This window comes from Amycolatopsis sp. NBC_01286, from assembly GCF_035982555.1.
Lineage (GTDB): Bacteria > Actinomycetota > Actinomycetes > Mycobacteriales > Pseudonocardiaceae > Amycolatopsis.
On the sequence record NZ_CP108428.1, the window covers coordinates 9,085,209 to 9,140,340 of the forward strand.

59 protein-coding genes and 1 pseudogene (2 of these 60 only partly in view) are annotated in these 55,132 nt (G+C 73.6%); 29 read left to right on the forward strand and 31 right to left on the reverse strand.

Annotation, left to right across the window (positions count from 1 at the left end):
• Together crcB and OG570_RS41570 are read left to right on the forward strand one after the other, a co-directional pair.
• Positions 1-93, forward strand: the 3' portion of a protein-coding gene (crcB, locus tag OG570_RS41565; RefSeq protein ID WP_326954246.1) for a fluoride efflux transporter CrcB. The gene continues 342 nt to the left of window position 1, outside the view; 93 of the gene's 435 nt are visible here — the last part of the coding sequence; its start codon lies off the left edge, out of view; its stop codon occupies positions 91-93.
• Positions 90-464: a fluoride efflux transporter FluC gene (locus tag OG570_RS41570; protein ID WP_326954247.1), complete on the forward strand. Its 375-nt coding sequence runs from the start codon at positions 90-92 to the stop codon at positions 462-464. The genes crcB and OG570_RS41570 overlap by 4 nt, the downstream gene beginning before the upstream one ends.
• A gap of 1 nt (position 465) precedes the next feature.
• Here OG570_RS41570 and OG570_RS41575 read toward each other — a convergent pair whose 3' ends face one another.
• The 9 genes from OG570_RS41575 to OG570_RS41615 all read right to left on the reverse strand — a co-directional run bounded on the left by OG570_RS41575 (position 466) and on the right by OG570_RS41615 (position 11,801).
• Positions 466-2,028, reverse strand: coding sequence for a DNA polymerase Y family protein (locus tag OG570_RS41575; RefSeq protein WP_326954248.1), 1,563 nt, complete (start codon positions 2,026-2,028; stop codon positions 466-468).
• A gap of 292 nt (positions 2,029-2,320) precedes the next feature.
• Positions 2,321-3,019, reverse strand: coding sequence for a hypothetical protein (locus tag OG570_RS41580; protein ID WP_326954249.1), 699 nt, complete (start codon positions 3,017-3,019; stop codon positions 2,321-2,323).
• Between the two features lie 132 nt (positions 3,020-3,151).
• Complete coding sequence (locus tag OG570_RS41585; protein WP_326954250.1) at positions 3,152-3,700, reverse strand: cysteine hydrolase; 549 nt, start codon at positions 3,698-3,700, stop codon at positions 3,152-3,154.
• Positions 3,701-3,730: 30 nt separating this feature from the next.
• Entirely contained in the window at positions 3,731-5,131 is a 1,401-nt protein-coding gene (locus tag OG570_RS41590) for an MFS transporter (protein ID WP_326954251.1), read from the reverse strand.
• Positions 5,124-5,564 carry a MarR family winged helix-turn-helix transcriptional regulator gene (locus OG570_RS41595; RefSeq protein ID WP_326954252.1) on the reverse strand — a complete coding sequence of 147 codons (441 nt, stop codon included), beginning with the start codon at positions 5,562-5,564 and terminating at the stop codon, positions 5,124-5,126. Before OG570_RS41595 ends, OG570_RS41590 begins: the two co-directional genes overlap by 8 nt.
• Before the next feature lie 215 nt (positions 5,565-5,779).
• Positions 5,780-8,008 (reverse strand): glycoside hydrolase family 3 N-terminal domain-containing protein, encoded by a 2,229-nt coding sequence (locus tag OG570_RS41600; RefSeq protein ID WP_326954253.1) that lies wholly within the window; start codon positions 8,006-8,008, stop codon positions 5,780-5,782.
• 132 nt (positions 8,009-8,140) lie between these two features.
• The gene (locus OG570_RS41605; RefSeq protein ID WP_326954254.1) at positions 8,141-9,505 is read right to left on the reverse strand and encodes an NAD-dependent succinate-semialdehyde dehydrogenase; all 1,365 of its coding nucleotides are present in this window, start codon (positions 9,503-9,505) and stop codon (positions 8,141-8,143) included.
• Between the two features lie 151 nt (positions 9,506-9,656).
• Positions 9,657-10,055: an STAS domain-containing protein gene (locus tag OG570_RS41610; RefSeq protein ID WP_326954255.1), complete on the reverse strand. Its 399-nt coding sequence runs from the start codon at positions 10,053-10,055 to the stop codon at positions 9,657-9,659.
• 141 nt (positions 10,056-10,196) lie between these two features.
• A complete protein-coding gene (locus OG570_RS41615) occupies positions 10,197-11,801 on the reverse strand; it encodes a GAF domain-containing sensor histidine kinase (protein WP_326954256.1) in 1,605 nt (534 codons plus the stop codon).
• 166 nt (positions 11,802-11,967) lie between these two features.
• Between OG570_RS41615 and OG570_RS41620 the strand changes: the two genes are divergently transcribed.
• A complete protein-coding gene (locus tag OG570_RS41620) occupies positions 11,968-12,867 on the forward strand; it encodes a hypothetical protein (RefSeq protein WP_326948437.1) in 900 nt (299 codons plus the stop codon).
• On the opposite strand, the gene OG570_RS41625 is transcribed toward OG570_RS41620, so the two are convergent.
• Entirely contained in the window at positions 12,827-13,507 is a 681-nt protein-coding gene (locus OG570_RS41625) for a response regulator transcription factor (protein ID WP_326948436.1), read from the reverse strand. The genes OG570_RS41620 and OG570_RS41625 overlap by 41 nt on opposite strands.
• A gap of 91 nt (positions 13,508-13,598) precedes the next feature.
• Here OG570_RS41625 and OG570_RS41630 point away from each other — a divergent pair, with 91 nt between their 5' ends.
• The 4 genes from OG570_RS41630 (at position 13,599) to OG570_RS41645 (ending at position 15,933) form a co-directional block, all read left to right on the forward strand.
• Positions 13,599-14,273 (forward strand): BON domain-containing protein, encoded by a 675-nt coding sequence (locus tag OG570_RS41630; RefSeq protein ID WP_326954257.1) that lies wholly within the window; start codon positions 13,599-13,601, stop codon positions 14,271-14,273.
• 35 nt (positions 14,274-14,308) lie between these two features.
• Positions 14,309-15,160, forward strand: coding sequence for a slipin family protein (locus tag OG570_RS41635; protein ID WP_326954258.1), 852 nt, complete (start codon positions 14,309-14,311; stop codon positions 15,158-15,160).
• 135 nt (positions 15,161-15,295) lie between these two features.
• Positions 15,296-15,796, forward strand: coding sequence for a GNAT family N-acetyltransferase (locus OG570_RS41640; protein WP_326954259.1), 501 nt, complete (start codon positions 15,296-15,298; stop codon positions 15,794-15,796).
• Positions 15,793-15,933: a hypothetical protein gene (locus OG570_RS41645; RefSeq protein ID WP_326948432.1), complete on the forward strand. Its 141-nt coding sequence runs from the start codon at positions 15,793-15,795 to the stop codon at positions 15,931-15,933. Before OG570_RS41640 ends, OG570_RS41645 begins: the two co-directional genes overlap by 4 nt.
• 4 nt (positions 15,934-15,937) lie before the next feature.
• On the opposite strand, the gene OG570_RS41650 is transcribed toward OG570_RS41645, so the two are convergent.
• A complete protein-coding gene (locus tag OG570_RS41650; protein WP_326948431.1) occupies positions 15,938-16,114 on the reverse strand; it encodes a hypothetical protein in 177 nt (58 codons plus the stop codon).
• An 18-nt stretch (positions 16,115-16,132) separates the two neighbouring features.
• Here OG570_RS41650 and OG570_RS41655 point away from each other — a divergent pair, with 18 nt between their 5' ends.
• Positions 16,133-16,777 (forward strand): hypothetical protein, encoded by a 645-nt coding sequence (locus OG570_RS41655; protein ID WP_326948430.1) that lies wholly within the window; start codon positions 16,133-16,135, stop codon positions 16,775-16,777.
• A gap of 78 nt (positions 16,778-16,855) precedes the next feature.
• On the opposite strand, the gene OG570_RS41660 is transcribed toward OG570_RS41655, so the two are convergent.
• The 4 genes from OG570_RS41660 to OG570_RS41675 form a co-directional block, all read right to left on the reverse strand.
• The gene (locus tag OG570_RS41660; protein ID WP_326948429.1) at positions 16,856-17,512 is read right to left on the reverse strand and encodes a phosphoribosyltransferase; all 657 of its coding nucleotides are present in this window, start codon (positions 17,510-17,512) and stop codon (positions 16,856-16,858) included.
• 355 nt (positions 17,513-17,867) lie between these two features.
• Positions 17,868-18,614, reverse strand: a complete 747-nt coding sequence (locus OG570_RS41665; RefSeq protein WP_326948428.1) for a GAF and ANTAR domain-containing protein — start codon at positions 18,612-18,614, stop codon at positions 17,868-17,870.
• 42 nt (positions 18,615-18,656) lie between these two features.
• Entirely contained in the window at positions 18,657-19,382 is a 726-nt protein-coding gene (locus OG570_RS41670; protein ID WP_326954260.1) for a GAF and ANTAR domain-containing protein, read from the reverse strand.
• Between the two features lie 72 nt (positions 19,383-19,454).
• Complete coding sequence (locus tag OG570_RS41675) at positions 19,455-20,078, reverse strand: hypothetical protein (protein ID WP_326948426.1); 624 nt, start codon at positions 20,076-20,078, stop codon at positions 19,455-19,457.
• Between the two features lie 398 nt (positions 20,079-20,476).
• Here OG570_RS41675 and OG570_RS41680 point away from each other — a divergent pair, with 398 nt between their 5' ends.
• Complete coding sequence (locus tag OG570_RS41680; RefSeq protein WP_326954261.1) at positions 20,477-20,809, forward strand: hypothetical protein; 333 nt, start codon at positions 20,477-20,479, stop codon at positions 20,807-20,809.
• 140 nt (positions 20,810-20,949) lie between these two features.
• Positions 20,950-21,192, forward strand: coding sequence for a hypothetical protein (locus tag OG570_RS41685; protein ID WP_442788226.1), 243 nt, complete (start codon positions 20,950-20,952; stop codon positions 21,190-21,192).
• Between the two features lie 17 nt (positions 21,193-21,209).
• Here OG570_RS41685 and OG570_RS41690 read toward each other — a convergent pair whose 3' ends face one another.
• Entirely contained in the window at positions 21,210-21,713 is a 504-nt protein-coding gene (locus tag OG570_RS41690) for an STAS domain-containing protein (RefSeq protein ID WP_326954262.1), read from the reverse strand.
• A gap of 439 nt (positions 21,714-22,152) precedes the next feature.
• Here OG570_RS41690 and OG570_RS41695 point away from each other — a divergent pair, with 439 nt between their 5' ends.
• Positions 22,153-22,419, forward strand: a complete 267-nt coding sequence (locus tag OG570_RS41695) for a hypothetical protein (protein ID WP_326954263.1) — start codon at positions 22,153-22,155, stop codon at positions 22,417-22,419.
• 34 nt (positions 22,420-22,453) lie between these two features.
• Here the strand turns inward: OG570_RS41695 and OG570_RS41700 are convergent, their stop codons facing one another.
• Complete coding sequence (locus OG570_RS41700; protein ID WP_326954264.1) at positions 22,454-23,608, reverse strand: carboxylate-amine ligase; 1,155 nt, start codon at positions 23,606-23,608, stop codon at positions 22,454-22,456.
• Between the two features lie 47 nt (positions 23,609-23,655).
• Between OG570_RS41700 and OG570_RS41705 the strand changes: the two genes are divergently transcribed.
• Positions 23,656-23,856, forward strand: coding sequence for a CDGSH iron-sulfur domain-containing protein (locus tag OG570_RS41705; RefSeq protein ID WP_326954265.1), 201 nt, complete (start codon positions 23,656-23,658; stop codon positions 23,854-23,856).
• A 5-nt stretch (positions 23,857-23,861) separates the two neighbouring features.
• On the opposite strand, the gene OG570_RS41710 is transcribed toward OG570_RS41705, so the two are convergent.
• The 6 genes from OG570_RS41710 to OG570_RS41735 form a co-directional block, all read right to left on the reverse strand.
• A complete protein-coding gene (locus OG570_RS41710; RefSeq protein ID WP_326954266.1) occupies positions 23,862-24,857 on the reverse strand; it encodes an iron-containing redox enzyme family protein in 996 nt (331 codons plus the stop codon).
• A 341-nt stretch (positions 24,858-25,198) separates the two neighbouring features.
• Positions 25,199-26,941 carry an ABC transporter ATP-binding protein gene (locus OG570_RS41715; protein ID WP_326954267.1) on the reverse strand — a complete coding sequence of 581 codons (1,743 nt, stop codon included), beginning with the start codon at positions 26,939-26,941 and terminating at the stop codon, positions 25,199-25,201.
• Entirely contained in the window at positions 26,938-28,620 is a 1,683-nt protein-coding gene (locus OG570_RS41720; RefSeq protein ID WP_326954268.1) for an ABC transporter substrate-binding protein, read from the reverse strand. Before OG570_RS41720 ends, OG570_RS41715 begins: the two co-directional genes overlap by 4 nt.
• Before the next feature lie 18 nt (positions 28,621-28,638).
• Positions 28,639-29,634, reverse strand: a complete 996-nt coding sequence (locus OG570_RS41725; protein ID WP_326948411.1) for an ABC transporter permease — start codon at positions 29,632-29,634, stop codon at positions 28,639-28,641.
• Positions 29,634-30,575: an ABC transporter permease gene (locus OG570_RS41730; protein WP_442788227.1), complete on the reverse strand. Its 942-nt coding sequence runs from the start codon at positions 30,573-30,575 to the stop codon at positions 29,634-29,636. Before OG570_RS41730 ends, OG570_RS41725 begins: the two co-directional genes overlap by 1 nt.
• A 285-nt stretch (positions 30,576-30,860) precedes the next feature.
• Complete coding sequence (locus tag OG570_RS41735) at positions 30,861-33,521, reverse strand: LuxR C-terminal-related transcriptional regulator (RefSeq protein WP_326954269.1); 2,661 nt, start codon at positions 33,519-33,521, stop codon at positions 30,861-30,863.
• Positions 33,522-33,811: 290 nt separating this feature from the next.
• On the opposite strand from OG570_RS41735, the gene OG570_RS41740 reads away from it, so the two are divergent.
• Together OG570_RS41740 and OG570_RS41745 are read left to right on the forward strand one after the other, a co-directional pair.
• Positions 33,812-34,759, forward strand: a complete 948-nt coding sequence (locus tag OG570_RS41740; RefSeq protein WP_326954270.1) for a collagenase — start codon at positions 33,812-33,814, stop codon at positions 34,757-34,759.
• A gap of 94 nt (positions 34,760-34,853) precedes the next feature.
• The gene (locus OG570_RS41745) at positions 34,854-35,255 is read left to right on the forward strand and encodes an ATP-binding protein (RefSeq protein ID WP_326948408.1); all 402 of its coding nucleotides are present in this window, start codon (positions 34,854-34,856) and stop codon (positions 35,253-35,255) included.
• A gap of 39 nt (positions 35,256-35,294) precedes the next feature.
• Here the strand turns inward: OG570_RS41745 and OG570_RS41750 are convergent, their stop codons facing one another.
• Positions 35,295-36,437 carry an acyl-CoA dehydrogenase family protein gene (locus OG570_RS41750; protein ID WP_326948407.1) on the reverse strand — a complete coding sequence of 381 codons (1,143 nt, stop codon included), beginning with the start codon at positions 36,435-36,437 and terminating at the stop codon, positions 35,295-35,297.
• 163 nt (positions 36,438-36,600) lie between these two features.
• Between OG570_RS41750 and OG570_RS41755 the strand changes: the two genes are divergently transcribed.
• The 13 genes and pseudogenes from OG570_RS41755 to OG570_RS41815 all read left to right on the forward strand — a co-directional run bounded on the left by OG570_RS41755 (position 36,601) and on the right by OG570_RS41815 (position 48,686).
• On the forward strand, positions 36,601-37,710 hold the full coding sequence (locus OG570_RS41755; protein WP_326954271.1) for an LLM class flavin-dependent oxidoreductase: 1,110 nt from the start codon (positions 36,601-36,603) through the stop codon (positions 37,708-37,710).
• Entirely contained in the window at positions 37,707-38,357 is a 651-nt protein-coding gene (locus OG570_RS41760; protein ID WP_326954272.1) for an alpha/beta hydrolase, read from the forward strand. The genes OG570_RS41755 and OG570_RS41760 overlap by 4 nt, the downstream gene beginning before the upstream one ends.
• 8 nt (positions 38,358-38,365) lie before the next feature.
• Entirely contained in the window at positions 38,366-38,785 is a 420-nt protein-coding gene (locus OG570_RS41765) for an RrF2 family transcriptional regulator (RefSeq protein WP_326954273.1), read from the forward strand.
• Between the two features lie 10 nt (positions 38,786-38,795).
• Entirely contained in the window at positions 38,796-39,224 is a 429-nt protein-coding gene (locus tag OG570_RS41770) for a cupin domain-containing protein (RefSeq protein ID WP_326954274.1), read from the forward strand.
• Positions 39,225-39,227: 3 nt separating this feature from the next.
• On the forward strand, positions 39,228-39,929 hold the full coding sequence (locus tag OG570_RS41775) for a DsbA family protein (RefSeq protein WP_326954275.1): 702 nt from the start codon (positions 39,228-39,230) through the stop codon (positions 39,927-39,929).
• Between the two features lie 137 nt (positions 39,930-40,066).
• Positions 40,067-41,038 (forward strand): ABC transporter substrate-binding protein, encoded by a 972-nt coding sequence (locus tag OG570_RS41780; RefSeq protein ID WP_326954276.1) that lies wholly within the window; start codon positions 40,067-40,069, stop codon positions 41,036-41,038.
• Positions 41,035-41,865: an ABC transporter permease subunit gene (locus OG570_RS41785; protein WP_326954277.1), complete on the forward strand. Its 831-nt coding sequence runs from the start codon at positions 41,035-41,037 to the stop codon at positions 41,863-41,865. The genes OG570_RS41780 and OG570_RS41785 overlap by 4 nt, the downstream gene beginning before the upstream one ends.
• Before the next feature lie 10 nt (positions 41,866-41,875).
• Complete coding sequence (locus tag OG570_RS41790) at positions 41,876-42,844, forward strand: NrtA/SsuA/CpmA family ABC transporter substrate-binding protein (RefSeq protein ID WP_326954278.1); 969 nt, start codon at positions 41,876-41,878, stop codon at positions 42,842-42,844.
• Positions 42,841-43,560 (forward strand): ABC transporter ATP-binding protein, encoded by a 720-nt coding sequence (locus OG570_RS41795; RefSeq protein WP_326954279.1) that lies wholly within the window; start codon positions 42,841-42,843, stop codon positions 43,558-43,560. Before OG570_RS41790 ends, OG570_RS41795 begins: the two co-directional genes overlap by 4 nt.
• The gene (locus tag OG570_RS41800; RefSeq protein ID WP_326954280.1) at positions 43,557-45,047 is read left to right on the forward strand and encodes an FAD-binding protein; all 1,491 of its coding nucleotides are present in this window, start codon (positions 43,557-43,559) and stop codon (positions 45,045-45,047) included. The genes OG570_RS41795 and OG570_RS41800 overlap by 4 nt, the downstream gene beginning before the upstream one ends.
• Positions 45,044-45,397: a ferredoxin family protein gene (locus OG570_RS41805; RefSeq protein WP_326948396.1), complete on the forward strand. Its 354-nt coding sequence runs from the start codon at positions 45,044-45,046 to the stop codon at positions 45,395-45,397. The genes OG570_RS41800 and OG570_RS41805 overlap by 4 nt, the downstream gene beginning before the upstream one ends.
• Positions 45,394-46,338 (forward strand): annotated as a pseudogene (locus OG570_RS41810) (LLM class flavin-dependent oxidoreductase); the annotation flags it as partial. The gene OG570_RS41805 and the pseudogene OG570_RS41810, both read left to right, overlap by 4 nt.
• A 173-nt stretch (positions 46,339-46,511) precedes the next feature.
• A complete protein-coding gene (locus tag OG570_RS41815; protein WP_326960303.1) occupies positions 46,512-48,686 on the forward strand; it encodes a molybdopterin-dependent oxidoreductase in 2,175 nt (724 codons plus the stop codon).
• Here OG570_RS41815 and OG570_RS41820 read toward each other — a convergent pair.
• On the reverse strand, positions 48,673-49,167 hold the full coding sequence (locus OG570_RS41820; protein WP_326954281.1) for a winged helix-turn-helix domain-containing protein: 495 nt from the start codon (positions 49,165-49,167) through the stop codon (positions 48,673-48,675). The genes OG570_RS41815 and OG570_RS41820 overlap by 14 nt on opposite strands.
• Before the next feature lie 65 nt (positions 49,168-49,232).
• Positions 49,233-50,060 carry a TIGR03620 family F420-dependent LLM class oxidoreductase gene (locus tag OG570_RS41825; RefSeq protein WP_326954282.1) on the reverse strand — a complete coding sequence of 276 codons (828 nt, stop codon included), beginning with the start codon at positions 50,058-50,060 and terminating at the stop codon, positions 49,233-49,235.
• Between the two features lie 92 nt (positions 50,061-50,152).
• Between OG570_RS41825 and OG570_RS41830 the strand changes: the two genes are divergently transcribed.
• Positions 50,153-51,025, forward strand: coding sequence for a LysR family transcriptional regulator (locus tag OG570_RS41830; RefSeq protein WP_326954283.1), 873 nt, complete (start codon positions 50,153-50,155; stop codon positions 51,023-51,025).
• An 80-nt stretch (positions 51,026-51,105) separates the two neighbouring features.
• Here the strand turns inward: OG570_RS41830 and OG570_RS41835 are convergent, their stop codons facing one another.
• The 5 genes from OG570_RS41835 to OG570_RS41855 all read right to left on the reverse strand — a co-directional run bounded on the left by OG570_RS41835 (position 51,106) and on the right by OG570_RS41855 (position 54,249).
• Positions 51,106-52,305 carry an RNA polymerase sigma factor gene (locus tag OG570_RS41835; protein ID WP_326954284.1) on the reverse strand — a complete coding sequence of 400 codons (1,200 nt, stop codon included), beginning with the start codon at positions 52,303-52,305 and terminating at the stop codon, positions 51,106-51,108.
• Between the two features lie 6 nt (positions 52,306-52,311).
• A complete protein-coding gene (locus OG570_RS41840) occupies positions 52,312-52,665 on the reverse strand; it encodes a YciI family protein (protein ID WP_326954285.1) in 354 nt (117 codons plus the stop codon).
• Positions 52,666-52,675: 10 nt separating this feature from the next.
• Positions 52,676-53,146, reverse strand: a complete 471-nt coding sequence (locus tag OG570_RS41845) for a polyketide cyclase (RefSeq protein WP_326948388.1) — start codon at positions 53,144-53,146, stop codon at positions 52,676-52,678.
• Positions 53,147-53,166: 20 nt separating this feature from the next.
• Positions 53,167-53,571 carry a DUF6069 family protein gene (locus tag OG570_RS41850; protein WP_326948387.1) on the reverse strand — a complete coding sequence of 135 codons (405 nt, stop codon included), beginning with the start codon at positions 53,569-53,571 and terminating at the stop codon, positions 53,167-53,169.
• A 96-nt stretch (positions 53,572-53,667) separates the two neighbouring features.
• A complete protein-coding gene (locus OG570_RS41855; protein WP_326948386.1) occupies positions 53,668-54,249 on the reverse strand; it encodes a TetR/AcrR family transcriptional regulator in 582 nt (193 codons plus the stop codon).
• 78 nt (positions 54,250-54,327) lie between these two features.
• On the opposite strand from OG570_RS41855, the gene OG570_RS41860 reads away from it, so the two are divergent.
• On the forward strand, positions 54,328-55,132 hold the 5' portion of the coding sequence (locus OG570_RS41860; RefSeq protein WP_326954286.1) for an aldo/keto reductase. 101 nt of this gene lie beyond the right edge of the window; the window shows 805 of its 906 coding nt (coding positions 1-805); its start codon is at positions 54,328-54,330; its stop codon lies beyond the right edge, outside the window.

Below are 55,132 nucleotides of genomic sequence, written 5' to 3' on the forward strand. Positions count from 1 at the left end.
TACCTCGTGGCCACGGTCGTCGCGGCCGTCGCCGCGGTGTGGGCGACGGGCGCGCTCACCCGCCGCGCCCTGAGTCTCGGGAGCCGCTCGTGAACTGGCTCATGGTCATCGCCGGCGCCCTGGTCGGCGCCCCGCTGCGCTACCTGACCGACCGCGCCGTCCAGGCCCGCCACGACACCGGCTTCCCGTGGGGCACTTTCACGGTGAACCTCATCGCCTGCACGGTGCTCGGCTTCCTGACCGGCGCCGCCACCGCGACGACCGTGCCCCAGCCGCTGCAGCACCTGATCGGCCCGGGGTTGTGCGCCACGCTCAGCACGTATTCGACGTTCTCCTACGAAACGCTCCGGCTGGCCGAAACCGGGGCGAAGTTCTCCGCCGCCGCGAACGCCATCGCGAGCGTGCTCGCCGGACTGGGCGCGGCTTACCTCGGCACGGCGGTGGCCCAGGCGGTGTTCGGGTGAGTCAGTCGTAGCTGCCCTCGACCGTCCACTGTGGAGTGCTGCCGACGGTGACGGTCAGCAGCAGGGCGACCTCGTCGGTCTCGTCCTCGACCACCACCTGCAGCCGTGCCAGGCGGCGGCCTCGGGTCGTCAGCGCCGGGTGGTGCAGCCATGGGCCGGCCCAGGCAAGTACCGGCCGCGATGATCGGCCCTCGATGGCGACGGTCGCCGGCAGGGCGGTCAGCTCGCCGCGATCGGTGCAGACGACGACGGCACCTCGGTCGTCCAGCACCCGGGCCGGGTGGGCGGCGAGGACGGCCGGAGACGGTGCGGGCAGCCGTCCCGGCCAGGGCGCGTCCGGCGAAACCGGCGTCCGCGGGTCGCCCCACGGGATGAGCCGCACGCGCTCGGCGGGGCCGCGGCCACCGTCCAGCAGCGGGGTGACGACGGCGTCCGGGCCGAGCAGGCCCTGGATCCGGACCAGCGCGCGGGCCGCGCGTTCGGCGGCGTCGGCGTCCCGGCCCATCGACCCGAGCTGCAGCTGCAACGCCTGCCCGCCGACGACCTCCTCCGGGTCGAGGCGCAGCCGGACGATCCCGGCGGTGGGCCGGCCGTCGCGGGCGGTGAGCCAGCCTTCGCACTGCCACCGCACGCGGTCCGCCGTCGCCCGCGCGGTCAGCGGCTCGGCGCAGCGCCAGACGCGGACCCGTTCCTCGCCCGCCTCCGTCACCGCCACGATCGCCAGCCGCGTACACGCCATCCCGTGCCGCGCCAGCCCGGCGAAGAACCGCTCCCCCAGCGTCTTCGCGACGAACGCGGCCTCGTCGACGCGTTCCAGCGGGTGCTCGAACTCCTCCGTGATCGACAGCTCCGGCGGCAGGGCCCGCCGCAGCGGCGGCCGCTCCGACAGCCCGCGCGCCAGCCGGTGCGCGGTGATCGCGTCGCGCGGGAAGCGGCCCGCGACGTCCCGTTCGGTCAGCGCGGCGAACGCGCCGAGCGTCCGCAGCCCGAGCCGTTTGAGCAGGCCGACCAGCTCGCCGCGGTCGTCGCCGGGCTGGTTCAGCTCGGCGATCGACAGCGGCGCCAGGAACCCGGCCGCCCCGCCGGCCGGCACGAGCGCGGACCGGCGGGCGGCCAGCGTCGCGGCGAAGAGGCCGTCGGCGATCCCGACCTGGCACTCCACGCCGGCGTTCGCCGACACCTCGTCGAGCAGCAGCTCGGCCAGGGCTTCCTCGCCACCGAAGTACCCGGCCGCACCGGTGACGGGCACCGCGACGATCCCCGGCCGCACGACCTCCACACCCACGGCCTGCCCCTCGACGGCGGCGGCGACCGGCTCGAACAGCCGCGCGTCCCGTTCCGGATCGTGCTGGTGCACCGCGAGATCCGGGCAGCGTGACTGCGCGTCACGGCGCCGCATCCCCCGCACGACGCCGTGCTGCCGCGCGACCGCGGAACAGGCGACGACCCGGTTGGCGGAGAACACCGCGGCCGGCGCGAGGGGCGGCGTCCCCACGACGGCCCCGGCGGCGACAACCGGCCAGTCCGGGCACCACAGCACCAGCAACCGCGGCGCATCACTCACCCGGCGGCCACCGGAACGCCGCGAACCGACCCCGAGCGGCGCCCGCGACCGTCGAACCGCCGCGCACCAGCCCGGTCGGGACGCCATCCGGCCGAGTGGCCTGGCCGCGCGGTCGGTGCCTGAGCCTCGCCACCCCACTCGCCGAGCGGCCTCGGTGCGCGCGATCGCTTGGCCACCAACGAAACCCCGCAAACGGCCCGGCCACCACCTGGCCGCGGCCGCGCACCACTCACCGCGCACTCGCTAGGCCACCAACGAAACACCACACCGGGCGCGCGGCAGGTCACCCCGCTCACCCGGCCACCTCGACCAGCCGCCGCCCCGCCGGAGGCTCGCCCGGCGCGATCGCGCCGCCGGGGCCTGGCAGCTGCAGCGCCACCGTCTGCGGGCGGGCCGCCGCGCCGCGGCCTTGGCTGGTCGCCGTGATGTCGCGTGCCCGTAGGTGGCCGTGGCCGTCCGTGGTGGCTCCTCGCCAGCGGCGCCGGGAGACGCGCAGTTCGAGGTCCACCCCTGGCCAGGGGCCGGCCGCCAGCAGGACCGCGCCTCGGTTGCGGACCCGGCCCGCCAGGCGGCGGGCCACCTGGGGTTGGACGCCGCGGGCGACCGCTGGGCCGACCACGACCAGGTCGAACCCGTCCACCAGCGCCGACAGGACCGCGACCACCTCGGCGCCGGGCCGGGGCACCAGGGCGATCCGGTCGAGGTCGACGCCGAGTTCCGCGGCCGCCGCCAGGCCCAGGTCCGGCAGCCCGGCCACCGCCGCCCACGAGCCGGCCCGCGTCGCCTCGGCCAGCAGCGCCAGGACCAGTGACGTCGACCCCGCGACCGACACCGTGCTGCCGCGCCGCAAGCCGCCCGCCGGGAACAGGCCGGCGAGCGCCGGGGTCAGCGGCAGAGATTCACCCGGCTGGGTGACGTCCGGATGCGGCTCGCGCAGCTGCGAAGCCACCCGGACGCCGGGGATGGACGTGAGCGCTTCCGGTACCGCCACCGCCGCTCACCTCCAGCACCACGAACCCGTACCGGAGACACCCGCAAGGGACCCGCGGGCGAACCCAGGACTACTATCGAACACCTGTTCGCATCCTGCGAGACGGCAGCGGCCACTGTCAAGTCGAACGCGTCAGGAGAGACTTTCGGCCCACTCCCCGACCGTCGCGACGCCGCCGCGGCGGGCGAAGAGCTGCGTGACGAGGACGTCGTGCAGCTCGGGGCTGGGGTCGACGCACGCGTCGGACAGCACCGTGACGCCGTAGTCGAGGTCGGCGGCCTGCAGGGCGGTGGACAGGACGATGCCGCTGGTGGCGATCCCGGCCAGGACGAGGTGGCCGATGTCCTGGGCGCCGAGGATCTGGTGCAGGTTGTTGCCGGCGAACGCGCTGACGCGGTTCTTGTACACGACGATCTCGCCGTCGAGGGGCGCGACGCCGGGGTGGATGGCCGCGTCCTCGTCGGCCGCGGTGTACTTGCCGGCGGGCACGGCTCCGAACATCCGGTTGCGCGGGTGGACATCGGCGTGGTCCGGCCGCAGCCGGAGCGCGACGTGGATCACCGGGACGTCGTGATCGCGCGCCGTCTCCAGCGCCCGCGCGGCGCGCGGCAGGTAGCCGTCCGGGACGCGCGCGAGGTGGGTGTTCTGGAGGTCCATGGCGAGCAGGGCCGTGCGGGACAAAGTCGTGCCTTTCTTGCCGTACAAAGGGAATCAGACGTGGCGCAGGCTGCGGTCGGCGACCGTGAGCAGCAGGAACAGGACGCCGGCGGCGAGCATCACCCAGGCCAGGGTGTGCATGCCCGCGGTACTCGCGTGCGGGCCGAAGGCCACCGCCGTCGTGGCGGAGGCGACCATCGAACCGACGTAGGCGAAGGTGCGCAGCAGCCCGGCCGACGAGCCGGTGCGCTCGGGATCGGCCTGGTGGTACACGGAGTTCTGCAGCGCCAGGCTGACCGCGCCCTGCGGGACGCCGAAGACCACGGCGATCAGCAGCAGCATCCACAGTGGACTGTCGCCGGTGAGCACCAGCATCAGCACACAGGCCGCGATCTGCGCCAGCGCGCCGACCAGGAGCTTGCCCCGCACGCCCCGGCGCCGGCCGGTGGTGATCGAAATGACGATCGCCACCAGGAACATCGGGATCTGCACCAGCCCGGCGTAGAACGGCGAGAGCCCGAAGCCCTCCTCCGTCCACTGCGTGAAGCCGTAGAGGAAGGCGTAGGAGACGATGTAGGCGACCAGCGCGCGCCCGTAGGTCGCCAGCAGCGGCGCGTTGCCGCCCAGCACCCGCAGGTCGATGAACGGGATCGCGGCCCGCAGCTCCCGCACGGCGAAGGCGGCACCGGCCGCGACGGCGAGCGCCAGCAGGTACCAGCTGCTCGGCCGCAGGTTCATCAGGAACAACAGCAGCGCCACCAGCATCACGGCGAACAGGCCCATGCCCGGCAGGTCGAGCCGGGCGGTCCAGCGTTCCCGGGTGGACGTCTCCCGCGCGCGGGGCAGCCGCAGCAGGCCCAGCACGACCGCCGCCGCGGCCAGTGGCACGTTGAGCGCGAAGGTGGCGCGCCAGCCGCCGAGGCCGATCAGCAGGCCGCCCAGCAGCGGGCCGATGACGGCGATGGTCTGGTTGGCCACGGCCAGCGCCGTCAGCACGCCGGCCGGGTTGTCCTCCCCGGTGCGCTCGGCTTCGCTGCGCAGCAACGCCATCGCGGCCGGGTAGCCGGCGCACGTGCCGAAGCCGAGCAGCACCCGCGCCGCGATCAGCACGCCGAGGCCCGGGGCCACGGTCCCGACGACGCCCGCGACGCCGACCAGGCTCGTGCTGATCAGGAAGAGCTTGCGCGGGCCGAAGATGTCGATCAGCCGGCCCACGATCGGCTGGCCGAGCGCCGTGGCCAGGTACAGGGCCGAGACGAGCCACGCGGTCTGCGAGGGCGGGGCGCCGAGCGCCGCGCCGATCGGGACGAGCGCGACGGCCATGATCGTGGAGTTGACGGGGTTCAGGATCGACCCCAGCAGCATCGGCGGGATCAGCCCGCGGTCGAAGCCGGTCTTCGCGGCTTCCGTGGTCCGGTCGTCTGTGGTCCGGTCGTCCACGGTCCGGTCACTCATGGACGAGCCGATCCAGCACGGCCATCGCGGCCAGGACGGTCTGCCGTTCCCCCTCCGTGCACTCCTCCTGCAGCCGCGCGGCGAGCCACTCGCCACGAGCCTGCCGGCCCGCCTCGACGTGCCGGCGCCCCTTGGCCGTGACGGTGACCAGCAGGCGGCGGCCGTCCCGGGGATCCGGCCGCCGCTTGACGAGGCCGAGGTCGAGCAGCGCGGCGACCGTCGAGGTCATCGACTGGTGCCGCACCCCGTCCGCCGCGGCGAGGTCGCTGGTGGTGCGGCCGTCGCTGTCGGCCAGCCTGGTCAGCACCGTGGCCTGCGACAGCGTGACATCACCGGGATCCGAGGCGCCGGCGATGCCCCGCCGCAGCCGCCGGATGACGGCGCGGATCCGCTGTGACGCCTCGACGGCCGACGGAGACAGTTGATCACCCATGCCCGTCACCGTAACCGCGACGGCGGGAAATGTACAGTCAGGCTGTACAGTTACCTGTATGTCTTGTCGGTCACACCGGCGGACCGAACCCGTCCCTCACGTGATCGGAGACGTGATTCGCGTGATCGGAGACGGAACTCGCGTGATCAGGACCGGATCCGACGTGATGGGGGCCGGAACTCGTGAGTTCCGGCCCCCATCACGCGAGTTACGGGTCACACCACCGTGAAGCTCGACGTCAGGGTGGCGGCCGAGCTGGTGCCTACGTAGACCTCGATCTTGCCCGGCTCCACCCGGAACTTCGCCGCGTTGTCGTAGAAGCCGACGTCTTCGGGGGTGAGGGTGAACGAGACCGTCGTCGACGCGCCCGCGGCCAGGGTCACCCGCTGGAAGCCGCGCAGCCGGCGGACCGGCTGGACGATCGAGGCGACCGGGTCGCGCACGTACAGCTGGACGACCTCGTCGCCCGCGCGGCCGCCCGTGTTGGTCACCTTGGCGCTCACCTGGATCCGGCCGCCGCGGGCCGGCAGCCAGGTGTCCGACAGGCGCAGGCCATCGACGCGGAACGTCGTGTACGACAGGCCGAAACCGAACTCGTAGAGCGGGCCGGACTCCAGGTCGAGGTACTTGGACGTGTACTTGTTCGCCGGGTCCGCCGGGCGGCCGGTGTTCTCGTGGTTGTAGTAGATCGGGATCTGCCCGACCGCGCGCGGGAAGCTCACCGGCAGCTTGCCGCCCGGGTTCACGGTGCCGAACAGGACGTCCGCGACCGCGTTGCCGCCCTGCACGCCCGGCGCCCACGCCTCGAGGATGGCGGGCGCGTTGTCGTGCAGGTACGGGATCGTCAGCGGCCGGCCGTTGACCAGCACCACCACGAACGGCTTCCCGGTGTCCTTGATCGCGGCCACCAGCTGCTGCTGGACGCCCGGCAGGTCGATGTTGCTGCGCGCGGCCGCTTCACCGCTCATCGCGGCCGTCTCGCCGACGACCACGACGGTGACGTCGGCCGCGCGGGCCGCCTGCTGCGCGGCGGCGAACCCGCTGGTGTCGGTCCCTTCGACGGCGCAGCCGGCGGTGAACGTCACCGCCGCCCCGGGTGCCGCGGCCTTGATGCCGTCGACCACGGTCACCGGCGGTGTCGTGGCCGCGCCGGTGCCGAGGCCCGACCAGGTCCCGTTGAGGTCGTAGGTCGCATTGCCCAGCGGGCCGACGACGGCGACCGAGCCGACCGACTTCGCCAGCGGCAGCACCGGGCCGTCGTTCTTGAGCAGCACCATGCACCGCCCGGCCGCCTGCCGTGACGCCGCGAGCGCGGCCGGCGACGGCGCCTTGACCTCGACGGCCTCGTCGGCGTACGGCCGTTCGAACAGCCCCAGCTTGACCTTGACCAGCAGGATCCGGCGGACGGCGTCGTCGATCTGGTCGCGCGTGATCCGCCGCTGCGCCAGCAATTGCTGGCCGTACTGCACGTAGTTCGTGCTGACCATCTCCATGTCGACACCGGCCGGCAGCGCGGCCGCCGCGGCGTCGGCGCCGTCCCCGGCGAGCCCGTGCAGGATCAGCTCCTGGACGCCGGTGTAGTCGCTGACGACGAACCCGCGGAAGCCGTAGGCGCTCTTGAGGACGTCGTGCAGGACGTAACCGTTGCCGTGCGCGGGGACGCCGCTGATGGTGTTGAAGCTGGCCATCACCGTCGCCACGCCGGCTTCGACGGACGCCTTGAACGGCGGGAGGTAGAAGTTGTGCAGCCGCTGCAGCGAGACGTCGACGGTGTTGTAGTCGCGCCCGCCTTCCGCCCCGCCGTAGGCGACGAAGTGCTTGGCGCAGGCGGCGAGGCGGTCCGGCGACGAGTAGTCGTCACCCTGGTAGCCGCGGACCTTCGAGACGGCGAGTTTCGTGGCCAGGTAAGGGTCTTCGCCGTACCCCTCGGCGATGCGGCCCCAGCGCGGCTCGTGCGTGACGTCCATCATCGGCGCGTACGTCCAGTGGATGCCGCTGCGCCGGGCCTCCTTCGCCGACACCGACGCGTCGGCGCCCGCCACGGCGGGGTCGAAGCTCGAACCCTGGGCCAGCGGGATCGGGAAGTTCGTGGTGTACCCGTGGATGACGTCCAGGCCGAAGATCAGCGGGATGCGCAGCCGCGTCTGCTCGACGGCGATGTGCTGCAGCGCGTTGAGCTTCGCCGCGCCGACCACCGAGAAGACCCCGCCGAGCTGCCCGGTCGCCAGCGCCGTGCGCGCGTCGGTCTCGTTGCCGAGCAGCTGCAGCTGGCCGAGCTTCTCGGCGAGGGTCATCTTCTTGAGCAGGCCCTCGACCCGGTCGTTGCGTTCCGGCCTGGCGGCCACGGGATCGGCGGCGGCGGGTGGCGCGAGCAGGCTGCTCGACGCGACACCACTGGCGGCGAGGAGGCCGCCGACCCCGGCGAGCAGGCTGCGCCGGTTCACTCCGTCTGTCGTGGTCGGACGATCGGTCTGTTCCATGGCGGGGACCCTTTCGCGAGCGAAACCGGCCAATCAGGATAGACACGTTCCCGCCCGCCGGGGCCCGTCAATTCGGCCGGTCACCGCGACCGCGGGTCAGGCGATCCAGACCGTCTTGGCGTTGACGAACGTCCGCGGCCCGAACGACGCGAGCTCCCGGCCGTACCCGGAGTTCTTGGCGCCGCCGAACGGGACTTCCGGCGTGGACTGGGTGAACTCGTTGAGGTACATCATCCCGGTCTCGACCTCGGTCACGAACCGCTCCTGCTCCCCCGGGTCCGCCGTCCACGCGCTGCCGCCGAGGCCGAACGGCGAGTCGTTGGCGACGCGGATGGCGTCGTCGACGTCGCGGACCCGCCAGATCAGCGCCACCGGGCCGAAGAACTCCTCGTGGTGGCCCGGCGAGCCGTCCGGGATGTCGGCCAGCACGGTCGGCGGGTAGTAGTGGCCCGGGCCGTCCAGGGGTTTCCCGCCGGTGAGCAGCCGGGCGCCGGCCTGGACGGTGTCGCTCACCTGCCGGTGGATCGTTTCGACGGCGTCGGCCGAGGACAGCGGGCCGAGGTCGGTGTCGTCCTTCATCGGGTCGCCGACCGTCAGCGCCGCCATCTTCTCGGTGAACTTCCGGGTGAACTCCTCGGCGACGTCCTCGTGGACGATGAACCGCTTGGCGTTGACGCAGGACTGGCCGTTGTTCAGCGTCCGCGAGCCGACGCCGGCTTCGACGGCTTTGTCCAGGTCCGCCGAGGGCATCACGATGAAGGCGTCGGCACCGCCCAGTTCGAGCACGCTCGCCTTGACGTTGCGGCCCGCGGCGGCCCCGACCTCACGGCCCGCCGGCTCGCTGCCGGTCAGCGTCACCGCGCGGACGCGCTCGTCGCCGATCACGGCCTCGATCGCCGAGGACGGCACGAGCAGCGTCTGGAACACGCCCTCGGGGAAACCGGCGCGGCGCAGGACGTCTTCGATCGCCAACGCGCACTGCGGGACGTTCGACGCGTGCTTGAGCAGGCCCACGTTGCCCGCCATCAGCGCCGGCGCGGCGAACCGGAAGACTTGCCAGTACGGGAAGTTCCACGGCATCACGGCGAGCACCGGCCCGAGCGGCTCGTACCGGGTGAAGACCTTCGCGCCCTCGACCGGCCAGGCTTCGTCGGCGAGCATCTCCGCGCCGTGGTCGGCGTACCAGCGACAGCCCTTCGCCGACTTCTGCACCTCGGCGACGGCGGCGGCGTGGGTCTTCCCCATCTCGAGCGTCGCGAGGCGGCCCAGCTCGTCCGCCTCGGCCTCGAGGATGTCCGCGGCCCGGCGCAGCAGCGCGGCGCGATCGCCGAACGACGTCTTCCGGTAGGCGCGGAAGGCCTCCGCGGCGAGTGCCAGCTTGCCGTCCAGCTGCTCCTCGGTGAGCGCGTCGAACTCCCGGACCCGCTCGCCCGTCGCCGGGTTGACCGTCGCGATGGCCACAGTGCACTCCTCGCTCGTCGAAATCGTTCTACGGAAGATCGTCGAGCTTCGCGTACCCGCGCGAGGAGCACGGGAAACGCCGGTCATCCGGCGTGGCATCCACCTCGCGCACCTGCTCCGCGAACGGCAGTACCCGGCGGCCTGACCGGCGCTACCCGGTGACGCCGGCGGTGCCCAGCACCGCCAGCCACTCCCGGGCGGCGGCGAGGCTGTGCTGCACCTGCAGGAGGTGGTCCAGCCCGAGCACGGCGATCGGGCGCAGGACCGCGCGCTGGTCGCTGACGAGCACGCACGGGATGCCCGCCGCGTGCGCGTCGGCCGAGGTCGTGAGCAGCACGCGCAGGACGCGGGCCGAGCAGAAGGCGACCCGGCTCAGGTCGATGACCAGCGCCTGCGGCCGCAGGGCGACCTCGTCGGCGAGGCGGCCGAGCAGGTGCTCGGCGACGCCGCCGTCGAGATCACCGGTCGCGGCCACGACCGTCGAGTCGTGGGTGGTGGTCACGGTGAGCGTCGAAGTGCTGCGGTGGAAGCGGTCCAGGGGATCGCGCATGATGGCTGTCACCTCCGTGGCGGACGGCGACTCCGCGGACCGAGCCGTCGCCGCGAGGCCGGTGCGGGGGCACCGGCGAATGGGACAACGGCTACTCGGCTGAACCGTGGACACTCGGGATGTACCCGGATCGGGTGAACTTCAAGCATCACGAACGCCGGGCAGCGGCACCGCCCACACGACCCGGGTGCCGCCCTCGGCCGGGCGTTCCACCCGGAAGGACCCGCCCGCTTCCGCCGCGCGCTGCCCGAGGTTGCGCAACCCGCTGCGCGCCACGGCTTCCGGCATCCCGATCCCGGTGTCCGAGACCTCGACGACCAGGTCGCCGTCCAGGGACACGGTGATCGTCAGCTCGGCGGCGCGCGCGTGCCGCAGGACGTTGCTGACGGCTTCGCGGACGACGGCTTCCGCGTGCTCGGCCAAGGCCGCGGGCACCCGGTCGAACGCGCCCGACAACCGCACGGTGGTGCGGATCGCGGAGTCGGCCGTCGTGTCGGTGATGGCGTCCTGCAGCCGCGCCCGCAGGCCGCGCACGGCGCCCGGTTCGGCGTGCAGGTCGAAGATCGCGCCGCGGATCTCCTCGATGACGTCCTGGAGCTGGTCGATGTGCTGGGTGAGCCGGACGACGACCGCGGGCGAGTCCGTGCGGCGGCGGGTGCCCTCGATGCCGAGGCCGACCGCGAACAGCCGCTGGATGACCTGGTCGTGCAGGTCGCGGGCGATCCGGTCGCGGTCGACGACGACGTCGAGCTCGCGGCGGGCGGCCTGGCTCTCGGCGTCGCGCAGGGCGAGGGCGGCCTGGTCGGCGAAGGCGGAGACGATCTGGAGCTCGTGCTCGTCGAACGTCGCCGCCCCGGGCGCGCGGATCGCCAGGAGCACCCCGGCGGTGGACTCCCCCGACCGCAGCCGCACCGCCAGCGCCGGCCCGAGGTCGACGCCCAGGCCGTCGGCCAGGTCGAACGCCAGGCTCGGCACGCTGCGCGGCACGTGGTCGGCCAGCACCGCGCCGGACGTCGACCCGTCGAGCGGGATCCGGCGGCCGGTCAGGGCGTCGGCGTCCGGGCCGGCGCACACCGTGACGACCAGGGCGCCGCCGACGTCGGCGGGCAGCGCGATGAGCGCGTCGTCGGCGCCGGTGAGCTCGACCGCCCGGCTCGCGATCAGGCGCAGCACCTCGTGGACGTCGGTGCCGCCCAGCAGCTCGGCGGCGATCTCCCCGGTGGCCTCCAGCCACCGCTGCCGGCTGCGGGTCTGCTCGTGGAGCCGCGCGTTGTCGACGGCGATCCCGGCCGCCGCCGCGAGCGCCACGATCGCCCGTTCGTCGTCGGCGGTGAACGGCCGCTCGCCGCTCAGGTACAGCCGGCCGAGCACCTCGCCGCGGACGAGGAGGGGGACGCCGAGGAAGGTCCGCATCGCCGGGTGCCCCGGCGGGAACCCGGCGGTGCCCAGGTCGGCCCGGCGCACCGGATCCCGGCCCGCCACGAGCGCGCCGAGCAGCCCGTGGCCGGCGGGCGGCGGGCCGATCCGGTCGCGGGTGGCGTCGTCGACGCCGGTGACGGCGAACCCGGTCGTCCGGCCGTCCTCGTCGAGCAGGGCGAGGGCGCCGTACCGGGCGTCGACCAGCCCGGCCGCGGCCGCCACGATCCGGCGCAGCGTGGTCTCGAGCTCCAGCCCGGCGGAGAACGCGAGGACGGCCGCCGGCAGCGCGGCCATCCGGTCCCGGCCCGACACACTTCGTTCGGGCATGCCCCCACCCTCGCACAGCCACCGGGGCCGCGACGGGATCCGGCCGAACCGCAACCGACGACCTTCGCCCGGCCGCCGGAGGCCGTTCGGCACTTGGCCCGCCCCCGGCCGTGGCGGACGGTGTGCGGGAAGCGTCATCCCGGGTACCCACAGTTCGGAGCCGTCCATGAAGACCGGTGTCATGCCCGTCGGGCACCTCAGCGCCAGCCAGGTGCGATCCGTCCTGCTCTCGGCGACGGCTCCCCCGCCGCTGCGGAACTCCCGGCCCTGGCGGTTCCAGTGCACCCCGGACTCCATCGAGCTGTACGCGAACCCGCTCACCGGCAACGACAGCGACCAGCGCGAACGGCTCCTGGACTGCGGCGCGGCCCTGCTGAACCTCCGGCTGGCGATCAAGGCGCAGGGCAGCCACGCCGACGTGCGGCTGTTCCCCACCGCCGGCCGGCCCGAGCTGCTCGCCATCGTGCGGCCGCACGGGTACGAGACGATCTCCCCGCACGACGAGGAGCTCGTGACGGCCATCGCCGACCGGCACAGCAACCGCCGTCCGTTCACCGCCGCCGTCGTGCCGTCATCGGTGCAGCGGCAGCTGCGCCGCGGCGCCGAGATGGAACGCGCGTGGCTGGCCACCGTCACCGCCGACCAGGTGCCGCAGCTGCGCGAGATCATGCGCCGCTCGGAGCTCCCGCCGGCGGCACCCGGGCCCGGCAGCGGCACGGACCTCGACGTCGAACCCGAGCGGCTGGTCGTGGTCATCGGCTCGCTGCACGACACCGCGCTCGCCCGGCTCCAGGCCGGCCAGGCCATGCAGCGGGTGCTGCTGACGGCCACCGCCGCCGGGATCTCGGCGTCGCTCTCCTCCCAGCCGATGGCGGCGCCGGCGACCCGGCGCGAACTGCGGCAGCTGATCGGCGGCGGGCTCTGGCCCCAGATCATGCTGCGCCTCGGCCACGGCACCGCCGTGCCGGTGTCCGCGCAGGCGCTGCTCGAAGACGTCGTGATCAGCGACGAGCACCCGTTCGCCGCTAGCCGCCCGGACGGCGCTGCCCGCCGTGGAGCCCGGTGACGAGCACCGCGGCCTGGGACCGCCGCTCCAGCCCCAGTTTCGCCAGCAGCCGGGACACGTAGTTCTTGACGGTCTTCTCCGCCAGGAACATCCGCTCGGCGATCTGCCGGTTGGTCAGGCTCTCCCCGAGCAGGTCCAGCAGGACGAGCTCCTGCTCGCTCAACCCGGCCAGCGGGCCCGGTTTCCCGGTCGTGGCCCGCAGTTCGGCGACGAGCGCGGCGACCGCCCGGCCGTCCAGCAGCGTCTCGCCCGACCCGACCCGGCGGATGGCGTCGACCAGCTGCAGCCCCTTCACGTCCTTGATCACGTACCCCTCGGCCCCGGCGAGGACCGCGTCGACCATGGAATCCGCGTCGGTGAAGGAAGTCAGCATCAGGCACCGCAGGCCGGGCAGCGCCGTGCGCAGGTCCCGGCAGAGCTCGACGCCGTTGCCGTCGGGCAGCCGGACGTCGAGCACCGCCACGTCCGGGCGCAGCGCGGGGATCCTGGCCAGTGCTTCGGCGACGGAAGAAGCTTGCCCGACGACGGTGAGGTCCGGTTCGTCGTCGACGAGCTCGGCGACGCCGCGCCGCACGAGCTCGTGGTCGTCGACCAGGAAGACGGTGATGACGGGCCGGTCGTGCCGAGTGCGGTCATCCACCGCCCCAGGCTACGCCCGCGCGCCGAACGACCCCGGAAGAAAGGGTCCCGCGACTCTAGGCCGCGCGCCGCGCGGGGGAAACGCTGGAGCTATGACACAGATCCAGTACCGGCCTGATCACCAGCTCAAGACCGCGGTGACCGATGAGCTCGCCTGGACCCCCAGCGTCAACGCCGAAGAGATCGGCGTGGCCGTCACCGACGGCGTCGCGACCCTCTCGGGACACGTCGGCACGTACCCGGAGAAGGAAGAGGCCCTGCGCGCGGCCACCCGCGTCCACGGCGTGACCACGACCGCGGACAAGATCCTGGTGCGCCACGGCACGGACATCCCGGAGGACGCGGACCTCGCCCGGGAGGCCATGATCGTGTTCGATCGCCGCACCGTCGTCGTGCCGAAGGACTCGGTGCAGGTCGAGGTGCGCGACCAGGTCATCACCCTGCGCGGCTCGGTCGACTGGCAGTACCAGCGTGAAGCCGCCCGCCGCGCGGTCTCCTCGCTCCCCGGGATCAGCGGGGTGCGGAACCTGATCACCCTGAAGGCGTCGACGTCGATCTCGCCGGCCGACATCAAGCTGAAGATCACCGCGGCGCTGGCCCGGCACGCGCCGGGCTTCGCGCAGCACGTCGAGGTCGGCATCGACGACGGCCAGGTCACCCTGACCGGCGAGGTGCTCACCCCCGCCGAACGCCGGTCGGCCGAGCAGACCGCCTGGTTCGCCCCCGGCGTCACGTCGGTCGACAACCAGGTGAAGCTCTCGGGCTGAACCACCCGCCGCACAGCAGTCGACTCTGGAGCACCATGAACGTTCTCGTGATCGCCGTCATCGTCGTCATCGTCGTGCTGATACTGCTGGCCTCCTCGGTGCGGATCGTCAAGCAGTACGAACAGGGCGTCCTGTTCCGGCTCGGCCGGGTGCTGGGCGTGCGCGAACCGGGGCTGCGGCTGATCATCCCGGTCATCGACGTCCTGCGTCGCGTGCCGTTGCGGATCATCACCATGCCGATCCAGTCCCAGGGCATCATCACGCGGGACAACGTGAGCGTGGACGTGTCCGCCGTCGCCTACTTCCGGGTGCGGGACGCGGTGAAGTCCGTCGTCGCGATCGAGAACGTCTACGCCGCGATCGACCAGATCGCCCAGACGACGCTGCGGAAGGTCGTCGGCCGGCACACGCTGGACGAGACCCTGTCCGAGACCGACAGCATCAACGTCGACATCCGGAGCATCCTGGACGTCACCACGCTCGACTGGGGCGTGGAGGTGACTTTGGTGGAGCTGAAGGACATCCAGCTGCCGGACACGATGAAACGGGCCATGGCCCGGCAGGCCGAAGCGGAACGCGAGAAGCGCGCCAAGATCATCAGCGCCGAAGGCGAGTCCCAGGCCGCGGCGGCCCTCGGCGAGGCGTCGGACACGATGATGGCGCACCCGCTCGCGCTGCAGCTGCGCAACCTGCAGAGCCTGGTGGAGATCGGCGTGGACAAGAACACGACCGTCGTCTTCCCCGCTCCGCTGATGAGCACCATCGGTGAGCTCGGGGCCTTCCTGGCCCGCGAAACCGCCGCCGCGAGCCGGCCGAACCCGGCCGTCACCGCCGCGATCGTGCCGCCCCCGGCCGCCGTGAACGGCGCACGGGCCGACGGGAACTGATCGCGGCCGGCCCCCGGACTCCGCAGTGTTCTGTGCGAAAAGGACAGGGCACTGTGGACCCGGGCCATTCCGACCGATCCGCACACAGGGCCGGGAAGCCGAGCGGTACCTCGGGCCGGCCCGAGAGGAGACGCCATGACCACCGCGACCCCACCGGCGCGCGCCCTGCTCCCCGACGGCGAGATCGCCTGGGTGCGCAAGCTGGAAGCCGCCGACACCGCGGCCGTCCTCGCGCTGCGGGCCCGGCTCGCCGACCGCGACCGGCACCTCCGGTTCTTCGGTCTCGGCGAGACCGGGCTGACCGACCTCGCGGCGCAACTGTCCCGCAACGCCGGGGTCGGGCACACCGCGATGGGCTGCTTCCTGCACTCCCGGCTGGCCGGCGTCGCCCGCTACGACATCCTGGCCGACTCCGCCGAGGCGGCGGTCGTCCTGGTCGTCGACGGCGGCGCGCGGGCGCTCGGGGTGGCGACCCTGCTGCTCGAACAGCTCGTCGTCGCGGCGGAGCACGAAGGCGTCCGCGCCCTCGTCGTCGACGTCGGCGCGGAGAACGCGAAGCTGCTCGGCGTCTTCGCGGCCCTGGGCATCCCGTGCCGGCCCGGCGCCGACGCTTCACGGCCGGGAGCCCCGGCGTGAAGCCGGGCCCGCCGGTGGCCGCGGCGCACCGCGACGACGACACCGCCGAGACGTCACCGTCCGACGTCGCGGCCGTGCAGCGCTGGGAAGTCGAAGGCGGCCGGATCCCCGCCAAGGAGGAGCCGGCCGACGCGTAGCCCGTCAGTCGGTCTTGGGGGCCTCCGGAGTGGCCTCAGGGCCGTCGAGGCGTGCGTGCAGTCGTTCGCGGATCTCGTCCGGGGTGTAGGCGCGCCGCCGGCGCTCCTGCCGGGCGACGACCACTCCGGTCGCGGCCACTCCGACGAGCCCGGCCAGGCCCACTGTCTTCCACCAGCGCATCGGCCTAGGCTACTGCCCGTGCCGGGCACCGAGCTGGATCTCGACGAAGCAGTAGCCGTGACACGCACCGGCGACCTGTGGTTGTTCCGCGGGCGGTCGGCGGCCGACCGCACCATCCGCGTGGTCACCAACAGCCCGGTCAACCACGTCGGCATGGCCGTGGTGATCGAGGACCTGCCGCCGCTGATGTGGCACGCGGAGCTGGGCCGGTCGCTGCCCGACGTCTGGTCGGGCACGCACCAGCGGGGTGCCCAGCTGCACGACCTGAGCCGGGCGGTGCAGGTGTGGGCGGAGAAGTACCACCAGCGGGTCTGGCTGCGCCAGCTCGTCCACCCGGTCACCGCGGAGATGGAGGACGCGGCCCTGCGCACGGTCGCCCGCCTCGACGGCACGCCGTTCCCCTCGACGGCGCGCCTCGCGTCCCGCTGGCTGGGCGGCCGGGTGCCGTCCTGGAAGCGGGAGGGCCGGGAGCCGCGGGAGGTCGACCTCGAGTCGGGGTACTGCGCGGAGATCGTCGCGGTCACGTACGAGGCGATGGGCCTGCTGCCCAAGGGCCGCCGCCCCAACTGGTACGACCCGGGCCGCTTCTGGAGCGGCGACCACCTGGAACTCGACGACGGCGCCGAACTGGGCGACGAGATCGCGGTCCGCCTCCCGGGCTGACCGATGGACTTGTCGCGGAACCTCTTTCGGCAGACACGGCTCGCGGCGCGCCTCCCGGACCGACCGTCCCTTGTGGACTCAGCGTGGGACTTCCGTCGGCAGCCGCGGTTCGCGGTGCAGCAGTTCCAGCGCCTCCGTCTCGGCCACCGCGCCGAACTTCCGGTAGCTGTTGCGCACCGCGTGCACCCACGTCGGCGTCCGGAGGCAGACCACCTGGTCCACCTCGCGGGCGAGCCGGTCGAGGACGCGGGCCGGGGCGACCGGGACGGCCAGCACGATGCGGCCGGCCTGGCGGGCGCGCAGGACGCGGATCGCCGTGTGGGCGGTCGTGCCGGTGGCGGCGCCGTCGTCGGCGAGGACGACCGTGCGGCCGGCGATCGGGGCCGGGGCCACGGTGTGGCGGTAGACGGCGACCTGCCGGGCCAGCTCGGACCGCGCGCCGCCGGCCAGGCGGGTCAGCTCGTCGGCGGTGACGTCGAACCGTTTGATGGCTTCGTGGTCCGAGACGAGCAGGCCGCCCTCGCCGACCGCGCCGAGCGTGGTCGCCGGCGGGCCGTCGTACTCGATCCGGCGCGTCAGCAGGATGTCCAGGGGCACGCCGAGGACGTCGGCGATCTCGCCGCCGACCACCAGCCCGCCCGCGGACAGGCCGAGGACCACGGCCGGGTGCCCGCGCAGCGGGCGCAGCCGCAGGGCCAGTCGTTCGCCGGCTTCCCGGCGATCACGGAACCGCATGGCCACTCCCGTCGAAGGCTGGTCCCAGCATCACCCGGCGGGCCCCGGCGCACGAGGGCCGTTGGTCACCGGGGCGCGCCGCGTTCGGCACCCGGCGGACCGCGACGCGGGGCGAGGACCGGTGGTGCCGTGTAGCGTGGGTGGCGTCCGAGAGCACCTCGTGCGCGAGTGGTCGAGCCCGTGCCGTCCTCGGCTCCCAGCCCCGGCCGGCGAACCGGCCCGGAAGGTTCCACAATGGACAGTCACAGCCCCGACGAGCCCGTCCGGCCGGGCGCGCTCGTCAAACCCCAGGACGAGCGGTACGGCGGCCTGTTCCTCGAACCGCCGTCGCCGCCGCCCGGTGACGAGGAGCCGATCAGCGACGATGATCCGCCTTCGCCGGGGCCAGCACGAGCCGCGGGTCGAGGTCGTGGTCGGCCAAAGCCCGGGCGACGTCGCTGAGCCGGCGGTTGTTGCGGCGGGCGTAACCGCGCAGGGCCGCGAACGCCGCGTCCATGCTCAGCTGCCCGCTGATGGCGAGCACCCCTTTCGCCTGCTCGATGATCACCCGGCTGTTCAACGCCGTCTGCAGCTGCTCGGACAGGATCTCGCCCTGGCGCAGGGCGCGTTCGTGCAGGATGCCGATGGTCGCGGTGTCGGCCATCCCCTGCGCCAGCGCCACGTCGTCCGCCGACAGCTCACCCGGCCGGGGCCCGAAGAGGTTCAGCGCCCCGATCGTCTGCTTGCGCAGCCGCAGGGGCAGCGCGTGCACGGACGCGAAGCCCTCCCGGGCCGCCTCTGCCGCGAACCGCGGCCAGCGCGCCGCCTGCGCGGCGATGTCGGCCACCAGCACCGGTGCGCTGCCGGTGAAGCAGTCGACGCACGGTCCTTCGTCGATGTTGAGCTGGAACAGTTCGAGCAGGCGCGCCTGCTCGGTGGACGACGCGAGCACCTGCAGGCCACCACGCTCGTCCACGAGCGTCAGCCCCGCGGCCGTGATGTCGAGCAGCTCCACGCATTCCACCACCATCGTGTGCAGCAGATCCGCGACGTCGTAGTCGTCGACCAGCGTGTCGGCCAGCGCGACGAACGCCCGGATCACCTGCCGTTCACGGTCGGGCATCTCCACCATCTCCTCGTAAGCCGGCGGTCACCAGGGTGCTCCTCACCGGAACTCCCCGTCCAATCCCAGCCGCCCGGTCACGACGTCGGCGGCGACGTCGAGCAGGGGCCGGCCGTGCCCGAACGCGTAGGACCGCAGCCGGGCCAGCGCCGCGGAAGCGGACAGGTCGAAGTACGCGATGAGCATGCCGGTGGCCTGGTGCACCTCCCGGTAGCGCATCCCCGCCCCCGCCATCCACCGGCCGTCCCCGTCGAGCCAGCGGTCGCCACCGGCCTGCAGCCCCGACAAGGCGAGCGCGGCGACGTCGGCGACCTGCAGGGCCGTCGACAGTTCGCCGGGCAGCAGGGAACCCGGGGTCGTGCGGTAGGTGTCGAGGGTCGCCACCCGGACGGCCCCGATCTGCACCGGGAAGGTGAACAGCGCGGCCACCGGGTGCGTGCCGGCCTCGGCGGCGAACGTCGGCCACGCGGGCGGCAGCCCGGCCGCGAGATCCGGCACCAGGACCGGCCCGCCGACGGCGTACGCCTCGAAACACGGCCCCTCGCCGAGGGAGAACTGCAGTTCCGCCAACGCGGCGCTCACGGCGTCACTGGCGTAGACGACTTCCCGGTGCCCGGCGTCGACGGTCACCGACACGGCGGCGCCGTCCACCGGCAGCAGCCGCACGCAGGCCCGGCACACCCGGCCGACGACGTCGACCCCGGAACCGCTGCCGTGCTCCCGCAACGCGGCCAGCACCCCGGCGCGCAGCACCTCGACCTCAGCCACCGCGCACCCCCCGCGGCGCGCCGTCCGGGTGCGGCATGGCGTCCTTTCCGTGTGTGAGTCCACTGAGGACGGTCAGCTCCGGGTGGTCAGGTAGGGGCCGGGATCGCCGCCGGCGCGGGCGCCGCTGTCGAGCCAGCGGCGGAAGCCGCGGCCGTCACGGCGTTCGATCTCGTCGAGGAACTCCTGCCGCCGTTGCACGACCAGGCGGCGCGCCGGCTCGTCGGTGGCCAGGACCAGCTGGTAGTAACTGCGCCGCCAGGCCACGCACAGCTCCTCCGTGCCCATGTCGGCGACCAGCGTCGACGACGCGGGGAGCGTGACCGCCGCGAGGACGTCGTGCGGGTTCGCCACCGGCGTCGCGCGCGCCCGCGGCCGGTGGTGGTTCCCGGCCCACAGCCCGGAGACGGCGAACAGGAGCAGCGCGGCCGTCGTGAGGCCGCCGCCGAACGCGGCGAGCAGCCCGGCGATCACCAGGCAGACCGTGACGAACGTGGCCGCGGCGGCCACGCCGAGCGGCAGGTCGGGCCCGTGCATCCCGATCTGGCGGCCGCGCCGCAACCGGGGCGCGCCGACCGCGACGAGGATCCCGGCGCCGAGACCCACCAGGCTCCAGCCGATCAGGGCGTCCGCCGAGGTGTGCGCCGCGCCGATCACGGCCAGGACGCAGACCGGGACGAGCAGGACCACCCCTGCCACGCGTGCCACCATGGTGCGCCTCGCCGTCCGGGTCGGACGCGGGCCGGCGGGCCCGCGCCGCGGAAACCACGATGCCGGGGTCCGGGGCGTCGACCTCACTATAGCCCCGGGAGCAGCGGGAAACGGGCCGAGCGGCCCGCGCCGCGACCGGACCGCGTTGTCCCGGACCCGGCCGCCGACCCCGGCAGCCGGCCGGCCGAAAGCCCGGCCGGGCAACAAAAGCCCGCCGGCCCGCCCTGCGACGGCCGGCCAGGACGGCGACAGCCCCGGGCAGCGAACCACTCGGCTGGCCGAACCCCGCCGGCGCCGGCGCCCCTACGCTGGGAAGAACCGCGCCCCGGACCCCGGCGACCGATGACGGTGCGCCGCTCGCGCACCGGGAGTGAAAGCGGGCACCGGTGGACGACGAGCAGACCGATCCGCACCCGGCGGGGAGCGGGCACCTGGCCTGGCCCACACGTCACGGCGGTGGCTACCCGCTCGGCTGGCACGTCCGCTACCGGTTCCGCGGCCGCGTGGGCCGCGCGCGGTCCGCCTCGTGCGCGACACCGGTGTGGCACGAGCGGCTCGGGACCGTCGCCGGGCACAGCCTCCGCGACGAGCACACCAGCACCACCTGGGTGCCGGTCCGCCCGCAGGGCTGCGCCACCGACACGCCGGTCAGCCTGGTCCGGGCCACCGACATCCTCGACGCGCGCCCGCCCGGTCCGCCCGACCGGGACCGGACCTGAGCTCCCACCCGTTCGCCAGCCCAGCCCGCCCGCGCGGAGGACTACATTGGCGGATCCGGGTGCCGGTGCACAGCCGGCGGCCCGGCACCGCCCCGGCCCCCGGCGGCCGGCACCCACGTGGCCGACCGAAGGGGCCCGCAATGACAGGAACACCGGACGCGATGACCGCGGATCCGTTCAGCCTCGACGACGGGCAACGGCGCCGGGCCACCCGCGTGGTCGCGTCGAAAGCACACGACGCCGCCGACTGCGGGCTGCTGCTCGCCGTCCTCGGCCTCAGCCCCGCCGACGGCCTCCCCGCGGTGGACGTCCCGGCGCAGGCGACGGAACCACCGCACTTCCTCGGCCGGCGGCCGCACACCGCGCAGCCGCGGAGGCGGTGAGCGGACGCCTTCGCCGGTTATCGCGGCGCCGCGATCGCCGCGGCCCGGGACGCGTGGACGACCAGGCGTTCGTGCGTCCTGGTGAGCTCCAGGGGCCGCCACGTCGCGCGGGTCGTGGAGACCAGCCGCAGGTCGGTGGCCGGCCCGGCCCGGTGGTGCGCGTCGAGCAGCACCTCCAGCCCGGTGGTGTTCAGGAACCGGACGAGGGACAGGTCCACGACGACCCGCCGCGGCGTCCGGGCGAGGGCCGCGTCGAGGGCGTGCCGGAGCATGGGCGCGGTGCTGAGGTCGATGTCGCCGGCCACGGCGACGACCAGCGTCCAGCCGGACCGCTCCACGGTGATCGCCAGGTTGTGGTAACGCGGCACCGGCGGCTCACCGCCACCGGAAGCGGTGAAGACCGCGTGGATGACACTGTGTCCGTCACGGTGGCCACGGTTTCCGGGGACCGGCGGCGACGCCGGTGCGGATTCCGGCCGCGGACGGCGGGGGCGGGGGAAGTCGAAGACGTTGAGTTTCACGATCGGAGCTCCTGACCGGCCGCGCCGGTGCTCACCGCGGCCGCCTTCGGTGGGTTCGGTGGGTTCGTCGCGAGGCGGGGACTGGGCGCTCCGGCGCTGGTACGGCTGAATCATACCCCGCGACCGGGCGCGGAAGAGTCCTTTGAGGACAGTCGACCGCGGTGGCCGACGGCCACCACCCACGGTCCGGATCGGTTCGGGGTGTCCTCTCGACGGCCCGCCGTTCCCGATCCATCGTCCGTGCCGGGGTCCGGCGGCGCCCAGGGTCACAAGTCCCCGGATCGGGAGGCGAAGGAAACCTTTTCCGGCGCGTAACCCGTTCGGGGGACTTTCGCGGCAGGTGAAACAACGCTGCCTAGACTTGCCGGACTGCCCCGGACCTCGGCTCCGCAGTCGCCCCACGCTCGCGTGGGTGGCGCCGGAAAGCGAGGAAAACGCGATGACACCAGGAATCCCGCCGACGAGCGCGGCCACCGGTCCAGGCCACCGGCCGCGGCGGCAGATCGCCTACAGCGTCGGCCGGTGGCGCGTCACCTACTCGGGTAAGGATCCGGCGTCGCCCCGCACCGGAACCCTCGCCGGCCGGCCCCGGTACCGGCCCGCCGGCACCATCGTCGTCCCGGTGATCGCCGACGACGGGCCCGCGTACGCGGTGAGCTGGATCGAACAGCGGGACATCCTCGACGTCTCCGGCCCGGCAGGCTGACCGGCGCACTGTCCCTTGTGGACAGCGTCGGCCGTCACCGGGTAACCGGGGCGTGCTCCGCGCTCCGCTCCCCCGCCGCCGGGCCGGTCACCGGTTCCGTCAGCAGGCCCGCCAGCTCGTCGACGACGGCGGTGAGACCACCGGCGGCCGCGGTCGCGCGTTGCCGGGCGGCGCCGCCGGCCAGCACCGGAGGCAGCAGCGCGTCGACCGCCAGGACGTCCCCGGTGTCCTCCAGCGCCGGGCGGACCCGGCGCAGCAGGGCCGCCAGCAGGGTGCGGGCGGGCACTGGGGACGTCCTGCCGATCGTGTCGATCCCGTGCCCGTGGATGCCGTAGCGGGCGGCCGACCACAGGGCGCCGGCGGCGAGCTGGCCGTCGACCTCCGGGGCTTCGCGGCCGTGGGAGAGGTCGTCGAGCGCGGCGCGGACCAGGCCGCGGACGAGGGCGGCCTGCAGCAGCGCGCCGTCCGGCGACGCCGCGACGTCGGCGACCCGGACCTCGACCGTCGCGTACCGCGGCGAGGGCCGGGCGGCCCAGAACGTCATGCGCTCGTCGACCAGGACACCGCAGTCGACGAGCTGGTCCAGGCACCGCTCGTAACCGGCGAAATCACCGAAGCGCGGCGGCACCCCGCCGCCGGGGAACCGGGCCTGGTCGATCGTCCGCCAGCTCGCGTACCCGGTGTCGCGGCCGTGGTGGAACGGCGAGTTCGCGGACAGCGCCAGCAACGTCGGCAGCCACGGGCGGAGGTGGTCGACCACCGCGACGGCCAGGTCGCCGCCGGGCACGCCGACGTGGACGTGACAGCCGCAGGCCTCGTAGTCGGCGAACGCTCCCTGGTAGGTCCCGGCGACGAGCCGGTACCGGTCGTCGCCGGTGGACAGCACGGGCCGCGGCCCGGCCAGGACCGGCGTGCCGACGCCGACCGCGGCCACCCCTTCCGCCGCCGCCGCGCGCGCGAGCGACGCGCGGCTCGTGACCAGCGACCGGGCCGCGTCGGCCAGGCTCGTCAGCACCGGGGTGACCGCTTCGACCTGGGACTCGTACAGCTCCGGCTTGATCCCGCCGGCGTCACCGTCCAGCCGGGCGAGCACCGCGGCCGCCGTCGGCACGGGACGCCGTGACCCCGTGCCGACGAACAGGAACTCCTCCTCGACGCCGATCGTGGTGCCCGGGCCGCGGGCGGTCATCGGGCGCCCGCCGGTTGGGCCCCGGCGCGCCGGGGTACCCGCCGCCGATGAACCACGAACCCGCCCCGGCGACCATCACGCCCTACGAAGACGGGCCGCTGCTGGTCCGCGGCGACGTCGAAATCCGGTCGCAGGACGGCGAAGTCCTGCGCCCCGGCGGCACCGTCGTCGCCCTGTGCCGGTGCGGCCGCTCGGCCGTGAAACCGTTCTGCGACGGGACGCACAAGGTGCCCAGCCGCGGAAAGTGACGGCGTCACGCCGCACCGGAGAGCGCGCGGGTGCGCAGGCTCGGGGACCCGGCCGCCCAGCGGTCCAGCAGCCGCGCCCCGAACTCGGCCTCCACCGCCAGCGCGCACGCGGCCCCGAACAGGACGTCCCCGGCGGCTTCCGGGTGTTCCGCGACGTAGCCGCCGCAAAGGTCGTGGGCCGCGATCTGCTCGTGCACCGCGTCGGCCTCGACGTGCTCGTCGAAGAAGCGGGTCGCCACCGGGTCACCGCCGAGGCGGCGCAACCCGTTGCCGTAGCGGCGGTTCGGCAGCGACGACGTCATCTCGAACGCCGCGAGGTGCCCGAGCGCGGCGCCGAGCCAGCGCCGGTTCATCCCGAACAGGGACATCAGGTTGCTCACCGCCAACGTGACGGCCGGCACGTCGTCGACGAAGTGGCCGTAGGTGTCGTCCAATCCTAGTGACCGCATGGTCGTGCGGAACAGCTCCGAATGCATGCGTTCCACGCGCCCGCCGCCGTACTCGTCGGCCTGGATCTCGACCAGCGCGGCCTTCGCCCGCCCGCTGAGGCGCGGGATGGCCCAGCTGTGCGGGTCGGCCTCCTTGAGGTGGTACACCGACCGGTGCGCGACGAACTCGCCGAACTGCGCGGCGGATGCCTTGCGCTGCAAGAACTTCGCCAACGGCGGGCCGTCGTCGGCGGCGACCAGCCGGGCCAGCGCCCGCGGGACGTCGGCGGGGTCGGTGGCGACCGGCGCGACGAGGTCGTGCAGCCCGGCCAGCCACCGTCTTTCGAGGTCTTTCCGGAGGGCGTGGAGCGCGAGCCCGCCGTCCTGGTCCGGTTCGAGGTCGTCGAAGCCGCGGTAGCCGAGCTCGTAACAGATCCACAGGGACAGCTGCAGGTCCTCGTCGTGCACGGCCGGCTGTGCGGGCCCGTGGTCGAGGTCCTCGACCGGGGCCGCGCCGCGCAGGAGGCGGACGACCTCCTCGCTGACGGGCCCCCGGGTGGCGGGCAGGCGCATCGGACCTCCAGATAGGTGCAGGAAATCTGCGGATACCCCGTGACCGCGCACCCCACGCCTCGGCGGGGGCGCCGACCTGAGCGCGACCGGGCCGGCGTGGCCGGATCGGAACCGGTCGAGCCGACAGCCTCCGGCAGGACGCGCCGGTTCACACGCCGGGCCAGGTCGCGGACGAATGGGCACGCTACGTCCGCACCCGCGCGGTCGACGGCTTCACCATCAGCCCCCACCTGGTCCCGGCCGCCCTGGACGACATCGTCGACCGGCTGGTCCCGGAATTGCCGGACCGCGGCGTGTACCGCACGGAGTACGAAGGGACGACGCTGCGGGAGCACCTGGACCTAGCGTAGCTGCCGCCAGGCTTCCCGGCGCAACCGTTGCGCGTCCGGGTCGGCCACCGGGGCCGCCGACAGCAGCCGGCGTGTGTAGGCGTGTGCGGGTGCTGTCAGGACCTCCTTGGTCGGGCCCTGCTCGACGACGTGGCCGCGGTGCATCACCGCGACGCGGTCGGCCAGCTGCTCGATCACCGCGAGGTCGTGGCTGATGAACAGGCACGCGAACCCGAACTCGTGGCGCAGCTCGCGCAGCAGGTCCAGGATGCGGGCCTGGATGGTGACGTCGAGGGCGCTCGTCGGCTCGTCGGCGACCAGCAGGTCCGGGCGCAGCGCCAGCGCCCGCGCGATGCAGGCGCGCTGGCGCTGCCCACCGGACAGCTCGTGCGGGTAACGCGAGCGCAGGGACGGCGACAGCTGGACCGCCGACAGCAGCTCGGCGACCCGTCCGTCCACTTGGGACGACGGCACCGCCTTGTGCAGCCGCAACGGCGTCGCGACGCTCTCCCCCACCGTCGTGCGCGGGTTGAGCGAGGACAGCGGGTCCTGGAACACGACGCCGATGCGCCGCCGCAACGCCTTCGCGGCCCGGCCGCGCGCCCGGGTGATGTCGACGTCGCCGATGTGGACCGCCCCGGCCGTCGGCGCGAGCAGGCCGGTGACCGCGCGGGCGACCGTGCTCTTCCCTGAACCGGACTCGCCGACCAGGCCGAGGACCTCCCCCGGCTCGACGTGCAGGCTCACGCCTTCGGCGGCGTGGACGGCCATCGCCCGGAACCGGCCGCGGTAGGTGACGGCGAGATCTTCCACGCGCAGCAACGGTTTCTCGGCCGGGACGTCCGGAACCGACGCCACCGCCGGGTGTTCGGCCGCCGCGACGTGCCCCGGCGAGATCTCGATGTCGGCCGCCAGCGCCCGCTGGAGGCCGGTCGTCGCCGCGGTGCTCAGCGAGACGACCGAGCCGAGCAGCTGGCGCGTGTAGGCCTCGGCGGGCGCGGTGAAGACCGTCCGGACGTCGCCCTGCTCGACGACGACGCCGTCGTGCATCACCACGACCCGGTCGGCGAGGTCGGCGACCACGCCCATGTCGTGCGTGATGAGCAGGATCGCCGTGCCGAGCCGGGAGCGCAGGTCCCGCAGCAGCTCGAGGATCTCGGCCTGGACGGTGACGTCCAGGGCCGTGGTCGGCTCGTCGGCGATCAGCAGCTTCGGGTCGTTGGCCACGGCCATGGCGATGACGACGCGCTGCAGCTGCCCGCCGGACAGCTCGTGCGGGTAGGAGCGGAACCGCTCGCGGGGCGCGGGCAGCCCGACCAGGCCGAACAGCTCGATCGCCCGTTCGCGGGCCGCCGCGGGGGTCAGCGGCTGGTGCGTGCGGATCGCCTCGACGAGCTGGTCGCCGATGGTGAACACCGGGTTGAGCGCGCTCATCGGCTCCTGGAACACCATGCCGACGTCGCCGCCGCGAACCTCCCGCAGCTCGGCCGGGGCCATGGCGTAGAGATCGCGCCCGGCCAGCTCCGCGCGTCCGGACACCTTCGCCGTGGGCGGGAGCAGACCGAGCAGGGACATCGCGGTGACCGTCTTGCCCGAGCCGGACTCCCCGACCACCGCGACGACCTCGCCGGCGTGGACGGCGTACCCGACCCCGCGGACGGCTTCCACGTCACCGAAACGGACGGCGACGTCGTGCAGCGACAGCAAGGCCCCGCCGGCCGGACCGACCGGCTCGGCCGGCGAGGCCGCCGTCACGAGACGATCCCGAACTTGCGGTAGTCGACGTAGGCCGGGAACTTGCCGATCTCGACGTCGCCGACGTTCGACCCGTGCAGGAACGAGTTGCGGTTGTAGAGCAACGGGACCACCGGCGAGTCGGCGAGGATCTTCTTGTCCAGCGCCGCCCACTTCTTGCCGGCCTCGGCCGGGTCGATGGTGGCCTGCGCCTCGGCGATCAGCCGGTCGACGTCGGGGTTGCTGTAGCGCGACTCGTTGTACCCGCCGTTGCCGATCTCGGTCGACTGGAACAGCGGCTGGATGTTCGCGTTGGCCGACGGGATGTCCGGCTGCCACGAGGTGAGCGTCAGGTCGTAGTCCGACAGGCCCTTGGTGTCCACTTCGGACGTGTAGGTGTCCTCGTCGAGCGGCTTGATCGTCACCTTGATGCCGGCCCGCGCCAGCGAGGCCTGGATCGCCGCGGCCTTCTCCGGGTAGCCGTTCTCGTTGTGCGTGGCGAGAACCAGGCCGTCGAGCCCGTTGGGCAGGCCCGCGTCCGCGAGCAGCTGCTTGGCCTTCGCCGGATCACCGGAGGGCGGCGCCGGGTAGAGGTCGTACTGTTCGCGGCCCTGCAGGCCGGGCGTGATCAGCGTCGTGGCGACGTCGCCGGCGAGCTGGGCGTTGCCCGCGCTGGCCACCTGGTAGGCGGCCTTGTCGACGGCGTACTGGAACGCCTGGCGCACCTTCGGGTCCACCAGCTTGCCGCGCTGGGTGTTGAGCGAAAGGTACGACAGCGCCCCGGATTCCGACGTGACGAGCCGGGCCTTGGCCGACGGGCTGCCCTGGATCTGCGCCAGCTGGGCCGGCGAGGCGAAGGACATGCCGAAGGCGTTGCGGTCCTTGCCCGTGTCGTCGATCAGGCGCTTGGAGATGACGCTGGTGTCCTGCCCGAGCTCGAAGTCGACGGTGTCGGCGTTCGCCTTGCGCGTCGGGTCGGTCGCGCGGTCCCAGTTCGGGTTGCGGACCAGCTTCGCGGACTTGCCGCGCTCGTAGCTCTGGATCTGGTACGGGCCGGACGCGATCGAGTGGTCACCGTAGTTCGCCTCGGCACCCTTGCCCTTCGGCACCGGCGAGAACGCCGGGGTGCTGGCGACCCAGTTCCAGTCGCCGTACGCGCGGGCGAGGTGGAAGACGATCGTCTTGGCGTCGGGCGTTTGGATGGAGTCCAGCTCCTTGCCGCCGTCGAACGGGCCCTTGTACGCCAGGCCCGGCGAAAGCAGGTCCTTGTGGTAGGACAGGCCGCCGGAGAACGCGGGCGCGAACGAGCGCTCGAGGCCCCACTTGACGTCCTCGGACTTGATCGGCGTGCCGTCGCTGTACTTCAGGCCGTCCTTGAGGGTGAACGTCCACGTCTTGCCGCCGTCGCTGGGGCGCCCGGTGTCGGTGGCCAGGTCCGGCACGACCGTGGTGTCCTTGCCCGGCGCGACGTCCCACGACGTCAGCCGCCGGTGGACCAGCCCGAGCGTGGTCACGACGAGGTTGGAGCTCTTCGCCGGGTCCCAGGTGATCGACGGCGCGTCGTTGAGCAGGACCAGGTCCCCGCCCGGCTTGACGGAACCGCCTTGGGTGGCGGGCGTGTCGTTGGCCCCGCACGCCGTGAGCAGCAGGACGGCGGCCGTCACCCCCGCGGCGAGCCTCAGCACGTGTCCCCGTTTCATCAATTCCCCTTCAGCACTTCAGACGAGGCGGGCTCGCGGATCGAGCGCGCCGTAGCAGAGATCGACCAGGAAGTTCAGGAAGGTGACCAGTAGCGCGGAAAACAGCGTCACGCCCAGCAGCACCGGGAGGTTGAGCGACGCGATCGCGTCGACCAGCAGCCGCCCGACCCCGGCCATGCCGAAGATCCGCTCGGTGATCACCGTGCCGGCCAGCAAAGCGCCGAGGTCGACGCCGAACACCGTCACCACGGGCAGCAGGACGTTGCGCAGCGCGTGCCGGCCCACCACCTTGCGCTCGGTGAGGCCCTTCGCCCGCGCGGTGCGGATGTAGTCCTCGCCGAGGGTCTCCAGCATCTGCCCGCGGGTCAGCCGGGCGTAGATCGCGGCGTGCAGGAACGCGAGCACCAGCCACGGCAGCACGAGGTGCCACGCCCACTGCGCGGGATCCTCGGTCAGCGGCACGTACCCGTTCTTCGGCACGACGTCGAGGGCGAACGCGAAGATCGTGATGCCGATCATCCCGGCCAGGTAGGCGGGCATGGACACCCCGGCCATCGCGGCGGCCATCGTGATCCGGTCGACGGCGGACCCGCGGCGCAGCGCCGAAAGCACGCCGAGCCCGACGCCGAGGACGATCCAGATCACGGCCGCGCCCAGCGCCACCGAGAAGCTGACCCCGATCCGGCCGCCGATCTCGCTGAGGACGTCGACGCTGTTCTGGAAGTCGTAGCCGAAACACGGTGCGGTGCAGTGGATCGCGGAGACGCCGGTGCCGAACGTGCGGCCGCCGAAGATGCCGCCGAGGAAGTCGAAGAACTGCTGGTACCACGGGCTGTTGTAGCCCATGAACTCCCGCGCCATCGCGAGGCTCTCCGGCGAGCACGGGCGGCCGCAGGCCATCCGGGCCGGGTCGGCGGGCAGGACGTAGAAGACCACGAACGTCACGAAGGCGACGACGAACAGGACCAGCAGCATCCCGGCGAACCGGGTCGCGACGAAGCGGGCGGTGCGCATCAGGCCGCGCCCCCGGACCGCGGGTCGAGCGCGTCGCGGATGGCGTCGCCGACGACGTTGAACGCCAGCGTGATCAGGAACAGCAGCAGGCCGGGGAAGACGAGGTACATCGGGTCCGTCTCGAAGAAGTCGATGGCCGTGCTGATCGTGCGGCCCCAGCTCGGGGTCGGCGGCAGCACGCCGACGCCGAGGAACGACAGCGAGGCCTCGCTGCCGATCATCGACGGGATGGACAGGCTGGCCACGACGATGATCGGCGCCCACAGGTTGGGCAGCAGCTCCTTGGTGAACACGTGCCACGGCCCGCCGCCCATCACCCGCGCCGCGGCGACGAAGTCGCGTTTGCCGAGGGTGAGGGCCTGCGACCGGACGATCCGCGCGACGCGCGGCCAGCCGAAGAGCCCGAGGACGACGACCAGCGTGAACTGCCGCGGGAAGTCGACCGGCAGCACCGCGCCGAGCGCGATCATGAAGATCAGGTACGGGAAGCCGAGGATGACGTCGGCGGTCCAGGTGACCAGCCGGTCCCACCAGCCGCCGAGGTAGCCGGCGCTGACGCCGATCACGACACCGAGCGCGGTGGCCAGCACGGTGGCGCCGAGGCCGACGAGCAGCGACGTCCGGGCGCCGTGCGCGGCGAGCGCGAAGAGGTCGACGCCGGTCAGCGGCTCGACCCCGAACCAGTGCGCACCGCTCACGCCGCCGAGCGTCCCGGCGGGCAGCCCGGTCGGCCCGAGCGTGGCGATGTCCGGGTTCAGGCTCTGCCCTTCGGCCAGCACGAACAGATCGGCCGCCGCAGCGAGCAGCACGATGAGGACGATCAGGACCGCACAGGTGGAGGTCCACCACCCGGAACGGACGGCACGCCACACCGCGGACGGCAGGGAACGCGCCGCGACGGGCGAGACACCGCTGGCGGGTGTCGGCGGAGGGTTGGCCACAGCACCTTCAAGTTCAGCCGATCGAGTGACGATCAGGGACCTTAAGGAAGTTCGCGGTGATCGCCCCACTGTCTCACGATCTGGACGGGAAGTAACCCGCACTTGCGGTGGTTTCCTGGCGTTTTGGGGGTCGATGACCAATTTTCTGTCCACTACGCGGACGTTGTCAGGCACGGGTCCTGCCTCCGCGACGCGGCCCGGGCCGCCTTGGGTGCGTCAGACGCACCGACGGCCACATTGGGGCGAATCCCGAGCCCGCACCGAAGCCGCATACAGGCATCAACGTCAGGCGTGTGCCTCGCCGAGCAACGCCCGCCGCGATCGCACTCCCGTTTTCTGCATCGCGCGGGCCACGTGGTGCTCCACCGTTCGCTGGGACAGGTGCAGCGTCTCCGCGATCGCCCGGTTCGTCAGGCCGCCCGCGGCCAGCTCGGCTATTTCGTGCTCTCGCGGGGAAAGACCGTCGTGGTAGGACGGGCGGCCTCGGTGGCGGCCCGGCGGGACCTCGGCCGCCCGCAGGCGGCCGCGGACGCGGGTGGCGTCCCACGCCGCGCCGAGGCGGGTGAACGTGTCCAACGCCGGGGCGAACCGGCCGGCGCCCTCCTGCGTCAGGGCCGCCGGGTAGGGCGCGGGCAAGCGGGCGAACAGGGCCGACGCTCGCTCGTACAGGCCACGAGCCGCCGGGTCGTTCGCGTGGTCGGCCAAGAGGGCCCGGGTCCACAGCAGTGCGGCGGCCGCCGCCGGGCTGTCGTGGCCGCGCAGGCCCTGGCCGAACTGCGCCACCGCCGCGACGGCCCGGTCGTGGTGGCCGGCGGCGAGCCACGCCTGCACGGCCGCCGGGGCCAGGCGGGCCGCCCAGACCCAGATGTCTTTCGCCGCGATCGACTCCCAGGCTTCCTCGACCGCCGTCACGGCTTCGGCCGTCCGGCCCTGGGCCAGGTCCATGCGTGCCCGCGCCGCGATCGCCGTCGCGTCGTACGGCACGAACGCGAACCCGCCGCGCGCGGGCCAAATCTCTTCGGCCTCCGCCCAGTCGCCGCGGGCGAGGGCCAGCTGGACCAGCACCAGCCGCGCGTCGGCCTGGACACCCGCGTCGGACAGGCTGCGCCGGCTCCGGTCGGCCAGCCCGTCCCAGGCGCCGCGTTCGAAGTCGAACAACAGCCCGGTGCCGCGGTCGCACTGTTCCAGGAACGGCGAACCCAGCACGGCCGAGCACTGCCGTGCCCGGTCCAGCAGCGCCCCGGCGCCGCGGAAGCGGCCCGCGAAGACCGCGGCGACGGCGGTGTTCGTCAAGCCGCGCGCCAGGTATTCGTTGTGCCGCACCTCGAACTCCGCCCGCGGCGCCCGTGGCCGGCCGGGGCACCGCCGCCCGCACGCCACATCCAGGGTGATCCGCGTCGACTCCACCGCCGCCCGCGACGTGTCGTCACCGGCCCGGGTGGCGACGTCCTCCGCGTGGGCCAGCCAGGTCTCGTGGTCGGCGCGGGCGGCGCCGGCCTGGAACGGGTTGGCGAGCGCCGTCATGGCCCGGACGAGCAGCGCCGGCCGGTCCCGCAGCTCCGCCGCGGCCCGTTCCAGCTCGGCGCGGCCCTCGGCCTGGTTGAGCTGGTTGTGCAGCAGCAGCCCGAGTTCGAGGCGGATCTCGCCGCGCACGCCCGGGGCGAGGCCCGTCTGCCCGACGATCTCCCGCAGCACGGCCACCGTGCGTGGCGACGGCAGCGTCAGCACGGCGTTGCGCGACACCCGCAAGGCCAGCCGGGCCCGCACGTCTTCGGCGATCTCGGTGGACGCGAGCACCGGCCGCACGGTGTCGATCACCGACTCGGGGTCGCCGAACGCGGCCGGGTCGCTCGCGGCGCGTTCGACCGCGCGCAGCCAGCCCCGCGGGGACGCGCCCCGGCGCCGGTGCTCGGCGACGTGCACCCACGGCACCGGCCGTCGCCGGCACAGGACGTCCGCGGCCCGCAGGTGCAGCCGCCGCCGCTGCGCCCCGCCCAGCCGCGCGCACACGGCGGCCGCGGCGAGCGGGACGGCGAAGTCGCACGAGCCACGCTCGTCTTCGGTGAGCAGCGCGGCGGCGACGGCCTCGGCGACCGCCCGCTCGCCGTCGCCGGGCGCGAGACCGGCCGCGCTGCCCAGGTCCGCGCCGCTCGCCGGGCCGCCGAGCACGGCGGACACCGCGGTCACGGCCCGGGCGTCCGGCGACAGCGCCGCCAGCCGGCCGGCCGTCAGCTGCGCCAGCCGGGCCGGGACGCCGGCCGCGTCGACGTCGGCGAGCGAGAACGGCTCCCCCGGCGCGCCGGCGTCGGCCAGCAGGTCGAGCAGGTCGGCCACCACCTGCGGGTTGCCGCCGGAGAGCCCGGCGATCCGGGCCACGACCTGGCGCGAGCAGCGCTGCGGGCCCAGCCGGTCGTGCACGGCGTCGCGGACGCGGTCGCCGTCCCAGCCGGCCAGGTGCTCGTGGCGCACCACGACGGCCGACGGCGGCGCGAGTCCCGCGCCCAGCGGCAGCGCGGGGTCCGCGAGTTCCTCCGGGCGCGCGGTGACGACCGTGACGCAGCCGCCCCGCGCGCGTTCCACCCAGTCGCGCACCAACGCCACGAACGCGGCCGGCGCGCGCTGGACGTCCTCCACCACCAGCAGCGCGGGCACCTCGCGCGCCAGCCGGTCGCGCCACTCCCGGACGTCGTCGCGCAGCGCCGGGTCGGGTGGCGGGCCGACGCCGGACGCGGACCGCACGACGAGGCTCCCGGCCGAGGTGAACGACAGGTCCAGCGACGACACCGGCGCGGCGCGCGCGAGAGCGACCAGGCCCGCGGCCCGGACGGTCTTGCCCGTGCCCGCGGCCCCGGTGACGTGCAGCAGCAGCGGCCGGGCCTGGTCCCCGGCGAGGGTCCGCCGCACGGCCTCGGCCACGAGGTCGCCCGGCGCCGTGGGCGGGCTCATCGGCGCAGCCTAGATCGGCCGCGACACCCGCGCACCGAACGAAAGGCGGGGAATTGATTGGGTATCCGTAGTTCCGCCGGCGCGCATGGTCACCGGCCGGACGGCGGTTCAGGATCGGTCCCGCAGCGTCCCGGGGCCGGCGGAAGACCCCGTCCCCCGATCCGCGACCGGGCGGCCCCGGACCTGCCGGCACGACGACGTCACCGCGATCCGTGCCCGGGTGCGGTGCCCGGTCCCCGAGCCGGGCACCGCACTCCTCTCTCGTCCCCTTCTCCTCTTGGAGCACGTCCATGAAACGCATGGCACTGGGCCTCGGCCTGAAACGCGCCGCCGTCCCCACCCTCGCCCTGTGCGCGACCCTCACGCTCGTCACGGCCCCGCCGGCGTCGAGCCTCACCGCCCGGCCCGGCGTCCCGGCCACCACCACCGCGGCCCACCCGTTCGGCCCGGCCGCCGACATCGGCACCGCGGTGACACCGGCGAAGGCCGCCGTGGACGTCCTGCCGGTGACCCGCTCCTGCACGACGTCGCTGCGGATCCGCGCCCAGGCCATGACGGCCGCCCAGCTGTCCGCGACCTGCACGAGCCTCACCGGGCAGGACGGCTACTTCCACCGGCTGGTGAGCGACAGCGGGCCGGTGGCCGGCGACCGGAACACGTCGCTGGAGGTCGACGTCTTCAACTCGCGGGCCGACTACCAGTACTACGCGCCGTCGATGTTCGGCGTCAGCACCGACAACGGCGGCGTCTACCTCGAGGGCAACCCGGCCGCGACGGGCAACCAGGCCCGGTTCGTCGCCTACCGCGACGACACGAAGCCCGCGTTCGAGATCAAGAACCTCAACCACGAGTACACCCACTACCTCGACGGCCGCTTCGACCTGTACGGCGACTACCAGGCCAACATCGCCACGCCGACGCAGTGGTGGATCGAGGGGCTGGCCGAGTACGTCGGCTACGGCTACCGCGGCGTCTTCAACAGCCAGGCCGCCACCGAAGCGCCGAGGCGGACGTACGCGCTGAGCACGGTCTTCGACAACGCGCCCGGCAACGACCAGACCCGCACGTACGTGTGGGGCTACCTGGCGGTCTGGTACATGGTCGAGAACCACCCGGCCGACGTCACGAAGCTGCTCGGCTACTACCGGACCGGCGCCTGGACGGCCGCGCGCACCTTCCTCAAGCAGACGATCGGCACCCGTTACGACACCGACTGGTACCGCTGGCTGCTGACGTGACGAACCGGTTCGGGCACGCCGGGCGAACCGGCGTGCTTGAACCGGCCGCGGAGTGGGTACCTCCCGGCGTTGCCGAACCACGAGGGGGACCCGGGTGACGTCCGACGACAGGTACGAAAGCCCACTCACCGCCCAGGCCGCGGTGCACTGCGACATGAGCCTGACCGACCGGGACGACCTGCCGCAGGCGCACCAGTGGACCCGCGCCGTGCTGGAGGGCCAGCTGCCGGGCATCGACCAGGACCGCGTCGTCGACGTGCTGCTCGTGCTGGACGAGCTCGCCTCGAACGCGCTGCTCCACGGCGCCGGCCGCCGCCGGATCGGGCTGACCGTCGACGAGGAGCACGCGCTGCTCGAGGTCGTCGACGAGAGCACCCGCCCGGCCATCCCCGACGGCGGCCTCGGGCTGCAGCTGGTCAAGTCGGTCAGCGCGGGCTGGGGCCAGCAGATCCGCGACGGCCGCAAGACCGTGTGGGCGCGGGTCGCACTGAGCTGAGCGCGCTCATGCGTTCGGGACGACGGTCACGCTGAGGGTTCAGCCCAGGATCGAGCGCCCCAGCCCGGTCAGCACCGCGTCGTCCTGCGGCGTGTGGACGCGGCTGCACAGCACGTCGCGGTAGTGCCGCTGCAACGGGTTCCCGTGCGTCAGGCCGGGGTTTCCCGCCAGCGCCACCGCCTGCTCGACCGCCTCGATGAGCAACCGGGTCGCCAGCACCTTGGCCACGCCCGCGTGGGCGATGGCGTCGGGAGCACCCTCGTCCACCCGGGCGGCCAGGCCGAAGAGGATCTCCTGCGCGCCCGCGATCCGGGCGGCGATCTCCCCCACCCCGGTCTGGAAGCGCGGCAGCGTCGACAGCGGTTTGCCCAGCCCGCTCGGGACGCGCTCGCGCAGGAACCCGGTGAGCCACTCGAGTGCGTTGCGGGCGACACCGAGGTAGAGCGCCGGGAGGGCCAACGGAAACGTGAGGACCGGCGGCCGCTGGGTGTCCGGTGTGGACAGTCCGGCCGTGGCACCGGAAGGTACCGGGACGTCCGTGAACACGACGTCGTGGCTCGCGCTCGCTCGCAGGCCCAGGTGGTCCCACGTCGGCTCGATCGTGATGCCCGGGGCGTCCGCCCGGATCAGGAAGCCGCCGACCCGCGGTTCGGGCTCGTCGGTGCGGGCCCAGACGATCATCCAGCGCAAGCCGACCGAGCCCGTCGAGTAGATCTTGCGGCCGGTCAGGCGCCAGCCGTCCGCGGTGCGGCGGGCGATCGTCGCCGGCAGGCCGCCGCGGGTGGGTGAGCCCAGTTCGGGCTCGACGCGCAGCGCGTTGATCAGGACCGGCCGCTCCGCCGACTCCGCCAGCACCTCGCGGTAGACGTCGTCGGGCCACGACGGCGCGGTCGCCTGGCCGGCGTGGACGAACAACGTCATCGCCGTGACCAGCGCGACCGACGGGTCGCCGCGGCCGAGTTCGGCCAGCAGCCTCGCCGTGTCGAGCACGCCCGCGCCCGGGCCGCCGTAACGCGGGTGCACGGTCGTCGTCAGCAATCCCGCCGCGTGCACCAGGTCGACGCCCTCGTGCGGGAACGTCGCCTCGCGGTCGTGCTCGCCGGCGCGCGCGGCCAGCCCGGCGACGATCGAGGGCAACGCGGCCAGGTCGGGCGCGGGCACGGTGGCGACGCTCGTGGTCACGAGTTCCTCCGGAGGGGTCGGGTGCGGCGAGACGATAAGCCGCCCGGCGCAGCGAAGACCAGGGGCGTCCAGCAAATGGACACCTGGAGATGCCCAATTGACAGCAGTGGTGCTCGTGCCGTTCCCTGACGCCTGCGTTTGTCTTGTGGCGAAAGGAAAGCAGATGCCCGTCGAGTTCGTCGGCATGATCGGCACCCGGGACGCGAGCGAGACCCGGCCGGCCAGGGGGCCGGTCATCGACCCGGCCTACGTCCGGCGGTTCGCCCGCGCCCACGAGGACGGCGGCTTCGACCGCGTGCTGATCGGCTACGGCGCGGGCTGGCCGGAAGGCCAGCAGGTGGCGGCCTACGCGGCCGCCCACACCGAGCGCCTCGGCCTGCTCATCGCCCACCGCCCCGGGTTCGTCGCGCCGACGCTCGCGGCGCGCGCGTTCGCCACCCTCGACCACTTCAGCGGCGGCCGCGTCGCCGTGCACACCATCACCGGCGGCAGCGACGTCGAGCAGGCCCGCGACGGCGACTACCTCGGCAAGGACGAGCGCTACGAGCGCACCGACGAGTACTTGGAGATCCTCAAGCGCTCCTGGACGTCGGGCGACGCGTTCTCCCACCACGGCAAGCACTACCGGCTCGACGACTACACCCCGCAGGTCCGGCCGCTGCAGAACCCGCGGATCCCGGTGTACTTCGGCGGCTCCTCGGAAGCGGCCTACCGGGTCGGCGGCAAGCACGCCGACGTCTTCGCGCTCTGGGGCGAGCCGCTGAAGGAGACGGCCGAGCAGATCGCCGCCGTCCGCGCCGCGGCCAAGGCCGCCGGCCGGCTCACCCTCCCCGGGATCAGCGTGTCGTTCCGCCCGATCCTCGGCCCCACCGAGGACCTCGCCTGGGAACGCGCGCAGCGGATCCTCGACACCATCACCGCCTCCGGCGCGGCGAAGGCGGCCCGTGAGTGGCGTGACGGCGGCCAGCCGACCAACGTCGGCAGCGTCCGGCTCCTGGCCGCGGCCGCGAAAGCCGACCGCCACGACCGTGCACTGTGGACACCCACGGCCACGGCGACCGGCGCCGCGGGCAACTCCACCGCCCTCGTCGGCACCCCCGAAACGGTGGCCAAGGCGCTGCTGGACTACGTCGACATCGGCGTCACCACCCTGCTGATCCGCGGGTACGACCCGCTGGACGACACGATCGACTACGGCAGGCACCTGCTGCCGCTGGTCCGTTCGGAGCTCGCCCGCCGCGGGCGGCAGCCGGCCGCGGCGGCCGCCGTATGACCCTGGCCGAAGCGATCCGCTGGGCCCCGGCCGAGGGCGTCCCGGTCCGCGGCACGGTGGTGCTGCTGCCCGGGCGGGGCGAGCACCCCGCGCACTACGCCCGGCTCGGCACGCGGCTCGCCTTCGACGGCTACCGCGTCACCGTGCCCGAAGCCGACCTCCCGGTGAAGGTGACGGCGGGCCCGGGTCCCGTCGTGCTGCTCGGCCACGACACCGGTGCGATCCGGGCCCTCGACCTCGCCGCGAAACTGCCGGTCGACGCGGTGATCGCCAGCGGGCTGCCGCTCGGCGGTTCCACCGGCTGGGACGACGAGCTGGACGCGCGGACCGCGTGCCCGGTCCACCGCGCCCTGCTCGACGCCGACGACCGGTTCGCCCGCGGCGAGCTGCACACGCCCGTTACGAGCCCGCTCGCGGAGCCCGCGGTGCCCGTCCTGATCCTGCACGGCAAAGCGGACAAGGTCGCCGGCCCCGAGGCTGCCCGGTCGTACGCGGCGAAGCTGCCGGAGAGCCGGTTCGTGCTCGTCGGCGGGGGCCGGCACGACGTGCTCAACGACGTCGACCACCGCAGCGTCGCGGCCGAGATCGTCCAGTTCCTGGAATGGCTGCGGGCCGGAACGGGCACACCGGCGCTGGTCCGGGGATGATGGCGGGCATGCGCATCTCGGCCAGGGCGGACTACGCGATCAGGGTCCTGCTGGAGCTCGCCGCGGACACCACGCGGCCGATCACCTGCGAAGCCGTCGCCTCCACCCAGGACATCCCGGCGCGGTTCATCAAGGCCGTGCTGCGCGACCTGCGCCAAGCCGGGCTGGTCCGCAGCCAGCGCGGCTGCGAGGGCGGCTACTGGCTGGCCAGGGCCGCCGCGGAGATCACCGTGCGGGACGCCGTCGTCGCGGTCGACGGCGAGTTCCTGAGCGTCCGCGGCGAGCCGCGCCCGGCGCTGGCCTACCACGGGACGGCCGCCGGGCTCACGCCGTTCTGGTCCGGGCTCGAGTCCGGCCTGGCCGCCATCCTGCGCGCGACGACCATCGCCGACCTGCTCACCGACGCGGCCGCCGAAGCCGTCACCTGAAGGGATCCCGATGACCGACCTCTGGCACCAGCCCCTGCGCCGCATCCGCGGCGCGGACCTCACCGGCGACACCGACCAGACCACCGGGATGAAGCGCCTGGAGGCGATCTCCGGCAAGACCGTCGGGTCGCAGAAGGTCTGGATGGGCGAGACGCACGTCGCGCCGGTGACCAACTCCGGCGACCACCACCACGGCGAAGCCGAGACGGCGATCTACGTCAAGTCCGGCCACCCGGTGTTCGTCTTCGCCGACGGTGACGAGGAAATCCGCCTGGAGACCGGGCCCGGCGACTACATCTTCGTGCCGCCGTACGTGCCGCACCGCGAGGAGAACCCGACCGACGAAGAGGCGGTCGTGATCATCGCGCGCAGCAGCCAGGAAGGCATCGTGGTCAACCTGCCGAGTCTCTGGTCCCCGGTCGACGTCCCCACGGATTGACCCGTGGCGCTCGAAGTCGTCGAGTACACCGACCCCGCCTGCCCGTGGGCGTGGGGTTCGGAGCCGAAGTTCCGCTGGCTGCGCGGAAACCTCCCCGGCGCCCGGTGGCGCCGGGTGTTCGGCATCCTCTTCGACGACGACGAGGACCCGGCGCCGGATCCGGCCGCCGAAGCCGCCTGGTACGCGACGTTCATCGACGGCGTCACCGAGCACACCGGCGCTCCGAAGGCACCGCACCTGGCTTGGGTGGCGCGGACGAGCTGGCCGGCTTCCCTGGCCGCGAAAGCCGCGGAGGCCCAAGGGGAAACCGTCGCCGACGACGTCCTGAGCCGGCTGCGCGAGACGACGTTCATCCTCGGCACCCCGGCCGACGACACCGATCGCGTGCTCGCCGCCGTCGACGGCGTCCCGGGCCTCGACCTGGCGGCGTTGCACGCGGCCATGCTGAGCGACGCCGTCCGCCGGGCGGTGCGCGAAGACTGGCGCGAAACCCGGAACCCGTGCCCGGAGGTCCTCGACATCACCGCGCCCGGACCGCACAGCGGCCGCGCGAAGCACCTCGAGCACAACGTCCGCTACGCCCTGCCGACGCTGACCTTCACCGGCCCCGGCGGCCGGTTCGTCGTGCCCGGCTGGCGTCCGCTGCGGGAGTACGCCGACGCCGTGCGCGCGGCGGGCGGCGGCACGCTCGACTGTCCACTGTAGAGCTTTCCCGGCTCGTGGGAACCCGCCCGGGAGCGTTGACTCTCCCCGGCCGCCGAGCAGAATAGACACATGCCGGTGACCATTTGGTCCGCGCCACCGGCTTTTCCTCCGGCGACACCGTTTTGGGGAGTTCCCGCATGCCTTCGAAACCCCGGCTCGCGCTGCTACTGCTGGCCGCCCTGCTCGGCCTCGCCACGCTCACCGCGTGCGGATCGTCCACATCGGACGCTTCCGGTGAGGTGGTGCTGCGCGTCGGCGACCAGACCGGCGCCACGCAGTCCCGGCTGAAGGCCGCCGGCCTGCTCGACAACCTGCCGTACAAGATCGAGTGGTCGCAGTTCGCCGCGGCCGTCAACCTGCACGAGGCCCTGCGCGCCGACGCGATCGACATCGGCGGCGCCAACGACTCCCCCACCGTCACCGCGATCGCCGGCGGCTCGAAGATCAAGGTCGCCGCGGCCTGGAGCAACGGCGGCAGGGGCACCTACATCCTGGTGCCGAAGGACAGCCCGATCCGCACCCTCGCCGACCTCAAGGGCAAGCGGGTCTCCCCGACCACCCGCGGCAGCGTCGCGCACTACCTCGTGATCGGCGCGCTCAAGCAGGCCGGGCTGAGCGACAAGGACGTCACGCTGAACTTCCTCGCCCCGACCGAGGCGAACTCCGCCTTCGCGACCGGCAGCATCGACGCCTGGGCCACCTGGAGCGTCTACGCCGCCCGCGCCCGCGGCGAGCTCGGCGCGCGCGTGCTCAGCGACGGCGCGGGCATCAACAGCGGCCTCAACGTCCTGTCCGCCACCGACACCGCGCTGGCCGACCCGCGCAAGCGCACCGCGATCCAGGACTTCGCGAGCCGCGTCGACAAGGGCTACGCCTGGTCCAAGGACAACCCGGACGCGTTCGACAAGTGGTACGCCGGCTTCGCGCACCAGCCCCTGGCCGTCGCCACCCAGGTACGCCCGGACGAGACGACCTACCAGCGCATCCCGGTCGACGCCGCGCTCGCCGGCCAGCTGCAGAAGACCTACGACACCTGGGTCCAGCAGGGGTTGTTCCCGAGTGGCAAGGACTTGAGCAAGTACATCGACTCCGGGATCGATCCGCGGTGACGCGCGCCGTGGTCGTCCCGTCGGCGGCGCTCCCGGCGAGCACGCGCGCCCGAAGCCGCGGGTTCCCGTACCGCGCCGCGTCGTGGCTGACGCCGGTCGCCGTGCTCGCGCTCTGGGAACTGCTGGCGCGGCTGGGCGTCCTGCCGAAGCAGGTGCTCCCGGCGCCGAGCAGCGTCCTGGCCAAGGCCGGCGACCTGCTCGCCGACGGCGAGCTCACGACGAACCTGCTGGCCAGCCTGCAGCGCTCGGCCACCGGGTTCGCCATCGGAGCGAGCACCGGCGTCGCGCTCGGGCTGCTCGTCGGACTGTCCAAAGTGGCCGAAGCGCTGCTCGACCGCAGCATCCAGATGGTGCGCGCGGTGCCGTTCCTGGCGATCCTGCCGCTGGTGATCGTCTGGTTCGGGATCGGCGAGGCCGGGAAGATCTTCCTGATCTCGCTGGGCTCCGCCGTCCCGCTCTACCTGACGACCGTGCTCGGCATCCGCCAGATCGACCCGAAGCTGCTGGAGATGACCGACGTCGTCGGCCTCGGCCGCACGGCGCGGATCCGCTGGGTGGTCCTGCCCGGCGCGCTGCCCTCGATCCTGGGCGGGCTGCGGCTGTCGCTCACCGCGGCCTGGCTCGCCCTGGTCATCGCCGAAACCCTCGGCGCCGACGCCGGGCTCGGGTTCATGGCCACCAACGCCCGGGAGTTCCTGCAGACCGACGTGATCGTCCTCGTCGTGATCATCTACGCCGTGATCGGGATCCTCTGCGACCTCGTCACCCGGCTGCTCGAACGCCGCCTGCTGCGCTGGCACCCCACCTACGCCCGCCTGACCGCCTGAGGAATCCGCCATGACGCTTTCCCGACGCACCTTCCTGACCGCGGCCGGCCTGGCCGCCGTAGCCGCTCCGCTCGCCGCGTGCGCCACCGGCTCGGCCGGCGGCGCCACCCAGGGCAAGGTCCGGCTGACCTACAGCACGATCTCGCTGCCCAAGGCCCGCGGCGTGCTGGAGAAGATGCTCAAGGACCAGGGCCTCACGGTCGAGTGGGTCGGGCCGTTCCCCAACCACGCGCCGACGCTGCAGGCCGTCGTCGGCGGCACCGCGGACTTCAGCTTCGGCGGCAGCACCACCCCCGCCGACCAGGCGATCCTCTCCGGCGCCGACCTCGTCTACGTCGCCTGGGCGGCGTCCACCCCGCGCACCACGGCGATCGTCGCCGGGGCGAACACGGGGATCCGGAAGGTCACGGACCTCGTCGGCAAGACCGTCGCGGTCAACAAAGCCGGGCTCGGCGAGTTCCTTCTTGTTGCCGCGCTGGAGAAGTACAAGGTGCCGCGCGAATCCGTGAAGGTCACCTACCTCAACCCACCCGAGGCGTCCGCCGCGTTCGGCGCCGGGAAGATCGACGCCTGGGCCATCTGGCAGGGCTTCCGCGAGATCGCCGAGGTGCAGTACGGCGCCAAGGCCATCTTCGTCGACGGCGACGAGCTGGACTTCCAGATCGACTTCACCAGCTACCTCGTCCGCCGCGAGTACGCCGAGCAGAACGCCGACACCATCCGCAAGGTGATCAAGGCGTTCCAAGCCGACCAGGACTGGCAGAACCAGAACTACAAGCAGTCCCTGGACATCGGCAACGCCGTCTCCCACTACCCGCAGGCGGTGCTGGACAAGATGGCGTCGCACAACGTCCAGACGAAGCTGAAGTTCGTCGACGACGACGGCATCGCGCAGCTGCAGCGCGGCGCGGACTGGCTGACCCAGCGCAAGATCCTCACCGGCCCGATCACCGTCGCCGACCACTCGGCGAAGCTGTGAGCACCGCCGTGCGCGTGCGCGCGCTGACCAAGAGCTTCGGCGACCGGACCGTCCTCAACGGACTCGACCTCGACATCGCGCCCGGCGAGTTCGTCGCGCTGATCGGCGAAAGCGGCTGCGGCAAGACGACGTTGCTACGGCTGCTGGCCGGGCTCGACGAGCCCGACGGCGGCGACCTGGCCGCCCCGCCCGAGCGGGCGGTGGTGTTCCAGGAGCACCGGCTGCTGCCGTGGCGGCCGGTGTGGCAGAACGTCGCGGTCGGCCTCCCCCGCGCCGGGGCGCGCGACGCCGCGACCCGGGCGCTGGCCGAGGTCGGCCTGACCGGCCACGCCGACGCCTGGCCCGCGACGCTGTCCGGCGGTGAGGCCCAGCGCGTCGCCCTCGCCAGGGCGCTGGTCCGCGAGCCGCGCCTGCTGCTGCTCGACGAGCCGTTCGCCGCCCTCGACGCGCTGACCCGGATCAAGATGCACGCCCTGGTCCGGCGGCTGGTCGAGCACCACCGCCCGGCCGTCCTGCTGGTCACCCACGACGTCGACGAGGCGATCCTGCTCGCCGACCGCGTCGTCGCGCTGCGCGAAGGCCGGCTCGCCGCCGAACACCGCGTCGCCTTCGACGGCGAACGCACCCGCCGCAACCCCGAGTTCGAGCAGCTGCGCTACCGGCTGCTCGCCGAACTCGGCGTCGCCGCCGACGCCGAGCTGGCGGAGTCGCGATGAGCGGCGACCTCGATCTCGCCGCCGACGTGCTCGTCGTCGGCGGGGGCCTCGCCGCGACCTGGACCGCCTTGGCCGCGGCCCAGGCCGGCGGGGCCGTCGTCCTCGCGGACAAGGGCTACTGCGGCACCAGCGGCGTCACCGCCACGGCCGGGGTGACGCACTGGTTCGTGCCGCCGGAGCGCCACGAAGAAGCGGTCGCGCAACGGCACGCGCACGCCGGCGGGCTCGCGGATCCCGAGCAGGCGCTGCGCGTCCTGCGCACCACCTGGGAGCGGCTGCCCACGTTGGACAAGTACTACCCGTTCCCGGTCCGCGACGGGCAGCCCGACCGCACCAACAACGTGCGCGGCCCGGAGTACCTGCGCGCGATGCGCGGGCTGATCCACCGGGCGGGCGTCCGGATCCTCGACCACCACCCGGCGCTGGAACTGCTGCTGCGCCCGGACGGCTCGGCGGGCGGCGCGGCCGGGGTACGCCGTCAGGCCGGGGGCAGCTGGCGCGTCCGCGCGGGCGCGGTGGTGCTGGCCACCGGCGGGACGGCGTTCCGCTCGAACCTGCTCGGCTCGCGCGGCAACACCGGCGACGGGCACCTGATGGCCGTCGAGGCCGGGGCGCGCCTGTCGGGCCTGGAGTTCTCGAACTACTACACCCTCGCCCCGGCGTACTCGACGATGGCGCGGTCGATGTCGTACCTCTTCGGGACCTACACCGACGTCGACGGCGCCGAGATCGCGCTGCCGCCGGGCCCGGACCGCAACCGCGTCCTCGGCGCGGCCCTGCTGCGCGGGCCGGTGTTCACGACGCTGGACCGGACGCCGGAGTGGGTGCGCCGGAAGATGCCGGTGGTGCAGCCGAACTTCCTGCTGCCCTTCGCCCGGCGCGGCATCGACCCCTACACCGACCGGTTCGAGGTCACGCTGCTCGGCGAGGGCACGATCCGCGGCGTAGGCGGCCTGGTCGTCACCGGCCCGGACTGCACCACCGACGTGCCCGGGCTGTTCGCCGCGGGTGACGTCGCGAGCCGGGTGCCGGTGGTCGGCGCGATCTCCGGCGGCGGCTCGCCGAACTCCGCGTGGGCCGTGTCTTCGGGCACCTGGGCCGGGCGCGCCGCGGTCCGCCACGCCCGGTCGGCGGGCTCCGCGCCACTGCACGCGGTGGGCCGCGCGGGGATCCGCCCGAGCGGCCGGACGGCCACCGTGGACACCGCCGGCGTGGTCGACGTCGTGCGCGAGGAGCTGAACGCCTACGACAAGAACATGTTCCGGGACGCGCCGGGTCTCCGTGCCTCTCTGTCCACATTGGATCCCTTGTGGACGATCGTCGAGGGCGGCCTGACCGGAACCGGCCGCGACGCCGTCACGGCCCGCGAAACCGCGTCGCTGGTGGCCATGGGCCGCTGGGTCAAGAAGGCGGCCCTGCGCCGGCCCGAGACCCGGGGCATGCACTGGCGCACCGACGACCCCGCCTGGAAGGAGGCCGTCGCGTGATCGAACTGGTCCTCGCCGACCGGTGCATCGAGTGCGACAAGTGCGTGCAGGTCTGCCCGACCGACGTCTTCGACGCCGTCCCCGACGCACCACCCGTCATCGCCCGCCAATCCGACTGCCAGACGTGCTTCCTGTGCGAGCTGTACTGCCCGGTCGACGCGCTGTTCGTCGACCCCGACTGCCGGACGCCGGTGTCGGCGGACGAAGAAGCCGTCCGGGGCACGGACTGGCCCGCCCAGTACCGGCGCGACTCCGGCTGGGGCCGGGCGCGCCGCACCCACCCGAACGAGAGCTGGCGGATGGGCGACATCTTCGCCACCGCCCGCGCCCTAGGACAGGAGACCCCGTGAGCGTCGAATTCATCGGATACGCCGCCGGCCGCCAGGCCAGCGAGATCGTCGCGCCCGAGGGCCCGATCATCCAGCCCGGCTACCTGCGCGAGGTCGCCCGCGCCCACGAGGCCGCCGGCTTCGACCGCGTGCTGATCGCCCAGTCCGCCAGCAGCCCGGACGGGTTCGTGCTCGCCGACCAGGTGCTGGCCGCCACCGATCGGCTCGGCGTGCTGCTCGCCCACCGGCCCGGCTTCGTCGCGCCCACCCAGCTGGCGCGCAAGTTCGCCACGCTCGACGCGTTCCACCCCGGCCGGATCGCCCTGCACGTGATCACCGGCGGCGACGACGCCGACCAGGCCCGCGACGGCGACTTCACCGACAAGCCCACCCGCTACCGCCGCACCGACGACTTCCTGTCCGTGGTGCGCAAGACGTGGGACTCGGCCGAGCCGTTCGACCACGAAGGCGAGTTCTACCAGGTCCGCGGCGCGCGTTCGGACGTCCGCCCGGACGGCGGCATCCCGGTCTACTTCGGCGGCGCGTCGGGCGACGCCATCCGCGTCGGCGCGAAGCACGCCGACGTCTACGCCTTCTGGGGCGAGCCCCTGGCCGGGATCGCCCAGCGCATCGAAGAGGTGCGGACCGCCGCCGCGCCGCACGGGCGCACCCCGGCGTTCAGCGTCAGCCTCCGCCCGATCCCGGCGGCGACCGAAGCCGAGGCCTGGGACCGGGCCCGCGACATCCTGCGGCTCACCCAGGACCGCGTCAGCGAGTTCAAGGGCGTCCGCGACTCCACCGCCGCCGTCGGCTCGCAGCGGCTGCTCGAAGCCGCGGCGACCGGCGAGGTCCACGACGAGCGGCTGTGGACGGCGGTGGCCAAGACGACCGGCGCGGCCGGGAACTCCACCGCGCTGGTCGGCAGCTACGAGCAGGTCGCGGACTCGCTGCTGGACTACCTCCGGCTCGGTGTCGGCACGCTGCTGATCCGCGGGTTCTCGCCACTGGCCGACGCGCGGGACTACGGCACGCTCGTGCGGTTGGTCCGCGAGCGCGCCGACGCCGTTACCGTCGGGGCACGAGGCCGAGCACGTCGCACTGGGGTGCGTTCTCCGCCGACGTCGAGAACGGCCGGCTGCGGGTGGTCCCGCACCCGGCCGACCCGGCGCCGTCACCGCTGCTGGGCAACCTGGCCGCGGCGCTGGACCACCCGACCCGCGTCGCCCGGCCCGCGGTGCGCCGCGGCTGGCTGGAGGACGGTCCCGGACCCGATGAGCGGCGCGGCCGCGACGAGTTCGTCGAGGTGCCGTGGGACGAGGTCCTCGACCGGCTCGCCGCCGAGCTCGACCGCGTCCGGGGCGAGCACGGCAGCCAGGCGCTCTTCGGCGGCTCGTACGGCTGGGCCAGCGCCGGGCGGTTCCACCACGCGCAGAGCCAGCTGCACCGGTTCCTCACCACGATCGGCGGCTACACGTCGTCCCGCGAGAGCTACAGCAACGGGACGTCGACGGTGCTGCTGCCGCACGTCGTCGGTGACGCGCACGCCGTGCTGCGCCAGGCGTCGAGCTGGCCGACGATCGCCGAGCACACCGAGCTGATCGTGGCCTTCGGCGGTGTGCCGGAGAAGAACGTGTTCGTCACGCCCGGCGGCGTCACCGAGCACGGGACGCCCGGGCACCTCGCCCGGCTGGGCGCCCGGGTCGCGCTCGTGAGCCCGCTGCGTGACGACCTGCCGTCCACAGTGGACGCCGGCTGGTACCCGATCCGGCCGGCGACCGACACGGCGTTGATGCTGGGTCTCGCGCACACGTTGGTCGTCGAAGGCTTGCACGACCGCGACTTCCTGGCCCGGTACTGCGTCGGGTACGCGTCCTTCGAACGGTACCTGCTGGACACCGGCAAGGACGCGCGGTGGGCGAGCGGGATCACCGGGATCCCCGCCGCCGACATCGTCGCGCTCGCCCGGGAGATGGCCGCGCACCGGACGCTGGTCACGGTGACGTGGTCGCTGCAGCGCATCGAACACGGCGAGCAGCCGGTGTGGGCGGGGATCACCCTGGCCGCGATGCTCGGGCAGATCGGCCTGCCGGGCGGCGGGTTCGGCCACGGTTACGGCTCGATGGGCGACGTCGGCGACACCGGCCCGGAGGTCCGGACGCCGTACCTGCCCCGAGGCGTCAACCCGGTGAAGGAGTTCATCCCGGTCGCCCGGATCGCGGACCTGCTGCTGCACCCAGGCGCGGCCTACGACTACAACGGCGAGGTCCGGCGGTACCCGGACACCCGGCTGGTCTACTGGGCGGGCGGCAACCCGTTCCACCACCACCAGGACCTCAACCGGCTGCGGCGCGCGTTCGCCCGGCCGGACACGGTGGTGGTGCACGAACCGTTCTGGACGGCCACCGCGCGGCACGCCGACGTCGTCCTCCCGGTCACGACGACGCTGGAGCGCGAGGACCTGGGGTCCGGGCGCCGGGACACGCACCTGATCGCGATGCACCGGATCGCCGAGCCCGCCGGGCAGGCGCGTGACGACTACGCGATCTTCGCGGGTCTCGCCGCCCGGCTCGGCGTCGCCGCTTCCTTCACCGAAGGGCGCTCGCCGCGGGAATGGCTGGAACACCTCTACGAGGCTTGGCGCCCTGCGGGTGTCCCTTCGTTCGCCGAGTTCTGGGCGGCCGGCGAACTACGGCTCCCGCCGGGGCCGACGCACCACACGCTGCTGGCGGACTTCCGCGCCGACCCGCTCGCCCACCCGCTGAAGACCCCCAGCGGCCGGATCGAGATCACGTCGGCCGTCGTGGCGGGGTTCGGGTACGACGACTGCCCCGGGCACCCGGTCTGGTTGCCGCCGACGGAGTCCGGGCCGCTGCACCTGATCGCGAACCAGCCGCGCACGCGCCTGCACAGCCAGCTCGACGGCGGCGACGTCAGCCGCGCGGGCAAGGTAGCGGGCCGCGAGGCGATCCGCCTCAACCCGTCCGACGCCGAGGCGCGGGGCATCGCCACGGGCGACGTGGTCCGGGTGTACAACACGCGCGGCGCGTGCCTGGCGGGCGCGGTCCTGGACGACGCCCTGCGCCCGGGCGTGGTCCAGCTCCCGACAGGAGCGTGGTTCGACCCGGTCGAGAACCACCCCACGGGCCCGCTGTGCGCCCACGGCAACCCGAATGTCCTGACGGCGGACATCCCGTCGTCCCGGCTGTCACAGGGCTGCGCGGGCCAGCACGCGGCGGTGGAGGTCCAGCGGTTCGAAGGTGCGGTCCCGGAGGTCACGGCGCTGCAGCCACCACACTTCACACCACGATGACCTCCGCGGAGCTGTCGAAGCGGTAGCCGACCCCGCGGACCGTCGTGATCGGGGCCGGCTCCGGCTCGAACTTGTGGCGCAGCTTGCGGACGTGGACGTCCACCGTGCGCTCGCCGCCGTGGTGGGGCGCGCCCCAGACCTCCGTCAGCAGCGTTCGGCGGCTGAACACCACGTCCGGGTGGCGGCCCAGGAACAGCAACAGCTCGAACTCCAGCCGCGTCAGCTCCAGCGCGGTCCCCCGGACCAGCACCCGCCGCGAGCCCGCCTCGATCCGGACGGCCGGGCGGCGCGTCGCCAGGTCCACCACCTGTGCGTCCGGGCGCTCGTCGAACCGGACACCGAGGGTGTCCTCAAAGGACTCCAGCAGCCGCGCGGTGAGGCCGGCCGCGTGCCCCGGGTCGATGCGGATCCGGACGGCCACGGTCAGCTCGACCGCCGGCCGGGCTTCGTCGGTCCGGACTTCGTCCGTCCACGCTGTCATGCGGGCATTCTGGACACCCGCCCCCGCGTCCGGCCAGCACGTCCAGGGAGCGGAACACGAGCGGATCAGGCCAACACGGCCTCGGCGACCCCGCGCAGGGTGCCGATCGGGTCGTCGCCGAGGGGGTAGATGCCGACGTGGTCCGCGCCCGCGTCCAGGTGCGCCTGCACGCCGGCGACGATCGTGGCGGGCCCGCCGTGCAGGACGAGCGCGTCGATCAGGCGGTCACTGCCGTGGCCGGCGAAGTCGTCGTCGGTGAAGCCGAGCCGCCGGAGGTTGGCGACGTAGTTGGTGACCACCAGCGCCGTCCCCGGCGGGGCGGAGCGGGCAGTCGCGCGGGCGCGGTCGACGTCGTCGTCCAGCAGCACGAAGTGCCCGGGCAGCACCAGCTTCCCCGCGCCGAGGGCGGCCCGGGCCCGCCGGGTGTGCTCGGTGGTGATCATGCACGGGACGGTCCCGGCGGTGCGCTCGCCGGCCAGCCGCAGCATCTTCGGGCCGAGGGCGGCCAGCACCACCCGGTCGGCCGGCACGCCGGCCGCGGTCAAGGTGTCCACATAGGACGCCAGCTTTTCGTACGGCGACGCGTATCCGGTGTCGACCTCGCGGTGCCCGATCCCGACGCCGAGCAGGAACCGGTCGGGGTGCTTGGCGACGATCCGGTGGTAGGACGCGGCGACGGTCGCCGCGTCGGCGGTCCAGACGTTCACCACGCTCGTCCCGACGGCCAGCCGGGTGGTCGCGTCGAGCAGCTCCTCCACCAGTTTCAGGTCGGCCGGCGGCGACGCGTCCAGCCACAGCGTGCCGTAACCGGCCGCCTCGAGTTCGGCGGCCCGTTCCGGGGACACCTCGTGCTCGCGCAGGTGGGCGCCGAGCAAACCCAGGTCGATACTCATGGGACGACTTCAGCACCGCGCCCCGCGGCGAACCAGGTCCAGTGCGCACGCGCAGCGATAAGGTGGCCTTATCGTCGCAGGTGGGAGGACCAGTGGAACTGAGGGCGTTGCGGCACTTCGTCACCGTCGCCGACGAGCTGCACTTCGGCCGGGCCGCCGAGCGGCTGCACATCGCGCAGCCCGCGGTCAGCCAGCAGATCGCCCGGCTGGAACGCGAGCTGGGCGTCCGGCTGTTCGACCGCTCGCCGCGCCGGGTCCAGCTCACCGCGGCCGGCCGCCGCGTGCTCGACGCGGCGCGGGCCGCCCTCGCGGCCGCCGACCAGGTCCGGCTCGCCGCCACGACGGCCGCGGGCACGATGCGGATCGGCACGGCCGCCGGGTTCACCACGCGACTGGAACGCGGCATCGACGCGTTGCGCGAAGCCGGCTCGCCGTTCGACGTCGTGCTCGTCGACCTGCCGCTCGACGCCCGCCTGAACGCGCTGCGGCAGGGTGAACTGGACGTCGCGCTGGCCCGGGGCGTGCTCTCGGCCCCCGGGCTCAAGGTGCTGCCGACCTGGACGGAACCGCTGTTCGCGGTCGTGTCCCGGCAGCACCCGGCCGCGGACCGGACGGTCGTCGGCATCACCGAACTGGCCGAGAGCGTCCTGCGGCTCCCCTCGCGACAGCACGACCCGCCGCTGCACGACGCCCTCACCGCCGCGCTGCGCGAGGCCGGCGTGAGCCCCCGGCTCGGCCGGCCGGTGGGCACGACCCAGGACACGATCGTCGAAGTCGGCTCCGACCCGGGCAGCTGGGCGGTGCTACCCGCCGGGCAGGTCGCCGAGATCGGCTCGACCCGCGTCAGCGCGATCCCGCTCAAGCCGGCCATGACGATCACCGGCAGCGTCGTCATCCCCGCCGACCTCCCGACCGAGTGCGCCGCAGCCCACGTCGAGGCCTTCCGCGACGCGGTGACGACCTGACGCCCTTCGCGTCATCGCCGTCCGGGTGACCTATGTCCTGAAGGGCACCCTCAGGGACCACACGTCCCTGAGGGTGCCCTTCAGGACATCCGGACCCCGGCCGCGCGCGCTCGGCGCGTCTGCAGGAAGGTTCGTTCCGTTTCGTTGGTGGCCAAGGAGATCGCCGCGTCGTAGGCGGTGATCGCCTCCGGTGTGCGGCCCAGGCGGGTGAGCAGGTCCGCGCGGGTGGCCGGCAGCAGGTGGTAGCCCGGCAGGTCCAGCTCCTCGATCGTGGCCAGGGCCAGTGCCGGGCCGTGGACCTCGGCGACGGCGACCGCGCGGTTGAGCGCCACGATCGGCGTCGGCGTGTGCTGCAGCAGCTGGTCGTAGAGGGCCAGCACCTGCGTCCAGTCGGTGGCCAGGCCGTCCGTGTGCACGGCGTTGATCGCGGCCTGGATCTGGTACGGGCCCGGCTGGTTACGACGCAGGCACCGGCGCACCAGGTCGTGCCCCTCGGCGATCAGCTCGTGGTTCCACCGCGAGCGGTCCTGCTCCGCGAGCACCACCAGCTCCCCCGCCGGCCCCACCCGCGCCGGCCGGCGGGCTTCGGTGAGCAGGAGCAGCGCCAGCAGCCCGATCACCTCGGGCTCGTCCGGCATCAGGTCGGCGAGCGCCCGCGTCAGCCGGACGGCCTCCAGGCACAGGTCCGTCCGCAGCAGCTCCCCCGACGTCGAGGTGTACCCCTCGTTGAACACCAGGTACAGCACGGTGAGCACCGAGCCCAGCCGCTCGGGCAGCTCGGCGGCGCCGGGTACCCGGTACGGGATGCCGGCGTCGCGGATCTTCTTCTTCGCCCGGACGATCCGCTGCGCGACGGTCGCCTCCGGCACCAGGTAGGCCCGCGCGATCTCCGCCACCTCCAGCCCGCCGAGCAGGCGCAGCGTGAGCGCGGTCCGCGCGAGCGGCGACACCGCCGGGTGGCAGCAGGTGAAGATCAGGCGGAGCTGGTCGTCGCGCACGGGTCCGGCCTCCTCCGGCTCGTCGGGCTGGTGCAGCAGCAGGGCCTGCGCGTGGCGGGCCTCCCGGGTGGATTCCCGGCGCAGGCGGTCGATCGCGCGGTGGCGGGCGGTGGTCACGATCCACGCACCGGGGTTGGCCGGCGGCGCCTCGGCCCACTTCACGGCGGCGACGGCGAACGCGTCCTGGACGGCCTCCTCGGCGAGCCCGATGTCCCCGAGCAGCCGCGTCAGCGTGGCCACGCACCGGCCGTACTCGGCCCGGTAGACGCTGTCGAGGTCCATCCGCGCTCAGTCCTGCGAAAAGTCGTCGAACGGGCGCACCTCGATCGGCTGCCCGCAGGCGAGCGCGCACTTCCCGGCCCAGGCCAGCGCCTGGTCGAGGTCGGCGCACCGGATCACCCAGAACCCGCCGAGCTGTTCCTTCGTCTCGGCGAACGGGCCATCGGTGATCGTGGTCGTGCCGCCGCCGGGGCGGACGACGGTCGAGGCGTGCGAGGGCTTCAGCCCGCCGACGAACACCCACACCCCGGCGGCCTTCATGTCGTCGACGACCCGGCCCGTCCGCGCCATCTGCGTCCGGGTCTCTTCCTCGGTCTCCGGCACGCTTTCGTCGAGCTGGACGGCGAGCAGGTACTGCGTCATGGCGAAACTCCTAAACGGACACGCGGTGGGCGAGGTCGGCCAGGTGGTGCAGCGAGTCGATGAGGTGCGCGGGACCGAACGGCGGGAACCGGATGCCGCGCTCCCGGACGAACCGCGGCACCCCCGACCAGTCGTAGGTGAGCGTGACCTCGGTGCCGGTTGGGCCGCGCGGCGTCAGGTCGTAGCGCCAGATCCAGCCGCCGTACTCCACCTCGCCGTCGCCCTTGGCGGACCCGGTGAGCCAGCCGATGGCGCGCGGCGCGTCGAGCACCGCGACCTTGTTGACGACCTGATAGTCGCCGTCCGGGTGGCCGGAGTGGTGCATGTCCATCCGGAAGATCTGCCCCACCGCGGTCAACGGCGCCTGTTCGACGGGCTCCCGGACCCAGCCGGTGCCGTCGATCGCGGCGTGGGCCGCGGGGTCCGCCAGCACGGCGAACACCGTCGCGGCGGGCTCGGCGATCGTCAAGGTGGCACTCACGCTTTCGTGGTTCACGGCGGTCACGCCCGCGCGGCGGGGGTGCGGCGGGCGACGGCCGGGATGACGATCGCGGCGGCGACCACGTGGGCCAGCATCAGCAGCACCTTCGTGCTCGCCGGCGCGTCCGCGAGCACGTCCGGGACCAGCGACAGCGCGGTGAGCGCGAGCGTGGTGCGGAGGAACACCGCGCGCGGGTGGCGCACCGTGCGGGCCAGCACCAGGGCGAGCAGCACGCCCACCGTGGAGAAGACGGCGGTCAGCACGGCGAACCCGGTCACCGGGATCGGCGCACCGGCGACCACGGCGCCGATGCCGGCGAACTCGGCCGCCGCGGCCAGGAGCGACGTCGCCGCGGTGGCGGCGGCCACGGCGGTCAGACCGCCGGTGAGCAGGGACTTCGCGGGAGTGACGGTGATGACGGACATCGCGGGCCTCCGGTGTGGGGGCGACCGGCCCGGTGCCGGTCTCTCACTGGGGCGACGAACGACCGCGGCCCCATTCGACATCGCCGCGAAAGAAATCTACTTCGGGCGCAGGGCGTCGACGACGAGGTCGAGCAGCCGCCCGATCCGCTCCGGGTCGCGGTCCTCCACCGTGGACAGGAAGATCCCGAGCACGATCAGCGTGAAGTCTTCGGGGTCGGCGTCGGCGCGGAAGACGCCGGCCGCCGCCCCGGCGGTGAGGATCGTGCCGATCGCGCCGGTGATGCGCTTGCGCGTCACCGGGGTGGCGATGCGCCCGGACGCCACCCCGGCGCGGAAGACGTCGCCCATGCCGCGCTTGGTCTGGAAGAAGGCGGCGTAGCGGTCCAGCCAGGCGCGCAGGGCGGCCTCGGGCGGGAGCTTGCCGAGCAGCGCCGGGGCGCTGGTGGCGACGTCGTCGAGCTCGGCGGCGTAGACGGCTTCGACGAGGGCTTCGCGGGTCGGGAAGTGCCGGTAGAGCGTGCCGATCCCGACGCCGGCCTCGCGGGCGATCGCTTCGAGCGCGACGGGGCCGTCGGCGCCGGCGAAAGCGGCCTGCGCGACGGCGACGAGCTTCTCGCGGTTGCGGCGCGCGTCGGAGCGGACCGGGCGGTCGGCGGCGGCCGGATCGGGTGACGACAAAACGGAGGCACCTCCGGTTGTGCTACGGTCGACTTAACGGAGGTTCCTCCGCTTCGCCATCATCGCACGACTGACGGGATGCCCATGCCCCCCATCGCCACCACCGCTCCGCTCGCCGGCCGCACCGTCAACCGCGTCGGGTACGGGGCGATGCAGCTCGAACGCCTGCACGACGACCGCGACGCGGCCGTCACGCTCCTGCGCCACGCGATCGACCTCGGCGTGAACCACCTCGACACCGCCGAGTTCTACGGCAACGCCTTCGTCAACGGCGTCATCCGCGACGCGCTCCGGCCCGGGGACGACGTGCTGGTCGTCAGCAAGGTCGGCGCCGACCCCAACCCCGGCGGGCCGATCCGGCTCCGCCCCGCGCAGCGCCCCCACGAGCTGCGCGCGAGCGTCGAGGACAACCTCAGGACCCTCGGCACCGAACAGATCGGCGTCGTCAACCTGCGCCGCCTGGACACCCGGCCCGGCCTGAAGGCCGAAGGCGACCAGCTGGTCGACCTCGACGACCAGCTCGAGGTCATGACGGCGCTGCGCGACGAAGGCAAGATCGGCGCGATCGGGCTCAGCAGCGTCACCCTGGAGATCCTGCGCCGGGCGCTCCCCGCGGGCATCGCCTGCGTGCAGAACGCGTACAGCTTGGTGAGCCGCGAGGACGAGGACATGCTCGAGCTCTGCCTCGCCGAGGACATCGCCTGGGTGCCGTTCTTCCCGCTCGGCGGCGCGTTCCCGGGCCTGCCGAAGGTGACCGACGAGCCGGCCGTGCACACCGTCGCGGAGTCCCTCGGCGCCACGGCGTCGCAGATCGGGCTGGCCTGGCTGCTGCACCACGCGCCGAACGTCCACCTCATCCCCGGCACCGCGACGGCCGGGCACC

What these genes read in the sequence shown, in the direction of transcription:
- OG570_RS41695 (WP_326954263.1), top strand. Translation starts at nt 22,153, where the DNA reads ATGACACCAGGAATCCCGCCGACGAGCGCGGCCACCGGTCCAGGCCAC.
- OG570_RS41710 (WP_326954266.1), bottom strand. Translation starts at nt 24,857, where the DNA reads ATGCGCCTGCCCGCCACCCGGGGGCCCGTCAGCGAGGAGGTCGTCCGC.
- OG570_RS41630 (WP_326954257.1), top strand. Translation starts at nt 13,599, where the DNA reads ATGACACAGATCCAGTACCGGCCTGATCACCAGCTCAAGACCGCGGTG.
- OG570_RS41850 (WP_326948387.1), bottom strand. Translation starts at nt 53,571, where the DNA reads ATGTCCGTCATCACCGTCACTCCCGCGAAGTCCCTGCTCACCGGCGGT.
- OG570_RS41780 (WP_326954276.1), top strand. Translation starts at nt 40,067, where the DNA reads ATGCCTTCGAAACCCCGGCTCGCGCTGCTACTGCTGGCCGCCCTGCTC.
- OG570_RS41790 (WP_326954278.1), top strand. Translation starts at nt 41,876, where the DNA reads ATGACGCTTTCCCGACGCACCTTCCTGACCGCGGCCGGCCTGGCCGCC.
- OG570_RS41755 (WP_326954271.1), top strand. Translation starts at nt 36,601, where the DNA reads ATGCCCGTCGAGTTCGTCGGCATGATCGGCACCCGGGACGCGAGCGAG.
- OG570_RS41820 (WP_326954281.1), bottom strand. Translation starts at nt 49,167, where the DNA reads ATGACAGCGTGGACGGACGAAGTCCGGACCGACGAAGCCCGGCCGGCG.
- OG570_RS41800 (WP_326954280.1), top strand. Translation starts at nt 43,557, where the DNA reads ATGAGCGGCGACCTCGATCTCGCCGCCGACGTGCTCGTCGTCGGCGGG.
- OG570_RS41635 (WP_326954258.1), top strand. Translation starts at nt 14,309, where the DNA reads ATGAACGTTCTCGTGATCGCCGTCATCGTCGTCATCGTCGTGCTGATA.
- OG570_RS41700 (WP_326954264.1), bottom strand. Translation starts at nt 23,608, where the DNA reads ATGACCGCCCGCGGCCCGGGCACCACGATCGGCGTCGAGGAGGAGTTC.
- OG570_RS41610 (WP_326954255.1), bottom strand. Translation starts at nt 10,055, where the DNA reads ATGCGCGATCCCCTGGACCGCTTCCACCGCAGCACTTCGACGCTCACC.
- OG570_RS41840 (WP_326954285.1), bottom strand. Translation starts at nt 52,665, where the DNA reads ATGACGCAGTACCTGCTCGCCGTCCAGCTCGACGAAAGCGTGCCGGAG.
- OG570_RS41685 (WP_442788226.1), top strand. Translation starts at nt 20,950, where the DNA reads ATGACAGGAACACCGGACGCGATGACCGCGGATCCGTTCAGCCTCGAC.
- OG570_RS41770 (WP_326954274.1), top strand. Translation starts at nt 38,796, where the DNA reads ATGACCGACCTCTGGCACCAGCCCCTGCGCCGCATCCGCGGCGCGGAC.
- OG570_RS41595 (WP_326954252.1), bottom strand. Translation starts at nt 5,564, where the DNA reads ATGGGTGATCAACTGTCTCCGTCGGCCGTCGAGGCGTCACAGCGGATC.
- OG570_RS41665 (WP_326948428.1), bottom strand. Translation starts at nt 18,614, where the DNA reads ATGCCCGACCGTGAACGGCAGGTGATCCGGGCGTTCGTCGCGCTGGCC.
- OG570_RS41835 (WP_326954284.1), bottom strand. Translation starts at nt 52,305, where the DNA reads ATGGACCTCGACAGCGTCTACCGGGCCGAGTACGGCCGGTGCGTGGCC.
- OG570_RS41825 (WP_326954282.1), bottom strand. Translation starts at nt 50,060, where the DNA reads ATGAGTATCGACCTGGGTTTGCTCGGCGCCCACCTGCGCGAGCACGAG.
- OG570_RS41735 (WP_326954269.1), bottom strand. Translation starts at nt 33,521, where the DNA reads ATGAGCCCGCCCACGGCGCCGGGCGACCTCGTGGCCGAGGCCGTGCGG.
- OG570_RS41760 (WP_326954272.1), top strand. Translation starts at nt 37,707, where the DNA reads ATGACCCTGGCCGAAGCGATCCGCTGGGCCCCGGCCGAGGGCGTCCCG.
- OG570_RS41725 (WP_326948411.1), bottom strand. Translation starts at nt 29,634, where the DNA reads ATGCGCACCGCCCGCTTCGTCGCGACCCGGTTCGCCGGGATGCTGCTG.
- OG570_RS41660 (WP_326948429.1), bottom strand. Translation starts at nt 17,512, where the DNA reads ATGCGGTTCCGTGATCGCCGGGAAGCCGGCGAACGACTGGCCCTGCGG.
- OG570_RS41620 (WP_326948437.1), top strand. Translation starts at nt 11,968, where the DNA reads ATGAAGACCGGTGTCATGCCCGTCGGGCACCTCAGCGCCAGCCAGGTG.
- OG570_RS41705 (WP_326954265.1), top strand. Translation starts at nt 23,656, where the DNA reads ATGAACCACGAACCCGCCCCGGCGACCATCACGCCCTACGAAGACGGG.
- OG570_RS41720 (WP_326954268.1), bottom strand. Translation starts at nt 28,620, where the DNA reads ATGAAACGGGGACACGTGCTGAGGCTCGCCGCGGGGGTGACGGCCGCC.
- OG570_RS41740 (WP_326954270.1), top strand. Translation starts at nt 33,812, where the DNA reads ATGAAACGCATGGCACTGGGCCTCGGCCTGAAACGCGCCGCCGTCCCC.
- OG570_RS41590 (WP_326954251.1), bottom strand. Translation starts at nt 5,131, where the DNA reads ATGAGTGACCGGACCGTGGACGACCGGACCACAGACGACCGGACCACG.
- OG570_RS41650 (WP_326948431.1), bottom strand. Translation starts at nt 16,114, where the DNA reads ATGCGCTGGTGGAAGACAGTGGGCCTGGCCGGGCTCGTCGGAGTGGCC.
- OG570_RS41640 (WP_326954259.1), top strand. Translation starts at nt 15,296, where the DNA reads ATGACCACCGCGACCCCACCGGCGCGCGCCCTGCTCCCCGACGGCGAG.
- OG570_RS41615 (WP_326954256.1), bottom strand. Translation starts at nt 11,801, where the DNA reads ATGCCCGAACGAAGTGTGTCGGGCCGGGACCGGATGGCCGCGCTGCCG.
- OG570_RS41765 (WP_326954273.1), top strand. Translation starts at nt 38,366, where the DNA reads ATGCGCATCTCGGCCAGGGCGGACTACGCGATCAGGGTCCTGCTGGAG.